The sequence below is a fragment of the Candidatus Nomurabacteria bacterium genome, from assembly GCA_020631905.1.
GTDB lineage: Bacteria > Patescibacteriota > Saccharimonadia > Saccharimonadales > VXPC01 > JACKGQ01.
The window spans coordinates 171,658-229,328 of record JACKGQ010000001.1; the positions used below are offsets into that span (position 1 = coordinate 171,658).

At 46.4% G+C, this 57,671-nt stretch carries 42 protein-coding genes, 3 tRNA genes and 1 pseudogene (1 of these 46 running past the window's edge); 20 read left to right on the forward strand and 26 right to left on the reverse strand.

Annotated features, from left to right (window positions below; genetic code table 11):
• Positions 1-1,598: 1,598 nt before the first annotated feature.
• Positions 1,599-1,787, reverse strand: a complete 189-nt coding sequence (locus H6798_01010) for a hypothetical protein (protein MCB9821104.1) — start codon at positions 1,785-1,787, stop codon at positions 1,599-1,601.
• A gap of 7,146 nt (positions 1,788-8,933) precedes the next feature.
• On the opposite strand from H6798_01010, the gene H6798_01015 reads away from it, so the two are divergent.
• From H6798_01015 to H6798_01035, 5 genes are all read left to right on the forward strand, one after another.
• A complete protein-coding gene (locus H6798_01015; protein ID MCB9821105.1) occupies positions 8,934-9,200 on the forward strand; it encodes a hypothetical protein in 267 nt (88 codons plus the stop codon).
• Positions 9,201-9,228: 28 nt separating this feature from the next.
• Complete coding sequence (locus H6798_01020) at positions 9,229-9,387, forward strand: hypothetical protein (protein ID MCB9821106.1); 159 nt, start codon at positions 9,229-9,231, stop codon at positions 9,385-9,387.
• A 1,680-nt stretch (positions 9,388-11,067) separates the two neighbouring features.
• Positions 11,068-12,186 carry a glycosyltransferase family 4 protein gene (locus H6798_01025; protein MCB9821107.1) on the forward strand — a complete coding sequence of 373 codons (1,119 nt, stop codon included), beginning with the start codon at positions 11,068-11,070 and terminating at the stop codon, positions 12,184-12,186.
• Positions 12,186-13,310, forward strand: a complete 1,125-nt coding sequence (locus H6798_01030) for a glycosyltransferase family 4 protein (protein ID MCB9821108.1) — start codon at positions 12,186-12,188, stop codon at positions 13,308-13,310. The genes H6798_01025 and H6798_01030 overlap by 1 nt, the downstream gene beginning before the upstream one ends.
• Positions 13,297-14,196 (forward strand): UTP--glucose-1-phosphate uridylyltransferase, encoded by a 900-nt coding sequence (locus H6798_01035; protein ID MCB9821109.1) that lies wholly within the window; start codon positions 13,297-13,299, stop codon positions 14,194-14,196. Before H6798_01030 ends, H6798_01035 begins: the two co-directional genes overlap by 14 nt.
• A gap of 176 nt (positions 14,197-14,372) precedes the next feature.
• On the opposite strand, the gene H6798_01040 is transcribed toward H6798_01035, so the two are convergent.
• The 4 genes from H6798_01040 to rpmH form a co-directional block, all read right to left on the reverse strand.
• Positions 14,373-14,843 (reverse strand): single-stranded DNA-binding protein, encoded by a 471-nt coding sequence (locus tag H6798_01040; GenBank protein ID MCB9821110.1) that lies wholly within the window; start codon positions 14,841-14,843, stop codon positions 14,373-14,375.
• Between the two features lies 1 nt (position 14,844).
• Positions 14,845-15,786 (reverse strand): YidC/Oxa1 family membrane protein insertase, encoded by a 942-nt coding sequence (locus H6798_01045; GenBank protein MCB9821111.1) that lies wholly within the window; start codon positions 15,784-15,786, stop codon positions 14,845-14,847.
• 21 nt (positions 15,787-15,807) lie between these two features.
• The gene (gene rnpA / locus H6798_01050; protein ID MCB9821112.1) at positions 15,808-16,152 is read right to left on the reverse strand and encodes a ribonuclease P protein component; all 345 of its coding nucleotides are present in this window, start codon (positions 16,150-16,152) and stop codon (positions 15,808-15,810) included.
• A gap of 70 nt (positions 16,153-16,222) precedes the next feature.
• On the reverse strand, positions 16,223-16,372 hold the full coding sequence (rpmH, locus tag H6798_01055; GenBank protein MCB9821113.1) for a 50S ribosomal protein L34: 150 nt from the start codon (positions 16,370-16,372) through the stop codon (positions 16,223-16,225).
• Between the two features lie 328 nt (positions 16,373-16,700).
• On the opposite strand from rpmH, the gene dnaA reads away from it, so the two are divergent.
• The 3 genes from dnaA to recF all read left to right on the forward strand — a co-directional run bounded on the left by dnaA (position 16,701) and on the right by recF (position 20,488).
• Positions 16,701-18,077 (forward strand): chromosomal replication initiator protein DnaA, encoded by a 1,377-nt coding sequence (dnaA, locus tag H6798_01060; protein MCB9821114.1) that lies wholly within the window; start codon positions 16,701-16,703, stop codon positions 18,075-18,077.
• A gap of 237 nt (positions 18,078-18,314) precedes the next feature.
• Complete coding sequence (gene dnaN / locus H6798_01065; GenBank protein ID MCB9821115.1) at positions 18,315-19,412, forward strand: DNA polymerase III subunit beta; 1,098 nt, start codon at positions 18,315-18,317, stop codon at positions 19,410-19,412.
• A 32-nt stretch (positions 19,413-19,444) separates the two neighbouring features.
• Positions 19,445-20,488 (forward strand): DNA replication and repair protein RecF, encoded by a 1,044-nt coding sequence (gene recF / locus H6798_01070; GenBank protein MCB9821116.1) that lies wholly within the window; start codon positions 19,445-19,447, stop codon positions 20,486-20,488.
• Here recF and H6798_01075 read toward each other — a convergent pair.
• The 6 genes from H6798_01075 to H6798_01100 are packed head-to-tail and all read right to left on the reverse strand — an operon-like array spanning position 20,485 to position 31,192.
• On the reverse strand, positions 20,485-21,255 hold the full coding sequence (locus H6798_01075; protein ID MCB9821117.1) for a hypothetical protein: 771 nt from the start codon (positions 21,253-21,255) through the stop codon (positions 20,485-20,487). The two genes, recF and H6798_01075, sit on opposite strands and share 4 nt — an antisense overlap.
• Positions 21,255-24,356, reverse strand: a complete 3,102-nt coding sequence (locus tag H6798_01080; protein ID MCB9821118.1) for a D-alanyl-D-alanine carboxypeptidase family protein — start codon at positions 24,354-24,356, stop codon at positions 21,255-21,257. The genes H6798_01075 and H6798_01080 overlap by 1 nt, the downstream gene beginning before the upstream one ends.
• A complete protein-coding gene (locus H6798_01085) occupies positions 24,353-27,313 on the reverse strand; it encodes a hypothetical protein (protein ID MCB9821119.1) in 2,961 nt (986 codons plus the stop codon). Before H6798_01085 ends, H6798_01080 begins: the two co-directional genes overlap by 4 nt.
• 54 nt (positions 27,314-27,367) lie before the next feature.
• Positions 27,368-29,266: a DUF87 domain-containing protein gene (locus tag H6798_01090; protein MCB9821120.1), complete on the reverse strand. Its 1,899-nt coding sequence runs from the start codon at positions 29,264-29,266 to the stop codon at positions 27,368-27,370.
• Entirely contained in the window at positions 29,266-30,153 is an 888-nt protein-coding gene (locus tag H6798_01095; GenBank protein ID MCB9821121.1) for a hypothetical protein, read from the reverse strand. Before H6798_01095 ends, H6798_01090 begins: the two co-directional genes overlap by 1 nt.
• Before the next feature lie 13 nt (positions 30,154-30,166).
• Positions 30,167-31,192, reverse strand: a complete 1,026-nt coding sequence (locus tag H6798_01100; GenBank protein ID MCB9821122.1) for a PrgI family protein — start codon at positions 31,190-31,192, stop codon at positions 30,167-30,169.
• A 113-nt stretch (positions 31,193-31,305) separates the two neighbouring features.
• Between H6798_01100 and H6798_01105 the strand changes: the two genes are divergently transcribed.
• Complete coding sequence (locus H6798_01105) at positions 31,306-32,064, forward strand: hypothetical protein (GenBank protein MCB9821123.1); 759 nt, start codon at positions 31,306-31,308, stop codon at positions 32,062-32,064.
• A gap of 27 nt (positions 32,065-32,091) precedes the next feature.
• Here the strand turns inward: H6798_01105 and H6798_01110 are convergent, their stop codons facing one another.
• Positions 32,092-35,925: a hypothetical protein gene (locus tag H6798_01110; protein MCB9821124.1), complete on the reverse strand. Its 3,834-nt coding sequence runs from the start codon at positions 35,923-35,925 to the stop codon at positions 32,092-32,094.
• Positions 35,915-36,355 (reverse strand): hypothetical protein, encoded by a 441-nt coding sequence (locus H6798_01115; GenBank protein MCB9821125.1) that lies wholly within the window; start codon positions 36,353-36,355, stop codon positions 35,915-35,917. The genes H6798_01110 and H6798_01115 overlap by 11 nt, the downstream gene beginning before the upstream one ends.
• Before the next feature lie 121 nt (positions 36,356-36,476).
• On the opposite strand from H6798_01115, the gene H6798_01120 reads away from it, so the two are divergent.
• From H6798_01120 to H6798_01140, 5 genes are all read left to right on the forward strand, one after another.
• A complete protein-coding gene (locus tag H6798_01120) occupies positions 36,477-37,370 on the forward strand; it encodes a hypothetical protein (GenBank protein ID MCB9821126.1) in 894 nt (297 codons plus the stop codon).
• A gap of 1 nt (position 37,371) precedes the next feature.
• A complete protein-coding gene (locus H6798_01125; protein MCB9821127.1) occupies positions 37,372-38,223 on the forward strand; it encodes a hypothetical protein in 852 nt (283 codons plus the stop codon).
• On the forward strand, positions 38,224-38,760 hold the full coding sequence (locus H6798_01130; protein MCB9821128.1) for a hypothetical protein: 537 nt from the start codon (positions 38,224-38,226) through the stop codon (positions 38,758-38,760). It begins immediately after the preceding gene.
• Positions 38,761-38,772: 12 nt separating this feature from the next.
• Positions 38,773-39,156 (forward strand): hypothetical protein, encoded by a 384-nt coding sequence (locus tag H6798_01135; protein MCB9821129.1) that lies wholly within the window; start codon positions 38,773-38,775, stop codon positions 39,154-39,156.
• A 63-nt stretch (positions 39,157-39,219) separates the two neighbouring features.
• The gene (locus H6798_01140; protein ID MCB9821130.1) at positions 39,220-39,651 is read left to right on the forward strand and encodes a hypothetical protein; all 432 of its coding nucleotides are present in this window, start codon (positions 39,220-39,222) and stop codon (positions 39,649-39,651) included.
• 61 nt (positions 39,652-39,712) lie between these two features.
• Here H6798_01140 and H6798_01145 read toward each other — a convergent pair whose 3' ends face one another.
• The gene (locus tag H6798_01145) at positions 39,713-40,165 is read right to left on the reverse strand and encodes an Hsp20/alpha crystallin family protein (protein ID MCB9821131.1); all 453 of its coding nucleotides are present in this window, start codon (positions 40,163-40,165) and stop codon (positions 39,713-39,715) included.
• A 206-nt stretch (positions 40,166-40,371) separates the two neighbouring features.
• Here H6798_01145 and H6798_01150 point away from each other — a divergent pair, with 206 nt between their 5' ends.
• Positions 40,372-41,013 carry a ComF family protein gene (locus H6798_01150; GenBank protein MCB9821132.1) on the forward strand — a complete coding sequence of 214 codons (642 nt, stop codon included), beginning with the start codon at positions 40,372-40,374 and terminating at the stop codon, positions 41,011-41,013.
• A 337-nt stretch (positions 41,014-41,350) separates the two neighbouring features.
• Here the strand turns inward: H6798_01150 and H6798_01155 are convergent.
• The 3 genes from H6798_01155 to H6798_01165 form a co-directional block, all read right to left on the reverse strand.
• Positions 41,351-41,443 (reverse strand) — tRNA-Ser (locus H6798_01155).
• A 299-nt stretch (positions 41,444-41,742) separates the two neighbouring features.
• A tRNA-Arg gene (locus H6798_01160) sits at positions 41,743-41,819 on the reverse strand.
• 138 nt (positions 41,820-41,957) lie between these two features.
• Positions 41,958-42,428, reverse strand: coding sequence for a hypothetical protein (locus H6798_01165; GenBank protein ID MCB9821133.1), 471 nt, complete (start codon positions 42,426-42,428; stop codon positions 41,958-41,960).
• Positions 42,429-42,531: 103 nt separating this feature from the next.
• Here H6798_01165 and H6798_01170 point away from each other — a divergent pair.
• A tRNA-Ser gene (locus tag H6798_01170) sits at positions 42,532-42,621 on the forward strand.
• Between the two features lie 104 nt (positions 42,622-42,725).
• Complete coding sequence (locus H6798_01175; GenBank protein ID MCB9821134.1) at positions 42,726-44,495, forward strand: ABC transporter ATP-binding protein; 1,770 nt, start codon at positions 42,726-42,728, stop codon at positions 44,493-44,495.
• Positions 44,496-44,538: 43 nt separating this feature from the next.
• Here the strand turns inward: H6798_01175 and H6798_01180 are convergent, their stop codons facing one another.
• Together H6798_01180 and H6798_01185 are read right to left on the reverse strand one after the other, a co-directional pair.
• Positions 44,539-44,730, reverse strand: a complete 192-nt coding sequence (locus tag H6798_01180) for a hypothetical protein (GenBank protein MCB9821135.1) — start codon at positions 44,728-44,730, stop codon at positions 44,539-44,541.
• Between the two features lie 43 nt (positions 44,731-44,773).
• The gene (locus H6798_01185; protein MCB9821136.1) at positions 44,774-45,910 is read right to left on the reverse strand and encodes a hypothetical protein; all 1,137 of its coding nucleotides are present in this window, start codon (positions 45,908-45,910) and stop codon (positions 44,774-44,776) included.
• 47 nt (positions 45,911-45,957) lie between these two features.
• Between H6798_01185 and H6798_01190 the strand changes: the two are divergent.
• Both H6798_01190 and H6798_01195 read left to right on the forward strand, forming a co-directional pair.
• A pseudogene (locus H6798_01190) lies at positions 45,958-46,164 on the forward strand (helix-turn-helix transcriptional regulator).
• Between the two features lie 93 nt (positions 46,165-46,257).
• Positions 46,258-46,815 (forward strand): HAD-IA family hydrolase, encoded by a 558-nt coding sequence (locus tag H6798_01195; GenBank protein ID MCB9821137.1) that lies wholly within the window; start codon positions 46,258-46,260, stop codon positions 46,813-46,815.
• 356 nt (positions 46,816-47,171) lie between these two features.
• Here the strand turns inward: H6798_01195 and H6798_01200 are convergent, their stop codons facing one another.
• Positions 47,172-47,468 (reverse strand): hypothetical protein, encoded by a 297-nt coding sequence (locus H6798_01200; GenBank protein MCB9821138.1) that lies wholly within the window; start codon positions 47,466-47,468, stop codon positions 47,172-47,174.
• 115 nt (positions 47,469-47,583) lie between these two features.
• On the opposite strand from H6798_01200, the gene H6798_01205 reads away from it, so the two are divergent.
• On the forward strand, positions 47,584-48,693 hold the full coding sequence (locus H6798_01205; GenBank protein MCB9821139.1) for an ATP-binding protein: 1,110 nt from the start codon (positions 47,584-47,586) through the stop codon (positions 48,691-48,693).
• A 286-nt stretch (positions 48,694-48,979) separates the two neighbouring features.
• On the opposite strand, the gene H6798_01210 is transcribed toward H6798_01205, so the two are convergent.
• The 6 genes from H6798_01210 to H6798_01235 form a co-directional block, all read right to left on the reverse strand.
• Positions 48,980-49,318: a hypothetical protein gene (locus tag H6798_01210; protein ID MCB9821140.1), complete on the reverse strand. Its 339-nt coding sequence runs from the start codon at positions 49,316-49,318 to the stop codon at positions 48,980-48,982.
• A gap of 336 nt (positions 49,319-49,654) precedes the next feature.
• A complete protein-coding gene (locus H6798_01215) occupies positions 49,655-50,128 on the reverse strand; it encodes a hypothetical protein (protein ID MCB9821141.1) in 474 nt (157 codons plus the stop codon).
• 290 nt (positions 50,129-50,418) lie between these two features.
• Positions 50,419-50,667 carry a hypothetical protein gene (locus H6798_01220; protein MCB9821142.1) on the reverse strand — a complete coding sequence of 83 codons (249 nt, stop codon included), beginning with the start codon at positions 50,665-50,667 and terminating at the stop codon, positions 50,419-50,421.
• 364 nt (positions 50,668-51,031) lie between these two features.
• Complete coding sequence (locus tag H6798_01225) at positions 51,032-53,359, reverse strand: hypothetical protein (GenBank protein MCB9821143.1); 2,328 nt, start codon at positions 53,357-53,359, stop codon at positions 51,032-51,034.
• Between the two features lie 297 nt (positions 53,360-53,656).
• Positions 53,657-56,197: a valine--tRNA ligase gene (locus tag H6798_01230; GenBank protein MCB9821144.1), complete on the reverse strand. Its 2,541-nt coding sequence runs from the start codon at positions 56,195-56,197 to the stop codon at positions 53,657-53,659.
• A 773-nt stretch (positions 56,198-56,970) separates the two neighbouring features.
• A protein-coding gene (locus H6798_01235) for a tRNA (adenosine(37)-N6)-threonylcarbamoyltransferase complex transferase subunit TsaD (GenBank protein ID MCB9821145.1) crosses the window boundary here: on the reverse strand, positions 56,971-57,671 show its 3' portion. 475 nt of this gene lie beyond the right edge of the window; only the last 701 of its 1,176 coding nucleotides appear in the window; the start codon falls outside the window, past its right edge; the stop codon is at positions 56,971-56,973.

Below are 57,671 nucleotides of genomic sequence, written 5' to 3' on the forward strand. Positions count from 1 at the left end.
AGTGCAAGTGACGCCTCTGCCGACTACTACAGGTATCGGCACCAATCACGTGATTCCTGGAACAACGGCGTAGAAGTGGAGCTATATAGTATGGGGAATGAGCAATACAAAAATGGTATGATCAGACCGCAACCGAAGGACAAATCTCAGAAAGACAATGTTATATACTAAGCCTATCGGGAACATCGACATTTTACGGAATGCGTGGTCTAACACTGTGCCCTCTCCAGACTTCAGTGCAGTTTATGAAGCAGACAGGAGTAACACTTGCCCAGCAACCAACATGTCGCCAATCCAGGAGCAAATTGTAAAGTACGTCGTGACTCTAAGTGTGCCGATGAATACTCCTCGGTCAAATATCCTTGTACTTTCAGCCTTCACTGTTATTCAAAAGCCTGGCGTCATGAACGACGCTAACTCTTTATAGACAGATGTACAGAAACCAGTCTACGCCATGCTGTACGCTAAGAGTGTTGTCATCCTGCTCAGAATGTACATTCCGTCAACTAAAAACAGTGGCAATATATGGCTTGGTATGATCAAATTATCTATGGATGCGCCTTCGGGCACTAAGAAAGGTCTATCTCTGTATAAGCCCCTCGGAAACAGCTCACTATTTGGATCCAGCTGGGGAGTTAACAAGAATGTGCCTGGCTATAATTTCAGTAAAGTATATAAAGCGACAGGTAACGCGCAAATAACCAACGCATGTGTAGTACTGCCGGACCAAATCAAATCGATACGATGTAGAATTTAACGGCCCTCGATATGTTGGCCGGGGAATATCGAACTAGGTTTAAGCCTTCATTGTTGTTCCGCGATGTCCGATCCTTTAACGACCCAACGCATCGTTTTATCGACATTACGATGACTATTAAAGTACTTCTTCAGCAATAATTCTTGTGTATGGGTCTGCCGCTGTTGCCTTGCTGTCATGTGCTGCGGGTATAAAGTTGTCACGATTAATCACCCAGTCGATCATCATCTGAATAATCATAAAAAGCAACACCACTTTCTTCCGCTATGCTTTTAAACTTCATCAGGATTTGATCGTAATTGAGGCTCCTGTAAATTTGATATTCTGGCGCATGGATAATAAGATAAACCTTAATATTAGCTATTAGTTCCTTTAAGCTGTATGATGTCCTAGGAATGCGCATTGCAAAATCGTTCTCGATTGGGTAGATTTAAACCCCCTCAGGGTTGGCTTCGACAGATCATCAAACTTCATCCCAATCTTTGTCTAGCCAGGCCCTGCCTTTCGTCTCGATCTCGGGTCAGTTCTGATGCAGGTGCAATGGGTAATCAGTGATTGTTCGAGGCGGCTATCTTTATATAGCCCAAACTTATCATAATTACATATCTTAACTTTGTAAATACTGGATCTAGTTCTGATAGTTGGTTGTACAAGATATCGTCAGATGAAGTATTATGGTACGCTACTGCTGAGGTCTGAATATTTTTATTATTGTCTGCTTATTGGGTACCAGTGATGCTGCAGCATCAAGACTAATAATGTTGTGCTCGGTGCTGTTATGCCTGAGATATGCAGGACAAATTAGTGGTTAAAACATGTGTCACTACCATTCAAACCAGAATTAATGGTCTCTGTATGTTGTCAGTGATTCGATTAAGCTGCAGTCGTAATGCACCAATGCCATGTGATGATCAACGACAGCTATATCGGCGTCGATCTTTCCATCGATTGTCCATATGGCATAATCATTCTGAGTTAGCATTTTTGGGGAATCGCTGATCTCGGCAGCTTGTCGACTAAAAACAATCAAGTATTAAATACCCCGAAGATATCGGAATAAGACTCTGAATAATTTGGGAACTGAAATAGATAGATTCATTGTGAATCTCCATAGTTATTACTAACAATATCGACAACGTGTAGATGTTTCACCTCAGCCACGTAATGGGCAGCCTAGGAATTTTTCTGGGATATCGCCGTTCCTCTGGCCCAGGTGAACAAGTTCCGCAACTGCGATCACAATCAACAGGATTATGATCTCCTCTTTCTTACTGAACCTCGCAGAATCGGGCCAACTTGTCTAAAGACACTAAGTTACCTAGGTCTTTTAACAAATCCATCGATGACGTCTGCTCAGACTTGATTATATAAATGCATCGAATCGAGGCTGCTCGAAAAATATCCAACCCACACATACGAGTATATGCTCAAATTATGAATTACCCTCCATAACATCTGAAGCGACCCGACTTTCCTCCTAGCCATTCTTTTTTGCCTTAGTCTATGTGCACTCCGGTAATGATTCCAGCGAATGCTAGGTAAGACCCGTGCAGTAATCCCCAAAAGATAAATGTTAACGCAGCACCATGCATAGCCCACTAAAGGTTATCATCAAGTTGTAATACCATCTCATAACAACGCGGTTACCGCCAAGCGGTATATATAAATAATCAATCTCTAAACTTCAGGTTGATATGAAATGTGCCATCGACCAAAATTCAGATATCGACGAAATATAGCCGATCAATTCTTCATTAAATCGTGGCCAAGTAGTCTATGAGCCTATCGCAATGTCAGAATACCCAGAAAAGTCTCCAAGATCTGAAAGGCGATACTCAATAACGAGCGTTAGCCATCGTACGAATGTTAAAGGTTATTATTGAATATCTCGTTGGCAATTACGCTCTGTCGCTTAATAGCCACTTTCTTAAATAGTCCCCAAACAATCAGTATCAAGCCACTCCTGATCCGCTCTAGGTCAGGCTTAATTTTCTTTTTTAGTTGTGGCAGTAATCTAGACGACCTCGATTGGGCCGGCTACAAGTTGTGGAAAATAATACATACAACGCAAAATACCAAGGTGCTTTTCTGGTTTTATTTTTTCTTATATACATCGATGGTGTAGCTCATCTCGTCTGGAAATGATATAGAAAGATATGCCTACAAGGCAGGGGGTGAGTTGAGGGCGATATCTGGATAGTTCCAGCCGATTAAGTTTATAATATCAGTGAGACGTTGAAAATTGAAATACTTAAACAAAATAACAAGCCAAGGTTAGACATCAGACTTACATATAGCCATTTACGTCTATGCTTGGCGTTTCTCTTCGACATCATTAAGGATGCTGTATGTAGTCAATGAGGTTGACGCGACGATTAAGAAATGAATTTGCATTCCAACTCATATAGAATGTGTAGCTAGCACCCAATAATAAACCATCGAACCTATATGGTGATGAGTAATACAACAAGAATACGGTCAGTAAAATATCGGAAGGTACGAGAACGGGTTAAATAACAAAATGTATGGCCTCAAATTAACGCATGGGATTCTATCAACTCTCCGATTGAATTAAAATTGTTATTTGTCATCTATTTTTCTTTAAAATTTTCATGAATTTATATAGCATTATCGAGGACTAGCTGATGTCATACCACAAAAAGCAAAGACATTTAAATGACAAAAAAAGAACTCAAGCTGGCTGAACAACTAGCCGTTGAAAAAATAAGAAATGTACAAGCAGTTTGTATGATCTAGAATTGGAGAGTTTTAGAACCATAAACTTTATAAAGATTCGTAAAAAATCCTGTCAAAGGATTTACTTCTAACGACCGAAATACCATCCCTACTAAAGCGGGCGGAAAAATCTACCTTCCTTCTGAAATGCCGACAGCCAAGATTTTCTAGACAACGCATAGACGGACGTGATAGGCTTATCAAAATACTCCCCCTTTAAATGGTACCCCCGTTAAAGTTGCCGTAATTGGCGAGGTCGACTGGCTGAACACCATTACACTATTATTACCTTTCAAGATAAATTCCGGCCCATGGGAATATTGCCGAGTTGGCATAGAAATGCTGGTAATTAACCCTGGTAGCAAGTCAGTAGCTTTCCAGGCAATACATCCAATTCAGCCATCTGCAAAAAATTTATCAACGCAGGCGTGCTGCCCGGTGATTTATTGGCTAAGTAAGCGCAACCTTGACGACCCACTCTATTTATTAAACCACCCATATCATAGGTACAAGCCTTAACAAACAATTCAGTATAAAAACAAGAAGTTATCAGCATCCATGTTTTGTTAATCCATTAAAACAAATCAAAAACTGGTCTCTGAAGTCGCCCAAAGATACGATTTGTCTTTAGAGGCTGATCCAATAACCCTAAAGTTGATCTCAAGCTAGCAGGCGCTTCAACTTCGGGAATCCATCACAACTCAAGAAAGCCAATCAAGCTGCACTTGATATAGTAAATTTTAAGTCCGAAGAACTGGAAATTGGTCGCTACTCCACACATCGCAGTTGGATGTCCTGCGGTCGCAAAGCCCAATATTCGAGCAGGTTATTCATATCCATACACATATACGTCTATAGATAAAAGCAAACCGCTCGACAGATTGAGCGAAGGCCGTTCTGTTTATTGATGGCGTCGGGGGTGATGATTTTTGCATCGTTTCTAGGCATTTAGGGCTCTTCCTCTTGGAGTCCTAGGTGTAGACCTAAGACCCTAGAAATATCGATTATTCTCTCGACCTCTAGACAGGAGCACATCAAGCATGCACTCCGAAAATATTAATCGCCAAATATGAAAACAAAAGGCTGGTAATGGTGTTGCGGTGATACCGGTTTTTAACATAATAGCCGACATCAAGAAGATTGCGTCAAGTTACCGTTCAACGCTAAAGGTTATTAGCCGGCCGAGCAGTATTGGTATTTTTAGCGAGAACCTTAATCTCGCCCTAGACGAAAAGTACTGGTGACCTGATCACTAAAATGGATGATGATGACTGGTATGGACCAGAACACCTATAGACGACCTGTACGCCCGCCCTGATCTGCTCAGACAGCGCCGGATTGTTGTAAAATGGGGTAACTTTGTTTACTTGTCTCAGACTGATGGGAGATGCTGGTTGCCACAAAACGAAGAGACCTACGTGATACCAGCTCCCAGGCGCAACGATTATGGCCTCCCGCGATATAATGAAAAAATGAGATTCGGAATTGTAAAACGAAACGACTCAGAACTTCACCGGCTAGCAATGCGGGCAGTAGGCTCTGCTATCAACGCACAGATATATGCTTTATTAGAGTTCATATGATAATCCATACCTACAAACAAGAAGATGAAGCATTTCTAGCAGATGCCGATGGCAGCCCATGGGACAACCTAGACCTTAAAAACACTTTTATTTAAATGCCTGCTTCAATATAATCGCATATACTCATGTAAGCTTAAAAGTGTAGATGAAAGTTACTGCTGTTGTGGGTTTATGGGGTATGTTGGGTTGCCCTTCTTTGCTACAACTAGCAAGAATGGTTATGATGATGTATGGGAGATTGTAGATTTAGATGAATCAAAGTCGGTTAATAAATAGCGGTAGTCACCATTTGTTGACGGTATGTCCGAATCTATGTCTCCAACAAGATCAAAGTATTCGACATATCAAATATAAGTGACTCGGATATTATTGTGTCATGTCTGTGTTCAACTCCGGTAAAAAACAGTATCAGGCCAGATCTTGAACCACGCCAAGGCGCCATTTTGAAACATTGGCTCCACCTAAAGGGGTGCCCTACTGGTATTGAATTGAAATCAACGATTAACCCGGGTGTCTGCGAAGCAATAGTAATCCTTGATGGAAGAATGCGGTAAGTCACTTCTAGCTACATGATCCGCTCATTGTCCGGAAGAATAAACCCTGGTGATCCTAAGTGGAACGTTGGCAACATAAACCGAGTGGTTGGCGCCGACAGTAAGGAAAGCTCTAGGTGTGCTTATTTGATCAGGTTTATAAGCATCGTGAACAGCACCATAAAACCAATGGGGTCGAATAAAACCGAGGCAGATTAAGGTCGTCGAGAATTCATTTAGAGATATAAATATTGCTTTCGTTAATGAGTTAGCTATGTCTTTCTCAAAGAATGGATATCAATATCGAGAACGTAATAGACGGAGCAGCCACAAAACCTTTGCATTTATACCCACACCGTCAGTGTTAGTGTTAGTAGACACTGCATCCCAGTTGACCCATACCTATCTAATCGAATATACCCCGCGGTTATGGTTTCGAGCGCATGATTTTCTGCGTTTGTAAGAAGAATAAACAGTTTATGTATACTGTCGAGTTGTTAATCGATTCACTCAACAAAGGCTGAACTGCCAGTTAAAACACTAAGATTGCGCTTTCTGCTGGACTTTCTACAAAACCAAACGTCGATGATGATAGTAAAGGCCCATCCTACGAAGTTAAAAGCTGTTGCCGCACTGAACCTGGAGCAAGATTTGAATGTCTATGATCCATTGCTAAAACTCCAGCTACCTCAATCTAAGCACTCAAGTGTCGGCCGTACTAATCGCTACTCATCACGACCTATTCAAAAGAAAATCAAAACAAAAGTCAGTTCAAGAACATCGTAGTAATTGATGGACCTGCCGCATATAAGATCGTCGCCAAGAATTTGAAAAGGCAAATATTATTTACAGAGGTTGGAATTAGTAGTTCCGCATTAAAACTGCCAGACAACATTCTGCCTTATCCACATTGTGCTCGAAATCAGGAAATTGCTTTAGCCCACTTATTATTAACTATATTGGTCTCAGCACCTGTTAGAGTCGTCGGGTCGCAAGAGCCTTTCAGCATTCTTCCTACAAGTCTTGGGAGTGCTGGATATCTCACTTCATCCTGTACTGACTCAGGGGCCCATCGGCCTTACTAGGTCGACTGTCGTTGAAGTGAGTCTTCGTCCATAACCGAAATTACCAGCTGTGCGTGTGCGCTTACCGAACTGTTTGGTAGAGTGGTCGCTATAGGACTCGTTATATCTGCTCCCATGAGAGTCTTTCTGGTTTCGAAGCAAAAGTTCTTCGTTATCAGATGAGGTTACTTTGCACCGCATAGCTGGCGGCACTTGTCAAAACCATGGTAGAGACCCGCTACCAAACTCAACTATATTCTTGGGCTTAGCTTGCTGAACGTATCTAACCAGAGCCAATAGAGGCATCAGGCGACGCCCTGGTGGTTCTGCTTTAGCTAAAAATATCTTTACCGACTATGTCTCTCTGAGTTTATAAAGCCTCGATCTGCTTATAGATTGGTATTGTATCGTGTTTGAGATTCTAGCCTCTAGATGTCTTTGACTCTTTGGTATAGATCCTTGTGGTGGGAGTAGCTTTTATGCGTCAAGTTCTTTCTCAGCGACCTATCTATATGCTGCCTGAGGTCGTCGCGACTACGATAGCTAACATTTTTATATAGTCTAATGACCGCATAATAAGCAGCCTAAAAACATACCAAGAACGATGGCGATAATTGTATCCTCAATATTCATAACAAAGCGTATTTACTGCAGCATCCTAGTGTTTTTGATTCGTTGTGCGTAATCTTAGGATTCAGCAAATGCGGTAGGCAGGATTTTCTTTATGCCCTAATAACACCTCTTCTGAAACCGTCCTCGGTGGTTTCTAGATCTATAATAGCCAATGTCTGCGATTTATCACCATGACAGTTACGTTGTCGTTGATAACGCACATATTGACGACAGGCGACCAGTCTCTGTGTTTCATCAGTTTCTCGTTTGGAACCATGTGAATGCTGCTTCAAGAACATGCGTATCGCACTATGGCGCCACTCCACCGTTTATTAAAACTTTTTCGCTGTTGCCTCTGCGTCCCGCTTTAGATGCATACAGCGCCAGATCTCGACTGTCAGGACAAGCATCCAACTAAGACGATTATCAGCTTCTATTATGATTTTAGGATAATCTAGCCTGGTCTCGTCACGCAAATTCACGCGAAGCGAGTTTCCGGTATCCATACAGTAAATTCTTCTAATTTTCACAGGCCTTTATTTGGGTCATGTGGTTTCTATCTGCCTGTTACCCTAAAATAAATACATTCATCCTAGACGATGATAATACCATTTTGAGTCTGATTATTTGTGGTATAATATCACTTTAATGGCAAATACAATACAGTGATTACCTCCAAACCGTACGGTCGCGCCGGTTTGGGAGCGCAGAATTGTTGTACTTCTTCGTGGAACTTTAGGTCCGCTACAAGCAAACCGCAATCAGCGGCGCGCTCTGGGCTTTATGTTTAGACCACTGATCTTAATGGTAGTAATGATATTGCTTACAGCCTTCAATAAGGTCGCCAACGTCAACACCAGCTCATCTGAGATTCCCTATCAATCTTTGCATACGCTGGGCTGATGTGTACTGGTCCTACTTCTCACAAACCGTCACACAGGTCGGTGGAAGTTTAGTTTTCGTATCAGGGCATAATAAGATATATTTTCCACGCCTCATGATCCCCGTATCTACAATAACAGGGATGATTGATTTCTTTGCAGCCATAATATACACTTAGCTATGTGTTTTATTTCGGGTTTACCCGAGGTATCTTAGGGATGATTATGCCTGCTACCAATGCTGCTACTTCTGGCATTGTAGCAACACTAGGGTGGTTTTATACATGGCCTCGTTAAATGTCAAATACCGGACGTCGTTAGTGCCATTCTTCGATACCAAGCCATGCTCTTCTTGACGCCAGTTGTCTGTCAGGTCGGGCAAAATTGCAATGGTTATAAGTGGGTACTATACTAAACTGTAATATTTAGAGTCGTAGACACAATCACGGGCGTCTTTACTAAATATACCTACGGCCAGTCAACTATAGATTCCTGTCGATATCAATAATCCATGATCTTGTGATATTATTCTTGGCCTTGGTATGTTCAAGCCAAAGAGATTGCCGACATCATATGAAAAGAATCAGCCGATCATGAAGGCATAACCAAAGAATACTTATTGATTAATACAAGGCGCTCTCAAATTCACCCACCCTTAAGGATCCTTAACTTGGTCGATATGCTGAAAACCACTTGAGCTAATCGGAGCTAAGGGTAGGTTCTCATGAAAAAATTTTATACTCCTCGATAACATAAATCTGCAAATAATGCGGGGATGTGGTCGGTTTAATGGGCAAGACAGGTCTATTGAAATCGGCTTTGTTGAAGATCGCTCTAAAATTACCCAGCCATCAGATGGCAGCATACATATGGGCAGCACCATGGCAAGTCTGCTGGAGGTAAGACTGGCTTTCATCAGGCTAATTAGTCGTGAAAACGTTTACTTTAATGGCTCGACCACTTGTGAGCAAGAAGGGAGATCGATAAAAGTTCCAGGTATCGTGGATTTTTCTGAGGTAGAGAGAAGTTTCTAGACACACCGTGAAATTCTACTCATCTGGTATGAAAATTCGGCTTGCGTTTTCTGTTGCAGCCCACTTTAAGGCCGACATCCTGATGATTGACGGGGTTTTATCGGTTGGAGACGTGAAGTTTAAACAGAAGAGCCTTGCCGGAATGAAAGACATAGCAAAAAGTGGAACAACAATTATTTTTTGTTAGCCGTGTAGTCTCCCAATTTCGGAAGATTTGCACTGGGGTTGGCCTGGAGAGCGGCGAGATATGTTTGACGACGCTTAGCAATCTCAAGGACGCCATATCTCAATACATCTCGCTAAACGGTAAGCTCTAAAGATGAGCTTAGTTCAAAGATAGTCGATAAATGAAACATCCAACTTAAGCTGAAGACTCGATTATTGAGGATAGCGTCGAGATATCAGTTAAGCCGAAGTTGAGTCAAATCTGGCTGGTGATCTCCCAACTAGATCTCGACTAAAGATTGTAAACAACCAGACAGACAGGCGAATTTCTAGTCCGTTCGTATACCTAATCATTTCTGATGCGAAACCACAACCTTGCATCGATAGGCAGATTCATCGTAGCCCTGGGCACTAAGAGGCTAAATCATAAAGATAATTAATATCAACACCAGAGTTAGGGACGTTAGTAATTTAACACCATAGGTACAACGCGTGCTTTATTTTTATTGTGAAATGGAAAAACAGAAGATACTGTTTACCGTGAATATATGGTTGCAGAATTTTGATATCCAGATTATCAGGCCTTACGAGATCTTATGTGGAATAGAGTTATGTTGCCCATTGATATTAAATTATAAAGTTAGCCGATTTTCTTGCCCTAAATCGCCAGGTGGAGCAGAAATGTCAATAAAACAGCACACCATCTATCTCGAAAACTCGGACATGAAGTATTAGTATTCTTAACAAACTATGACCTTAACTGGTTCCGCACCAAGAGACTCAATCCCAGGTAACCACCATCTCCAGCTAATCATCGGTTTGCGGCTGCCGCTTTACCATCTTTCATAAACCAGATGTATAACCCACATTCAAGATTGGCCAGATTGTTTTTCGGTAATGGCAAAACCGCTTCACAGTAAGCCTGTTGTTTGAAGATGCTGGAGACTTAGTTCACCAGATATCAACAAAAACCAAAATATTTTTGGAAGGATAGTTAAGTCTCTGTACGCAAAATCAACGACAAAAGCAGATCATATATATACCTAAACAGCGACGAAATTCAATTATTAAAACTGTCCTCGAGCTTACGAAATTGGAATATATCGAATATTAAAATCTCAGTTATACCGAGCGATATAGATTTCGCGACTACAATCTCATAGCGCCAAAGTCCGTCAATAAAGATGCCGTTTATGGTTGGATATGTGGAAGGATTGATATACAAAACTAAGGGGTATCTATATGAACTCTTGAAGCAATGGAAATCTAAAGCACGAAAGATTAATTTACTGGCTGTAGGTGCCGGAGACTTCGATAATGCTGAAAAATATTTGGGACAAAGCTCAGGTACGGTTTGTTGTAGCCATCAAAATTTCTAGTTATATGCATGTAGTTTTTGATCACTGGTAGTTCCATGTCACATTTTGAGGGATGGGGTCGAACTGTATAAGGCGATGTATTTTGGGTTGCCAGTTATCGCCACCGGATTGGAGAACTAAAGATCAAATTGACGACATAAGACCCAGGACTTTTCACTACAGGCGAACCTCAAGACATTGCTAGAAAAATCACTCTATCTAAGACAACATCCAGATTTCAGCAGGTGGTATGCTGTGGCGAAAAACAGAAGATCCAAAGCTGGAACATGAGTCCTCATTAAAGACCGTGTTGAACCCTACTAATAGCTTTTACAAAAGACTGTATGAGATACGTCTTTGAGTCTTCTCGGTTAACCCAGACAATGACTGGAGTTGGCTATTACGCCGCCTACCTGTCTGAGGAACTCCAACGGATATCTGGTTCGGAGCAGGTCCGATGTGGTTTTAGAGACGCTAAATCAGACAGAAACACGTTAGTCACAAGAAGAGTGGCTTATAAGTTATTAGCGTTTAACATTAGACTACCCTTCCAGCTGCTCTGGGGAACAGGCTACAAGGCTGCTATTTTTCCAGACTTCAATGGTTTTGGTAACTGGTCGAAAAAAACCAAAACAGCCGTTGTTGTACACGATACAGAGTTTATCACTAACCCAAGCTCTCTTGATAACAAGCGGCAAGGACTAATGTCTTATTTATTGCCCACGGGCTCCGACTACCTTTGCCGTACGGTACCTGGGTCGATGAGAAGAGCGGACATCGTTATAACTACTTCTGCAACGGTCAAAGAAGAGTTTGTTAGACTGCTAAACATCGATTCGTCAAAGATTGTCGTCACCGGTATCCCGCCGCACCCAATCTATGCACCTAGCGCCAACAGACCAGTGCTGCCCTTAAATTTAAAATCCAGGAAATTCATATATTACCAAGCAACTATAGAGCCTAGAAAGAATCACATGAATCTACTCAAAGCCTACGAGCTGTTGCCAAATAAGATTTCCTCAAGATATCCCTTGGTGCTCGGCGGAGGATATGGCTGGGGTAATAGACAATTCTTTAGCTACATAAATAAACTGAAGGAAAAAGGCTACATGATCTACCACCTGGGTTATGTTGATGAGGCCACCAAGCTGGTTATGTATCAGAACGCCGCCATCTATGTGCAGCCATCTTTAAACGAGGGCTTCGGAATGCCTATACTCGAGGCCATGGCTTGTGACACCCCTACAGTCGTGAGTGACATACCAGTATTTAGAGAGGTCTGTCGAAAAGCATCGATTTACTTCGACCCCAAGAGCTCGGAAGCCATTAAAGAGGCGATCCAGACAACCCTGCTAGATAAAAATTTATTAAAAGAGCTGGTAAAAAAAGGAAGATCTAGGGTAGATTCTTATCGCAAAGATGATTCGGGCTTTAAGGAAATCGTCGAAAGGCTTGGTATTTAATGTCCAAAATCCTAATTGATGCTCGAGACATGCGTTCGAGCACTGGCAGGTATATTCGTTCGCTGCTCATGGAACTCGAACGACTCGATAGAACAAATCAATATGTGATATTGGGTCGAAGAGCCGATGTCGATGCGCGCGACCAGCATAGTTGGAGGCCAAAGGCGCCAAACTTCAACCTGGTAGTAGTTGACATACCCCTGAACACCTTTAGGGAGCAGTTGTTGCTGGCTGCAGAAATAAGAAAACACAGTCCCGACTTAGTACATTTCTGGCTTCCCCAGCAGCCACTTTTCTTGAAGCACAGCAGGATCACCACCATCCATGACCTTAATTATATCCACCTACATATCCATACAAATGGCATTTTACGATATGAGTTGAAGCGCTTAATATTTAGGGGATTTCTTAAGCACGTTGTTCGTTCGAACAAATTTATTCTTAGCCCGACAAACTACACCAAACAAGATATTGTTGACTACACCAAATTAAGAAATCCCGAAAAGATTGTTGTTACGCCTGAAGGAACCGCCGGTGAATTGGCTAACGTTAAGCCAAAACATATCAATCAGCTCAATGGTAAGGAATTCCTCCTATATGTTGGCCAAAGTTCAGAGTATAAGGGTCAGCTAAGATTAATTGAGGCTCTACAGTTACTCCGAAAGAAGCTCCCGAGACTAGAGCTCGCTTTAATCGGTAAAGAGAACGACTACACTCAGAAGCTCAAAAAGATTGTTGCCAAACAGAACTATCATGGTGTTAGGTTCTTAGGGTTTGTCGATGACCGAGAGCTACGCTGGGCCTATGAAAATTGTGCATGTTATGTGCAGCCATCAATTGCCGAAGGCTTTGGATTGATGAACCTCGAAGCAATGTTCTTAGGTGCACCAGTAGCTAGTAGTAATGCTACTTGTTTGCCCGAAGTTTCAGGAAGTGCAGCCAACTACTTTAATCCATATGATATAGGGGATATGGCTCAGGCGATTGAGCAGATCTTGAGTGATCCAAAATTGCGCAAGAAGCTTATCTTAGAGGGCAAGAAACAATATAAAAAATTCTCCTGGGAGCGCATGGCCGAGCAAACATTAGCGGTGTACAATAAGGTCTTGGATGAAAAAAACTAAACCTATTCGTAAAGCAGTAATCGCTGCTGCTGGTTTTGGTAGTCGTTTTTTGCCACAGGTAAAAGCTATGCCAAAAGAGATGTTGCCACTAGTAGATAAGCCGGTTATCCAGTACGTGGTCGAGGAGCTGGTGGAGGCTGGGATCGAAGATATCATTATCGTGACCGGTGCCAATAAACGCAGTATCGAAGATCATTTTGATCTGCCCAGCCAGGATCTGGTCGAGAACCTCAAGCGAGGCAACAAAATCGACCAGCTCAAAGAAATTGAGGCAATTGCAGGACTTGCCAATTTTGTATACATTCGCCAAAAAGGTCCTTACGGTAACGCCACACCGCTGTTATGCGCCGAACACCTAGTCGACAATGAGCCATTCATCTACACCTTTGCCGACGACTTTATCGCCGCTTCACCGAATCGCTTTACCCAACTAATCGAGACCTACAAGCAGCAGCAGTGTTCGGTTCTCGCAGCCATCAAAGCAACCAAGGACGATGACTACACACGCTATGGTATGTCTGGCGGAACCATGCTGTCCGAGACCGTCATGGACACAAAGGTTATTGTTGAAAAGCCCGGTAAGGCTAAAGCCCCGTCGAATGTATGTGTTGTGAGTGGCTACTTGTTTACGCCGGAAATTTTTAACTACCTCCATGTAGCCCGAGGCAATAAGCCAGATGATGTTGAAGTTGGCTACACCGATGGTCTAGAGTTGATGCTTAAAGACAATCACCGGGTAGTGTCTAAAATTATCGAGAATGGTCGATACTTTGACTCTGGCAATAAACTAGAATATTTAAAAACAGTCGTTGAGTTCGCGGCTATGAATCCAAATATTGGTGAGGAGTTTAGGCAGTTCTTAAAAACATTTGTTAAAGAAATCTAGCCTGAATATATACTTACATCGCCAGTTCATAAACAAGCTAATCGACAGCGGCCGAGTAGGAGACTTAATCAAACATCTTGGTCAAAAAAATTTAATTTAAATTAAATTTCATACTAAATAACAGTTACTTTTCTAGATAGACCACCGCCCCAACGACTAGTCAACCGAAAGTGACATTAGCCTTCGCCGACTCCACTGGCCTTCAAGACAATATGTCGGTCGCGACCTTCGCCAACCGATTCGGTTTCGAGACCGTATTCTGAGGCTAACTGGTGAATTATTCGTCTATCGGCAGCGTTCATCGGGTGCAAACTTCTACTCCCACCATTGTCTTTGAGTTCTTTTATCCACTCTTTGGCTTGCTCTACTAGCCTTTCTTGCCGCTGCTGCTTATAGTGGGCGATGTCTAGATTAACGCGTGCAAACTCATAGCCGGCAGCCTTTAAATAGGTAATTACCATGTTTTGAAAGGCATGAAGCGTTTCGGCGCGCGAACCAATTAAAAACCCGTTAAGGTGAGTAGAAGGAATCGACAAACTGATAACCTCCTCATCATGGGTTGCCTCGACGACTGTATTTAGGCCGAAAAAACTTAGCATGTCCTCAGTGTATTTCTGAGCTTTGCTGGTTGCTTCGTTAATGTCCATATCACCTCCTATTATTGGTTTTGCTTGGGGTGATTTTTCCTGCCTTCATGGCTTCGCGTTTTTGTTTAGCGTTTGGTTTCTTATTCTCGGTTTGAGCGACCTCTGCAACAGCTGGCTTACCATCTACTGTAGCTAGTAGTTCGGTTTGATCCTGGTTTAAGATACGCCGTTGTTGCATGTAGCCTATTAGTCCATTGATGAACCAGTAGAATGGTAGTGCGGCCACCAGCCCTAACGACACCAAGAAAATCATGCCTGGAATTATGTATAGAGTAAACCTGCCAGCAGCTTCATTGATTTCGCTCTGGTCGACGTCCTTGCCCTCTGACTGGTCTTTGAGGAGTTTGCGAAGAGACTTCTTCTCATTACCGCTAACCATAAGCTGTTTACTTGAATAATACTGAACTAAGGCACTAAGAATCACGAATGTCATTGCCCCCCAGTAAATACCGTTATCTTCGGTCGCTCTTCTGGTGAGGTCGACGGTGCCAACAAAAGTTGAGTCAAACTTAGTGATGTCTTGCTTGAGCTCCTGCATATGATCGAGCCTAAGAACCACCGAGTAAGAGTTGTCGATAATCGCCTGGGGATTGTTGGCAACTCGATTTACTCCTCGATAAAGGGCAATGAGTAGCGGAAGCTGAATTAGTATATAGCCGGCGCCAGCAAGAGGTCTGATCTCCCTTTCTTTGTATAGCGCCATTGTTGCGATTGCTGCTTTTTGCCGATCGCTGCCGGCTTCTTTTTTGATCCGCTTGATCTCGGGCTGGAGTTCTCGCATTGCTTTGGCGTGGTGTAGTTGTTTCTTAACCAGGGGCCACATTAGTATTCGCATCAGAACAGTAAAGATGATGATCGCAATACCTAGATTATGCCCAGGTATAAGTGCATAGATAGCAACCAGCAGATTAAAAACAGGCTTAATTAAAATTGTCTCAAACATATGTGGGTATATTTTAACAAATTATTGCTTATTTACAGCTAGTATTATCTGAGTCACCAACTTGTTGAGCTGGTCTTGGCTAATGCCCTTAACTTGTGAGTCAAAGACTGTAACAACCATATCGACATGAGCAAGCTCGTCTGTCGCCAACTTGCGAAAGGTTTCATAGATTCTACGCCTTATCCGATTGCGCCCGACAGCGGAGTCTTCAACCTTACGACTAACTACAACTGCGAGTCGCCAACTTTGACGTTTAGGGTTGTTTACATATTTGCAAGCAAGCATACCCATTCGGATATTCTGTCCATGCCTATAGACAAAATTAAGACTTTTATGGCCGCTAAAACGGTTTTTTCGGGAAATCATTCTATTATTAAAGCAAAAATATTCTATAAAAATAACCACTTTTGTCGTGGTTATTTATTAACTCAGTCTATTATTTGCTTGTCCGGGCGGCTACTCGTGCTCGTCCCTTGGCAGTTCGTCGCTTAATTACGAGTCGTCCCGCCCTGGTTTTCATTCTCTTCATAAAGCCGTGTTGTTTAGCGGCCTGGCGTTTCTTTGGTTGATAGGTTCTTTTTGGCATATCTACTCTCTATTTAGTGTGTTCAAAAGACGCGTTATTATAACAGGGCTGTGCTCCAAAATCAAACAACGTTTCGTGCCATTTTTGCACAATGTCAATAATATTGCTCAAAAGGTTGTATTTTTAGCATATTTTTTACCCTTGAGTCTGGCTCTTTTACACAATAGCAGCAATAGTTTCCACATTATTTAAGAAGTTAGGTTCTTGTTGTGGAAAAATAATCAGTAGTCGTAGGTTTTTTAGATGTGCTCGTTGTTAAAATTGCCTCTTCTGTGGAAAAGTATCATTGTCTTGTGTATATTAACTAGCAGAAGTTTTGGAGGGATTTATGCTAGAGGGTGAAGCCTTGTGGCAAGCAGTCTTGGGGGAAATAGAAGTTAGTGTTTCACGAGCTAGCTTTATAACTTGGTTTAAGAACACCCAGTTGATTCGTCAATCAGACGATGAGCTAGTTATCGGCGTACCTAATATATTTGCAAAACAGCAGCTGGAGCAAAAGTTTAATGAACTTATCGAGGAGACCCTAAAGAAACAAGGTATTGAATCAGAGGAAATCGTTTACAAGATTCACACACCTCGGGACAAGTCTGCCGAAAAAGAAGAAGATGACAGTGTTCAGGTCAGTCTTGTCCGAGAAAGTTCTAGTGTTCCAAACACAACTTCTACTGTTAGTTCAAGCCACAACTACAGGCAAGGCCTAAACTCTAAGTACACCTTCGACTCTTTCGTTACAGGTAGTTCCAATGAGTTAGCCTACGCTGCCTGCCAAGCAATCGCCGCCAACCCTGGCACTAAGTATAATCCACTGTTTGTCTATGGAGGGGTTGGGATTGGCAAAACCCATCTAATCCAAGCTGTTGGTAACGAGGTACTTCGAGCCAACCCCTCAGCTAAGGTTGTTTATGTCACCTCCGAACAATTTGTTCAAGAATTTACAGACTCGATCAGATTTAAGAAGGTTGGGGCTTTCACCCAACACTATAGGAGTGTTGATGTTCTTATTGTTGACGATATTCAATTTATTGCCACCAAAGAAAAAACTCAAGAAGAGTTCTTTCACACTTTTAATGTGCTTCACCAAGCAAATAAGCAGGTCATTTTAAGTAGCGATCAACCACCTCACTTAATTCCTACCCTAGAAGACAGATTAAGGAGTCGTTTTCAAATGGGTATGGCAATCGACATGCAAACACCCGAGTTTGAAACCAGGTGCGCAATTATCCAAACCAAGGCAATCGGCAATAATTTTAATATCGGTCAGGAATGTGTCGAGTATTTAGCTAACAGCTTTACAACCAATATCCGTGAACTCGAAGGCGCTCTAAACCAGCTAATGGCCTTTTGTGACCTACGAAATGTTGAACCTACGTTAGAGGTTGCTAAGGTTGTGTTCGCAAAACTCGCTAGTCGACCAAAGCATATAAGCCCTAAGCAAATTGTTGAACGTGTCGCCAAATACTACCGCATCCAGGTCGAGGACATAAAGGGTCCAAAACGTGACAAAGATATTGTCATGCCTCGTCAAGTGGCCATGTACTTGCTGCGGAGTGAGTTAAAGATGAGTTTTCCTAGGATAGCTGGCGAACTTGGTCGTAAAGACCACACTACAGCCATCCACTCCGTCGATAAAATCAATCGAGAAGCAAGTGTCGACCTGATTCTTAAACAACAGCTCCAAGAAATAAGGGAGGGTCTGAATGCGTAAAATATGTGTACAAAATCCGCTTAAGTTGTGTTTATCTCCAGAAAACGCTTGGGATAATTTACGTCAAACCGGCACTTTACTTCAGAATATTTTAACTTTTCCCCGAGTATTCCGAGCCGTCCCTGCCATGTTTACCCAAGCATATGAACACAAGAAAGAGCTTAATCTACCCCTGTCCGCCTCGGCTTATGCACACTTTCCACAGAGTCTACTATTAACTATTACAAAGGAAAAATAATGAATATACAGGTTACTCAGGAAAACTTATCTCAGGCTTTAGGAAATCTGGCACGTGTCGCTAGCTCGAGTCGAGGAAGTTTGCCTATTTTGAACAACATTCTCCTGAGGACCGTAAAGGGTCGATTAAGTATGTCGGCCACCAATCTAGAGATTGCAATCACTCAGTCTGTCGGTGCTAAAGTAAATCAAGAAGGAGTCGTTACAGTCCCGGCTAGGCTTTTTCAAGAGTACATAAACAGTCTTCCGAGCGGTACTGTCGACATAGAAGTAACCGACCACAAGATCTATGTTAAGTCGGCTGACTACCGCTCAACTATTAACGGCATGTTGGCGGACGACTACCCTGTAATTCCTGAGGTAAAAGATGAACCTATTTGGAAAGTTAATACAAAAATATTTAAAGAGGCTTTGAATCAAGTTGTATTTGCTGCCAGCACAGACGATGCCAGACCAGTTCTAACAGGCGTCTTACTTCACTCTGTTGACGGGGAAATATATCTGGCGGCAACAGATTCGTATCGACTTAGTGAAAAGTTGGTTGGCAAGAGTAAGGCCGAGTTTAGTCTATTGATACCTGCTAGTGCCCTTGCCGACCTACAACGAATCATTGGCGACAAAGACGAAGATATATTCGTGCACGCCGACACACAGCAAGTTGCCTTCAGGTTCGCCGGCATAGAGCTGGTTTCTCGCCTTATAGAAGGTACCTATCCGGAGTACCGCAAACTCTTGCCTGCTAGTTTTGCAAACTCGGCAGATTTAGAGAAAGCCGAATTTGTTAGCGCCTCTAAGTTGGCGAGCTTGTTTGCTCGCGAAAGCGCTGGCTCGATTATGATCGAGCTTTCACCCGATACAAAAAGCCTTTCAGTTAAGTCGGCTGCTAGTCAGATTGGCGAAAACAACACAAGCATCCCAGCTAATATCAGCGGAGATGGCGCGTCAATATCGTTAAACTCACGTTTTCTAATCGATGGACTTGCCTCAATTCAGGGCCCGAGTATTATTTTTAACATGAATGGCAAACTCGATCCATGCGTACTTAAAAGTCCCGACCATACCGACTACCTGCATATCATTATGCCATTAAAAAGCTGAGCCTTAAGTTGCTATCAGCTAAAATATACTAGATGTTAATTCGCTCTATCCGGCTCCAGAACATTCGTGCTCACTTAGACAGCTCTTATGAGTTTGAAGACGGCGTAAATATTCTAGTTGGGCCAAATGCATGCGGCAAGACCACTATTCTAGAGGCAATCGCTTATTTGAGTGGTTTGTCAGTTGTAAGGTCTAGAAACCTATATCGCCACCAAACTGAATGGCAAAGAATCGACATTAGTTACGAAAACCAAGACAGAACCTTAAGAGTAAAAGATGAACAAAAGAGTTTTGATGTAGCTGGCAATAAAAAGAAAAGACTTGGACGCGAAGATATTCAACCAGTAGTTTGGTTTGATCCGGAGGAACTGCGTCTACTCAGGGGCTCACCCCAAAGACGTCGTGACTATTTCGATAGTCTTCTGTGTAGACTTGAGCCAAAATACCAGCTCGCGCTCGGTAGATATAAGAGATCCTTGGTACAGCGCAACAACCTACTCAAGAAACAAAACATTAGCCACCAAGATGTCTTTGTCTGGGATCTAAGACTGGCCGAAAATGCAGAAATTATCAATAGTTCCAGGCAAGCATTTGTGGACGAGATTAACCTGCAAATTAACCCTATTTATCAAACACTCGCAAACTCAAGTCGTGAGCTGAAGCTAAATTATCAGTCTGCTCCTAAAACAACTAACTATAGTCAGGCGCTACTCAAAAGTCTCCAGCAATTCACTAAAAGAGATCAGCTATTAGGCTATACTACCGTCGGACCACATCGTGACGACTTTGTGTTTGAGAGTGCGGGTAGCGGCTTCAGTGCCGAGGCATCTCGTGGTGAAATTCGCACACTAATGCTGGCATTAAAAACAATCGAGATCGAGAAACTCACCAGTCATTATCAGACCAAACCAATTATTCTATTTGACGATGTTTTTAGCGAACTAGACGGCTCCAGACGCAAAGCATTTACAAAAACACTAAGCGGACATCAAACAATAATCACAACCACAGATGCCGACATCGTAACAAAAAATATCGCCAACGGCACAAATATCATAGCTGTCTCAATAAACTAATAGATGATAGTTTGATCTGTTTGGAATTTCTTATGCAAGTTAGGTATATCTGACAGCTGGTAGACTTTTGCTAGCGGGAAACTCCCAATAGCATTAATACTAAATATAATGTCATTCTCGTCGTAGCTATCCTGAAGCACATCTTTAATAATCTTGATGGCTTTATCGACCTCTCGACGATTAAAACCTTCATAAAATATAACCAAAATTTTGTCAGAATTATTAACATACCTAATTGCGTAATACTTAGTTTTGATTGGTATATTTTGCAATAGTTCCGACCTCTTTCCACCCAAGTGCAACTCACTGTCGATATTTACATTATTTGCCAGATCTGTAATCGACAGACTTATCTTTCCAGACCCCAAGTCTGTTACCTTGATAGAAATCGTATCGTCACAGCCGTAGAATTTTCCAGACTGATTAAACACACCATCCTGGATGATCGGCGAACCGGTGAAGGTAAATCCAAGAAGGGTCGAACTGTCTGCAAGTGCCGGGATGGTCTTTCTGGCAAAAAGAGCCATGTCTTCTTGGATGAGTCTAAGATTTACCTCACTATTATCTAAAAATTCGTAAAGCTGACCATGTTCATAGAGTACCGAGTACTCAATTCCAGCAAGTGGATTCTCGTCGTTAATCTGTCTGCTTGGGTTCTTAATATCATTGCCTCCAGTTACTACGAATACCACAACCAACACCGCCAATAACGCCAAACCTAGGAATATGTATCGGTATCGTTTAATCATGTCTTTCAACCCTCTCATTATTTTCCATCTATCGACCAGTGCCAACCCTCGTAGTGGTCAAGGTCGTCCCTACTCTCTTGCTTACCTTTGCCAAATTCAAAGTAGCCGTATCTTGAGGCATTTGCTTGTAGCCACTGAAAACACGGATTATCAACTGCAGAAGTATATAGCTGCTCAATAAGTCTGCCATTACATTCAATATCTAAGGCGAAGCCCATCTGGTGGTTCGAATAGCCTGGAGGTGCTGCACCAGGACAATCAACATATTCAGAGCTACTAGCTAGCGGATATGGTCCGGGTGTCGGCTCAATTCCAGCATCCGCACAATGTCTCTCATAGACAGATACTTGTCCGTCCATTGACCTAAATCCTCCACCAGCACCAGTTGCACTAATATCGAGACCTTGTGCTAGCATATCATTAAATAGTGCGTAGGCACCCTCAGAGATCTGTGAGTTAACCACCAGGTTACCACCAATATCACAAGTTCTAATCTGGAACTCTTTGCCCTTTCTATAGCCAGTGTCTACACCCAGGTCCTTGGTTCCACTGGCGCAAGGCACTCCAGTGGAGTCTTCCATGTCTGGGTCGATACTTCCCGCATAGCTACCACCACAGCCCCGTTGACTACCCGAAGAAGCATACGAACCAGGGGCCATGCCAGAATATGTGTTATATATGTCCTGCGAAAAGCCAAGTCTTCTTGCGGTTTCTTCTGTCTGACCATCGACACTATAGGCATCCGACCCCTCAACAAACACCCCAGGCACCATAAACTCAGTCAACATCGTATACGACGAATCATCGATTGTTACACCAGGCGTCTGCAGGACTGCTAGTACACCAGCATACGATACTGTTAGTTCTTGCCATAAAAACTCCAACTGAAGACGTAAATCTCCAGTGGTTCGACCTTGGGTATCGTTGTTGGCAAAGGCTATTAAGTTTGACTGTCGTCCTTCAGAGGTCCACTGAGCTATACCATAACCAAACTTATTGCGGATATCTGGGTGGGCTTGGCTTGGATCGCTAGGGTCGGTCGGCATATACGGGCTGTCGGGTAGTGGTGCATTGTTCTGCATGTTGTGGGGGTCAATCCCTGACTCTGCCTTCAGGTTGCCCATTACGCCGGCGGCTGCTTCTGGGGATAGGCCTTTATCGGTTACTAGAAAATCCCATGCAATTTTATAACGCTCATCCTCAGCTAGTGTCTCGGTGGAGCCACCCCCAACCGAACAAACACAATTGCCAGTGCTTCTTGCGGTGGTGCTGGTATCCGAGTTGCCGTTTGATGTGATGTGGTTGACGATAAATTTACTCAACATTTTTGTGCCATTGCCGTTTGGATGGATACCATCTCCACCACCTTCACCCAAAGAACTTAATGCATCCGGACTTTGATCCCAAGGTATAACATTTACTCCGTTTGCAGCTGCAACTTCTCTTAAGTAACCGTCGATAACCTTATAGAACTGATCTAGGTCCCAAGGGCTACCGTATAGACTATCACCATGGGAGTATACCGCCGTCCAATAGATGTTTATATCCGGGTTCGCCTCTTTAACCGCATCAATTAAATTTTGAACAGAGTTTTTTATTGTGGTCTCTGCGTTAGATAAAATTCTGCCCGGAGGTGCACCAGGCGCGAGAACTTGGTGCAAATTGTTTGTGCCCAGGCCAACTATTATTGCATCACTTTGGGCGATCGTAGATGCATTTATGTTTACCTGATCAGTTCCCCAATTGATTGCTTGTCCGCCAACTGCACTAAAACCACTTACGGTCATGCCAGCACCCTCTAAGTCGCCTTTCAAGGGTTGGCCAAAACTACTAGTAACTTCTTTACCATCACTGATTACGGTGGGAGAAATAAGCTGGACAGTAATTGAATCACCGAGTACATACACTTTACTTCCGCTTGGCAGTCCACCCCCGTTTACGGCATTTAGGTTACCCCCTTTGTATTTGATCATGTCATTTAAAACCAGATTGTAGTCGACTCCAGAGTTCTTGACAGCTTCGATAGCGTCAATTATTCCCTGTTCGCCTCCATTTGCGCTATAGCCAAATAACGGAGCCACACCTGCAGCAAGCGCCTTTGGTGCAGATTCAGTAAGACCGCCAACCACATTTTTTACACCAGGCCCCTCTAAAGCATCGCTAACAATCAAGCCCTGATGTTTATAAGTAGTTCTCAAAAGATCTACGACTGCAGGAGATACATCAGCAACTAAGCCGTTTTCTGTTAGCCCGGTTATGGTAGAGCTGTTTAGCATCACAATATCTTTATTGGACTTACCAAGGAGAGTTTCGTAGGGCTTCAGGTCGTCGGTCATTTCCGAGAATGCAATGGTGGAAGATTCGTTATCGGTGTTCTTGCCTTTACTTAAACCTGGGAAATGTTTGAAGGTTGGCGAGACTCCGGCTTCTCTCAAGCCCGATGCAAAGGCTGCCGCTTTTCTGGCAACAACCACTGGATCTATAGAAAATGTTCGACTAACCGATGAATTTCCGAACTCCCCGCTTACATCTGAGCTCAAATCTACAACCGGAGCAAGAGCGACATTAACGCCTCGTCCAGCCAGACCCTCACCAATCTGTTTGCCTACGGCCTGGACTTCTGTATCGGTCATTGCTCCCATCTCGTGTGCACTCGGAAAGCTACCTATCTCGGTTTTAAACCTCTGCACACTGCCACCTTCTTCGTCGCTGGCAACCAACAAGGGCACCCCCGAGCGGCTATTCAGATCACTGAATAGAGTAGAATTAAATACACTGTTACCGTTGTTGCCGAGTATTAGCACTCCACCGATCTTGTATTTTTCTACGATTACTCTCATTTCTTCAACCTGGTCTTTGGTAAAGCCAACTATGAATGTTTGAGCAATCCTCTGATCTTCTGTAAAAGAGTTTGGTACCCCAATTGCTTCTGTGGTGCCAGGCACCGAGCACTGAGCATCTTCTGGTATGTAAAATGGATAAAGATATGGCGTACCCGAGTTATAGCCAGCTGCGGCCATCACCACGCCGCTATTTACGATCGAAAAGCAGACCACAAAAACAACGCTTAGCAGGTGCTTCATGCGGCGCAGGCAGTTTTTTATGTATCTTTTGATCATGGCTGGCTTGGCTTACAGGCATTTTGATCGATGAATCTGCCTTGGTTATTTTCTTTCGGAACGGCTCCGTCTGTAAAGTACGCGGTTTTCTCGACAGCCCCATCCCAACTTAACTGAAAGTGGATATGGGTAATGTGTTCCTGAGCACTTTTAGCGCTGGCTACACACTGCCAACCCTTGCTCCGATACCATTCAACTTTCCAGAACTTAGCGTAATCTATGCCAAAGATGTCGGCATTTGTGACCAGCCAGCCAAGCGCACTGTTGCCTTTGGCGAGTTCGGCCGGCACATAGGCCTTAAAGTACGAATCAACCGCTCGCCCAGTGCTATGCATATCGGGGCCAGCGTCTCTGCATCTACCAATTACGCCCGTGCCCCCCTGGCCATACTTGTCGTTAACTAGCTTTTGAATCGCTTTAGCACCAGGCTGTTGAGCATAGCCTCCGTTGTGTGAATCGGCTTCGGGTGGTTGGGTGCCATCCCAAATACACCCCGGGAAATACATATTATATCTCGGATAGTGCACTAATCCCTCAGTGGTAGTAGCTCCTGACTGAGAATTGGTAGAATTGCCGCTCAAGCTGTTTGTGACGGGGGTCTTGCCGTCTAGGTCGAGACAGTCATTAGTGTTGTAGCCGTCGTTGTTACTACCCACCCGTGTAACGGCGTCGATTGTTTCGCAGAACAAGTAGTATCTTTTAAGCTGGAGAGCTCCCTCGTCGTTGCAGCTGTCGTCAACATCGCCTAAGGCCACATCTTTTACGGTGTAGGTTAGGCACTCTCCATAGTCGTCTATAAGACTACCCAGCTTTTCGCCGTCGTTTTTTTCGAGGCTGTTAGTAAGGTCTTGAAAATCGTAGAAACTACCCTCACTAAACCCGTATAGATAATCTTGCATGTCGTAGAATTCTGTTTCCGGGCTGTAGGTTGCAGCTGCGCCAACCCCAGCGAAAGCGAAGTTAAATGAGCTGCTCGGTTTGGTTAGCCACGAGAAGAATCGTCCAATACCTATAGACAGCGTGCTAAAACTAGCCGGAGTGTTTATGAGAATGCTCGAGGTAATCGAGAATGGGCTGCGCGGGCTAAAGTAGGCATATAGCCAGCCTTTAGATCTTTCTGCCTGTTGGTATGCAAGTACACTTTCGCGCTGTTGCATGGATGCCTCTTGAGGTGAGATTTTATTGGTGTATTTCATGGGGATACCAATTGAGCCCGTCAACACATCGCCAGCACCTGCGGCATTATAAGCCTTGGCCCCCTCGCCCGGCCCAAACACGGCGTATGATGTTGTTGCCAACTCGACCGACCATCGTAAAGCAAAGTCTGCAAATGTTCCAAGAGCAAAATCTCGCACCATCCTCTTGGCCGCAAATTTTATTGATTCTGTAGTAAGCTTGGTCGCGCCCTTCGAGCCACCGGCAGACATCACCAATGCCAGCAGCTCGAGCGCTATGGTCGAAAACTGGAAGACTGGATTCATAATCCAGCCACACACATAATCAAGCAGGCTACCTACACCTGGAATAGACTTGCCCGATGCAAGTTCGCCAACAGTCGCCACAACGTCCAGTGTTTCTAGGTCTAACCCCAATAATTTCATTGGCGAATCAGCATTTGTGGCTCGATTATCTAAAGGCACTGTACTAATCGGCCTCCCAGTGGCCATGGCATACTCTTGTGACAGCTCAGCTCCCTCCCACTTTTGGGTTTCGTAGTGCAAGGCATCTTGGGTGGCATTCTCGCCACCGGCATGGAACTGATCATTAGCTGTAAACAGGCTCGAGGCATGGTTCATAAAGCCGTCAATCCGCCCATCAATGGCTGTACGTATATTCTTAAACACATCCCTCCCCATGCAATATAGCGTTAGATAAAATAAGTAGTCGGAGATCTGACCAACCCGATTGAGTCGTTCGATTGCATTTGACCCCAAAACTCGCTTGAACCTGCTGACTCGACCCTCTTTTATGCCTTCCTCGAACTCGTTCGCGGCTGCCCGTGCTTCGCTAATAGATGGTTCTGGTGGTGCCCTACCTGCGCGTACATGCGACACGTCTTCGGTTAAGCCTGCTGCCCTCATTTCGGTCAAACTCAGTCTTCTGCCAGCTTTCTGGGCGGCTAGAAATTCTTTAAATCTTGCTAGCACTATTCCACTAGATTCACGCACATAGCGCATGGTTCGTCGCCGAAACAACCAGCCCTTATTCATGTTAACTAGACCTTTATCTATTTGGCTGGTAAGTTCATCAAGCAAAACACCTTCAGTAATAGCACCAGGACCACGGGTTGTTCTTTTTATCTCTACCCCGGCCTCGTCTATGTAGCTAAACCCGGTTAATTTTCTTGATCCTGGTATTGATCCACGGCCATAAGTTAGTTTAATATCAGCCGCACCCATAGTTAGTAGAGCTTTCTCTGGCGTCCAGCCAGCCAGCCGACTAATTAGTCCAGTCCTACCCCCAGGCAAATTCCTTGGAATTAATGAATCATCCGTCAAAGAAAACTGAGCAATAGTAATTTGTCTGGTGACTTTGCCAATAGCCCTCTGGGTTTGGGCAAAACGGTAGGTGTGTTGGAGCTGCGCCAAGTGCTCGATCGAAAAGCCTAAAAATAAATACAGAACCAAAAAAACTGCAATAACCGGTAAGCCGATTACCCCGATTATTGCCAGCGCAGCCTTCTTGCGATCCTTTTTATCGCCCGAATCAGAGTCGTCACCTACCTGAGCGCTCTTGGCACCACCAGCTTTAGCCAGTTTTTGCTTCTCGGTTGCAGCCTCTTTAGAACCAGCATCTGCGCCTAAGCTACCAGTGTATGCTTGGCCCTCATCTAGTTTACTGCCAGCCGATTCGCCGGCAGGTCGTTCTGCAAGCTTAGTGCCAGCTTGCCGGTTGTACCAACCACCTTCTTGGTCGAGAGCACTCCGCTCATCACTCCATTTGTCGTCTACGCCCATATTTGAAGTTTATTTTACCAATTTTATCTTTAAATTAACAGTTTGGGGTTGCTGCTAAACCGTCGTTCCCTGGTCTAGGAATTCCTGATTGCGCGCATCTTGCTGGGCCTGTTGCTGTTGAAGGGCTTTTATCTGGTCTGGATTTGTAGTAATTAGGCTCTGTTCTGTTTGGCTGGGTAAAATCTGAATATGGACATGGCTTTGGCCGGCAAAGAATAAGCCCTGCCCAACCGGAAAGTTACTTAGCCGCTTACGCTCCTCACTGGTGAGCTTAAACACATCCGCCAAGACATCAACCGCCGACGGCGATTGCTTTAAGAGAATCTGCATGCTGGCGTTAGCCACAATTGCTCGGCCCATACGCGAACTCATAAAGTCCTCAACATCTTGAGTGATCGTGGTTAAGCCTAGATAATATTTTCGGCAGCGTTTAGCAATACTAAACAAGAAACTAGCCGAGTCTTCGTACTTCATCAGCTGCCAGGCCTCGTCGACGATCAGTAACCGTTTGCGCTGGTCGGCCTTGGTCTTATTCCAGATATAGTTAAGCACAATAAACATCGCTACAGGTCGCAGCTCATCCTCGAGGTCGCGCACGTTAAAAACAACCATCGGGTTATTAATGTTTATATTGCTTTGTTGGCTAAAAATGCCCGCAAACGTACCGCTGGTGTATTTACGTAGTCTCTGGGCAAGCTGAGGCCCATTGCCACCCATGTGTAGGAGTGTGTCGTAGAGGTCGCTAATTGTCGGTGGCGGGCTACCGTGTGTGAGCGGATCGCTAGTTATGCCGGCTTTTTCATAAGTTTCGATCAAAGCGGCATCTAGGTCGGCTTCTTCGCTAGGTGCGAGTACCGGTGTAGTGGCCCCACCATTGGCCGCCATAGCTGCCTGGGCCCCACCCATCATTAGGCGCATTAACCCGTGCAGGGTGATTAGGTTGCTACGCAAGGCGTTGTCGGCATCTTCACTGTCAAACACCTGTGGAATATCGAATGGGTTGATTCGAGTCGGGCTGTTAAGACTAAGTTTTACGTAAGCGCCACCTACAGCCTCGCACATTCGCTGGTATTCGTTTTCTGGGTCGATAATCACAATCTCGGTGCCGACCATCAATTGGCGCAAAGCCTCGAGCTTAACGGTAAAGCTTTTACCAGCACCGGCTTTAGCGAAGACCACGCTGTTGCTGTTTTCTAGGCTAAATCGATCAAAAATTACCAGGCCAGAGTTGTGCATGTTAATGCCGTACAGAATACCGTTTTCTTGGGTTAGATCAGCGCTAGTAAACGGAAAACTTGTGCTAATTGCGCCGGTGTTCATGTTGCGCCTAATCTGCAGTTTATCGACAAATTGAGGAATGGTCGTACTTAAGCCTTGCTCCTGCTGGGCGCTGGCTGGCTTGCTGTGAACAAGCTGCTGGCCAAGCATGCTCTCTACTTTGTGGCTAACAAACTCGAGCTCGTCTAGACTGCTGGCGTAAATTGTAAAGTACAAGCCAAAGCGGAAGAAACGCTCTTCGCCAACCTGCAGCTTATCGCGCATTTCTTCGGCGTCGAGAATCTGGGCTTGTTTGGCGGGGTCGCGCACCCGGCCCTTCTCGGCATCAATCTGGATTCCGGCTTCGAGCTGACCGACTTTTTTGCGCAGGTTGTCTAAGACCACCTGGCTCTCAACTGGATAAACATACATCGATATATCGATAATTTCGTCGAGGTTAATCATGCCCGACAGCCAGCCGGTATACACTTGCCTTGGGTAGCCGTAGACGTAATAGGTCCGAGCATAGCGAGTGCCTAGCTGAAAGTAAGAGCTTTGGAGCTCGAGCGAGCTTGGCGCAATGAAGTCTCGCAAAGCAGTTACACCTTTTTGGAAGGCTTGCTGGACTTCCATTTCCTCACGCATTCGCTGCTGCTGGGCCAAAGTTACTGGGTCAATCTGTTTTTTACCAAACATTAGCCTATACTCCTGTCTAGATTGTGGTCGATTGCTTGGCCATCGCCCTTGGTAACCACTGGAGCCGTCATCTGGCTAAAATCTTTCAGCTGCTGGCGAGTGGCGGTATCGGGGTTGTAAGAATCATAGTAAAGCTCGATTAACTCTTGGGTGTCGAGTGGCAAACTCTGCACCCCGGATTGAGACAAGCCCTGCATCACAGCCTGGACGCGATTACGGAGTTCATCTTTAGCCCGTTCGAGCGTTGGCTCGTCGATAGTAACGTGATCGGCAGTTTTATTAAAGTTAAAGATGTTGCTAAACATGTTCTTGGTTTCTTTGATGGCGTTTTGGGCATCAAAGCCCTCGCGAAAATATGGAATCACCACATAAAACATTTTATCCATCACATTGGTTTGCTGCGATAAATCTTCCATAAAATATATATAATCTTGCATCAGCACAGACAGCAGCATGTTGTCATGTTCGGAGCGAATTTTTTCGAGCTTTTGGATGTATGGTGCTAGATCGACCTTGCGCGATCGAATAAACACCTGAATCGGAAAGTAAAGCGAGTTTAGGAAGCCCTGATAAGCGTACTCAACCCCCTCCCTTTCCTGGGGGCTCATCAGGTCGAAGTTGATCGATTTACACATCACAACTGCCCTAAACGAACCATCGTTCATTACTACAATTCCGTCGCGAATTTCGGCAATGTCTAGAGTGTTTTGGGTGCTATTGGGGTTAATCGGCGGTTTGGCCATCGGCATCGGCTGGGGGCTGGTGGGCGTTGTGGGCTGGGCTGGAGGCACTTGGGTGAGCGGGGCTGGAATATTTGGGTCTACCATCGGATAAGTCGCGGCCGTTGGCTGGACTGGTGATTGGACTGGTTGTATGTTTGGATCCATCTTCTTGCCCTCCCTATTTTAAGCTTACCTCAAAGCCGTCGTCGATGTAGTCGTGGTCGCGGTTGGCTTGTTGCTGAATGGTGGCGACCGTAAAATCATCATTTTCTGCAAGCTGTTTGATTATACCCGATTGCTGCATAGATGGCACAGATTCTGTTGGAGAGTTTACCGGGTCAGCCTGCGCGTTGGCTGGTGGCAAGCTGCTGGGTATTGGCGGTGGTGGGGCTGTCTGTGGCTGGTTAGAGTTAATGATTGCCGTGGCCGCTTGAGGGCTCACGCTTACTTCATTTACTTGGTCGGGCAAAACGCCCAAACGAGCTTGTTTCTTGTGCAGGTTTTCTAGAAATGCTTGTTCGGTTGGCTGAATCTCGGGCTGTTGAGGAGCAGGAGCCGATGCGTTGGAGCTCATTTTGGCAGCCAAGGCTGCTTTGGCAGCTTGTTGTTTGTCGTCTAACATCTGTTGAAAATGCTGGGCAACGCTATTGGCGTTGTTGTCTAAAATATCGTCGCTAGCGCGCACATCAACATCTTGGACCATCTGAGGTATGTCGCTTGGCGCAACTAAGCGGTCGGGGCTCTCGATTCGCTCGGGGCTCGACAAGTTAAGGATTACATTTTTGACAGCCCACCCGCGTGAGTCGACTGTATTAGCTAGAGCCCGCAATCGGCTAGTCACTTGGTCGCGATTCAAACCGTCAGTATAGTGCTTGATTTCTTTTTTGGGCACAGTAATAGTTACTAACTCTTGAATACCGGTTTGGTCCCAGATGCGCTTTTTAGGTTTAAACATAAATCTTAGTCTAGCGGCTAGCCAGACATCGTTCGGTTGGTCGCGTCCCAGCGGTGCTGCCAAAAAGCCGAATGGGATCATCCCAAACAAAAATGGTATAAAGGCTGCCGGGTGGGTGTTGCTCGATATAAAGTAGCCAACAGCGCCGATTGTGGCGGTGATTCCGGCGAACACAAACTGCTTTAGGGTCAGTGGACCCAATATCTTATCTTCTGCCTCTATATCCTGCAGTACCTTATACGTTGCCATAGGTTATGGTTATTTTAACACCGCTACGCCAGTTAATCTACATCTGATAAGTATAAACAAACTACTAAAAGTACTTTACAAAAACACAAGCTTATGCTAATATATGGCACATTATGGCACTACAAGAATCATTACCAACACGAATCGCAGACGGTTTAGACGAAGCTCACCGAACCTATATGGCTGAGCCAGCAACCGAATTTATCAACAACAGCTTTGCCCCGGAACAACAGCGCAAGATTAGACGCGTTGCACGCGTGGTGGGCGCTGTAGCAACTGCAGGCTTGGTTAGCTTTGTGGCTTGGCGCGGCGGCATGAATGTCAAAGAGGCCTGGGATACAGCTTGGGATTCATCTCTTGCGGTTGCCGACCGACCTTTGGAGGTAGCCAAAGATCTGCTACCTTCTTGGGGAGAAGCATTTGCCGGGTTAGGTATCGCAGCAGCAGCTGCATCGTCTAAAGCTATCGGTACCGAAAGACACTCTGGCGATCCAGTTTGGAGTGAGCGTGACGGTGTAACCCAGAGAGCTATTGCCGCTAAGCGGCGTGGCGTAAAATGGGTTGCTCGCAAAAAGCAGAACGTAGGCATTAAGCTAGGCTCTAGGGTTGCTGGCAAGCAAGCGAAACAACGCACGAAGTTTGGCAGTAGATCAACAGCGTCTGACACTCATTTTAGCAACGCCCGCAGAGGGTTCGGCGTACCGGGCCGTGGCAGCTATAGGCGAGTTAATAGATCTATCGAACGTGGTGAGGGCGCTGGTCGTCGCGCTGCGAGGTCAGCCGGCAGAGCTGCTAAAGCCAACTACAATATGAGTAGACGTACAAGAATCGATGACGCCAACCAGGCTCGGGTCGATCGCCTGCCTGATTAATTAGTATCAATTATACGAGTCGTTACACTAAAGATCTTTGACGTCCTGCTTCATTAACTTCGACAGCTGGCCATTGAGCTTCATGTTATCAAGTATGGTTCGCGAATCTACACCAGCTGGAGCGTCGCTAAGGTACTCACCCCATGCCGCTTTACCTTCGGCAGCCTTAGCCTCATCACTAAGCCCATGAAATTTTTCTGCTCTCTTTGCTTTCAGGGTTGCGTCTGTGTCTCCGTCGCTAACATCAATCGTTAAGGCAGAGGATACATCCTTTACGGAGCCAAAGTTTATATTCTTAGCATCGTTCCATGACTCGTGTCTTCCGCCACTGGCGAGTTGGCTTTGCAGACTAGCTAACCCTGCGTAGTCTCTTCTGTCTCCAAGAGCTTGCATTGCCGCGTCTAGAACACCATCACTATTGTCCGCATTTGCCGCCATAGCTCTCGCTACAATATCATCAGTTGAGAGGTGCTCCATGGCCGATCGGTGATTCTCTGCATTTGCTTTGCGTGCAGTACGTAGCTGATTGGCTCTAACGGCATCAGGATTATATGTCTCTGCAGCAGCGTCAGCACCCTGTCTTTGGGCTACCGCCTTAGCCTCGGCCAAGCTCATGCGTTGATATATAGGGTTACCGTAAGCATCTGTACCGACCTGGACGTTCTTTTGGTCCATCAAATCCATACGCTGGGTGAAGTCCTGGTGCCCTTGCACTCGGTCTCTAGTCGCCTGGAGTCTAGCAGCTTGGCGCTTGCCTCGCCCGGCCCCAAGTGTTCCAGTGCGAGCCCTATCGAAGATACCGCCAGCACCAACCGCCAGCTTCTCACGAGATCTGGCAAGCTTGTTTTCTTGGCCCCATTTCTTTTGTTGGTCACGCTTGCTGGTGAGGTTGTTCTTGCCGCGGTCGATTAGACCCTTGGACTTGTCGTTTACCATGCCGGTAATGTTGCGGAATATGCCCATCATCGACTTCATGAGGAGTGGAATTGCAAAATAGCCTCCCACATAGGCCACGATGCCAATAAACCAGGCTACCAAGCTACCGTTTGCTGCCGAAATAGCTGCAAATATCTTACCGATTGCCACGATACCAACAATTGCTGGGTACATAAACAATAGGCCGGTAAAAGTTGAGCGCCATTTCTTCCACATGCCGTCATCGCCCGGCAATACCCAAGCTGCAATTGCTAGCGGGCTAGCGATTAACAAGAGAATAATTGCCATCTTCCTAAATACCAGAGCTATAAACGCCCCCAACATGGCCGTGGCAGCTGTATAGGCGATTGCCAGCACGCCAAAGAGCCCAATGCTCACTAGGGCAACTGCTCCGAGACCAGCGCCGGCGGCAAACAGCAGTCCTTCGCCAGTGCCAGAGCCTGTAAGCGAGCCCATAAAGATATGCGCCATCTTGAGGTCTTTTACGTGTACGGTGTCACCAGCAATGCTTACCTCTGAGAAAGGATAGTAAATTATCGCTTCGACACCTGAGCCAATCGCATTAACTAGTTTTATGAGCCCCACGCATAGCACCCAAGACAGCTGCATGGCAATCACACCAATCAGGAGCCTCGGCAGGTATTTTTTGATTGTATAGCTACTAAAGAATCCAAGGTCGAGCGCCGTCGAGATAACCATAAATAAAGCCGTAAAGACTATGCCAACCGTGGCGATGTTTTTGATTAGCGACCACGAAACCTTATAGGCGTTGGCCACCCCGTCTCTTGTGCTTGCTGCCGAGGTAAGATCTCGAGATTCCGAAACAGTCAGCAAATTGGTGATCACGCCGTCTATCCAGGTTATTAGACTATCGGCGGCTTGGAGCAAAGAGCAGCCCAGCCATGTGAGTGGGTTCGAGCCAAAACTGGCCGACTCACAGGTATTGGTAAAGTAGGCGTCTTCTGTGACTACTGCTATTTCGTTGTCTCCGCCTAAATCACTAAGGCTCTCAGCCAATGCTGAACGTGCCGGATAAGCTATGTATACATACCCTACCGTGCCATCCCGGTCCTTTATATCGGGCTGAACGTCTGCAACTCCTGCAGCGGTAGCCCTAACCTTACTTACCCATCTTTCGTGATAACCTGTTACATTCTCTTCAATAGAGCTGCCCATAAAGCAGCTTGCCTGATCATCGACCCAGTGAATACGTCGATTCCTGTCATATACCAGAGCGGTAGCTGCGCGTAAAGAGTTCCTGTCCGTCGCACTGCCACTGGTAGTAAAGGCGTCTGATATATCAGTTCCAACATCTCTTGGCCTATTGATTAATAGGAAAGATTTTGGATACCCGCCATCGCTTGGGATGCAGCTTTCGGCTGTCCATATTTCCAGGTCTGGACTGGTCATGTCGCCAAACGCCGAGGTTATATTTATATTAGATAAGAGGTCGGGCTTATTTGTATTCGGATCGGTTGGCTTCTCTAGTGTAGAAACGAACTCTTCAAGCGTTTGAGCATCTGGGTTGGGAATCCAGCGCTTCAGCTGTACATCAGCTGCACCGTCTTTACCATAAGAATAGATATAGGCTGTACCATCAACTATCTTCCAGTATAGACTTGCAAACCACTGCCTAAACATGGTGCTGCTATCATAAAAGGCACGATCGCTATGTGAGTGGTATGCAGGGCAGTTATCGTTCCCTGCCTCGCCACATCCACGGCTCAGGTTGTGCACGGTATCAATCTTATCTTCAGATAGGAAACCAATTACTGCAGTGACCGATAAGCGTTCTTGGTTGCCGTCGTCGTTTTCTCTCAAGATGTTACAGTCAACCCCACTGGCCTCATTACCTCTGTCAGTGTATTCAACAGGTACTGCAGCGATTCGTCCGTATCTACCTCTATTTCCATCTTCTTCGGAGGTCCGGACTGCAAACCCGCCCCTACATTGCTTCGAAGCCGAGTGCACCCAGGCGTAATCCGTATCGTCGTAGTGATCCTTGGCGCCTGCAACCCCGGGCCTTAATGGCCAATATGTCGCTAATCCGTCATCGACTAACCGTTGCTGGTCACCGTCTCCCCAAAAGTTTTCACTTGCCATTGCGTAAATGACAGGATCATTAGTCCCGGGATAATTAATCGATCGATCGATAATCTCGAATGGCGAAATGGCAACGAACCTAAGAGGGTCTGCAAACTCGCCCTCATCAAATGCAACCCCATTATAATCTACCCAAACACGACCGTTGGTGCTTGAGCTTGGTGACGGCGCCCCTACTGATGCCGACGCATCGTAATTTAGGCCGTCTGCAATAATAATTCGCGAACTGGCTGCGCTAAGTCCTGGACAGTAATTTGTTCCATCTACCCCAAGGGTCAATAAATAACTACCGCCTTTTATTATTTCTGGATTAAATAGCTGTGGGTCCTCATTGCTTGGTGTATAAAAGGTTGGGTAACTTGGGGATGTGTTGCTGTGCCGAGGCATAACGGGCTGTAGTACAACCTCGCTCAAGGGAGTGCCCGTCTCACCGCAGATTGTGTTTACAGTTCCGTTATTTACTCTTTCGGTCCTATAAACCTGATCGCCAGCGTCATATCTAAGATCGATGCTGAATATCTGTGATGCCAAAGTTAGGACTGCGTAGTCCTGACTATATTCGGCCCTAATGATTTCGGCATCTGGATAGTCAATATCGTCCATAAGGTCGTTATAGTAATACCATTGAAATATACCCGCTTGAGGAAAATCTACCCTAGGTTTTCCCGGGTCACTAAAATCTTGGGCAGCATAAGCAGACTGTGGCCCTACTCCGACTCTAGAAGCCAGCAATACTAAAACCAATGCAGCAAAACCAAAGACCTTGGTAATCACCACGAGCAGCGCATCTCTTTCTGTTGTAATTATCCGCTTAATTCTCATCAGCACCCTTGTTGTTATTGTTTATCGGCTTTGACTGTATATATACTACGACCCAACTGCCGTCTTCTTGTTTCTCGGTGTCTAATCGAAAATCATACCTCGGATCTTGCTCGGCAACTGTTAAGAAGTATATCCTTTTGTATGAATCGCTCTCTTTCACCGATTTATCAAATCTTGGCTCTAGGGCTAGTTGGTAATCTATGCTCTTTCGAAAGTCACTCCATGCGTCTTGTGTCACGGAATCTTTGAGTGTCTTGGAGGTGCGGGCGTAACTTTCGCTGTCTTTCTTGTCTACTAGTAGCTGCATAACTTTCTTGGCTTCTTTTACGGCCGGATCTGCAGTTAAAGATCTAAAAAGCAAGTAGCCGCCCACTAGCAGACCGGCAACAATTGCCGAAACAACGATTACGCGCAATGTTTTTCGATTCATATCTATTTGTTGTAACACCCTTTTTGTTAAACCTACTATACTACGGGCTTAAGTATAAGCAAAGTATTGTTGGCGTAAGCTGTTGATTATTCGGCCACAAAGAAGTAACATAAGCAAATAAATGAAGCATCTAAACAAAAAGTTTATTAGCGTCGGTCTTCTGCCCGTATTGTTATTTCAAGTACTAGTGGTTGTTTTTGGATTTGCACCAAAGTTGTCTGCTGCACCAACTCGGGCCCAGTGTAGTAGTACAGGCGGAACATGGATAACTCTAGATGGTGGCCAGTGTTCTTGCCCGTATGGTTACAATGCGACCGAGACAGGCTGCCTAACTAGTAGCGCCACAGATAGCGAGCTTAATGATCTGGCAGTATATGTTTGCTCGGAAATTACAAATTCTGGCGAACGTAACGATTGCGTTAACAACATCCTCCAGAACGGCCCAACCGAAAGCAACATTAGCAACTACTGTAGTTATTATGCACTCGTGAATGGTGTTTACTCGGATTCACGCAATACAACATGCTTAGAAAAGTTCACCGCCGGCGTGGGAGAGACTGGCAATGGTAGTTCGGGTGGCGGTAGTTCGGGTGGAGGTAGTTCGGGTGGAGGTAGCTCGGGTGGACAGATCGGTTCTGGAGGCGGGACTGACACCAACAATCCTGAGCCCACCCCCACCCAGAGCGCCTGTGCGCCTGATGAGTTTGATGTCTACGGTGTCTGCGACAATAGCAACCAAGATACTTTTACCTGCGACGGCACAGCCGGCGACTGCCTGGGAGGCTTGCCAATTATGAAAACACTCTCCAAGGGTCTAGACATTATGTCGGTAATTGTGGTGCCGCTGATGATAATTCTGCTGATTGTGGCCGGTATACAGTATACGGTGGCTCGCGAAGATCCTGGCAAAGTGCAGTCTGCGAAAAACCGCATATATAACGTCGTGTGGGCATTAGTGGCCTATGTATTTTTGTGGGCGTTCCTGCAGTGGTTAATACCCGGGGGAGTATTCTAAAATGCTAAGTAACCCATCTAAAAAAATACAAGCAATATTGCCAAGCCTGGTGATTCTTGTGTCGGTATTTTCTGGTTATGTTGGTTTTGGGATGGCAAAAGTGTCTGCCGAGATAAAAAATCCTTCGGTATGCCGTAATTCGGGAGGAGAGTGGCTAACAGTTGATGGTGGAACTTGTGCTTGCCCCTACGGTGAGAACACCGCTGGTACTGCCTGTAACTCGCAGCCCCGAAACGATGCCGACTGCAAAAGAATCGATTCAGAGGCGTCCATAAGCCTTACGGATGTTGGTGCCTTGTGCGTTTGCCCGAGTGGATTTTTCTTCGACTCTGTAGACGGCTGCGTCACCCAAGCACAGATCGACTGTGAGAGCTCTGGCGGAGCAATGAGTGGCTCCGAGTGTGTATGCACCGGTAGTCGCGAATACAATAGTTCTACCGGTAAATGTGAGATTCCTAGCGTCGACAACTCTGCATATGTGGCTGGCCCTTGCGAAGTAGCCGGATCTTTTTTGGGTATCCCTACCTGGTATCGTGGCCTAAGTGTCGATACGGCGAATAACTGCGAGATAGTCTTAGATACCGACAAGCTTTCGAACACCGATATCAGTCGAACATCTGTTAACCCGCTGATTATTGTGGCTTTTAATGTGATCGATGCCCTGTCGCGAGTAGTTGGTATTCTGGCCGTAGCGTTTGTGATTGTTGGTGGGTTTAAATATGTAATCAGCGACGGCGCTCCTGACCGCGCCAATAACGCCCGCAAGACTATTACTAACTCACTGATTGGTGCGGTTATCGCGGGGGTATCCTCAATATTAATAACTGTTGCCGTAAAGGTGTTAGGAGCATAGATGGACCTACTCGCAAAAATTATTGACAAGCCGGTTGGGCTGCCAGCGGTTCTACCTGACGATTCGACTCTAAAGGGTGTGTTGACCCTGACATTTGGTGTGCTCGGAGGCTTAAGCTTACTGATGATTACCCTGCAGGGTCTGCGCTATACCCTGTCCGATGGCGACCCCCAAAAAACCAAACAGGCCAAGAATGGTATCGTCTACGCACTGGCCGGGATTGTGATTGCTCTGCTTGGTACTTCGATAGTGCAGTTTACGCTTGGCAATATCTTTACTGGTCTTCAGGCCGACGAAACTACACTTGTTGGTACGTCAAGTTTATTTGTGCGAGTAGCTTCGCTAATTTCTTTTGCAACCGGCATCGCCTCGGTAATTATGATTGTGGTTGCTGGTATAAAATATAATTTGTCGAACGGCGACCCCCAGAAAACCGCTAGCGCTAAGAATACAATTATCTATGCGCTTACAGGCGTGGTTATATCGGGGATCGCTGCCCCAATAATAATATTCGTAGTTAATAAAGTCGCTGGTTAAGGAGGAACAAAAATGATCACAATAATAAAACGTAGCTTGCTAATCTTCGGGCTACTCGGTATGGCCCTGACTCTAGTTGCGGCGGCTGGACCTGACCGAACTTTTGCCGATGAGCAAACAGATGCGGTAATCGGTGGCGCTAGTCAGGTGCCCGGCCAAGGCGGAGGCACAAAACTTACGAGTGTTGTTAAGAATCTGCTCACGGTACTCTCGTGGGTGGCTGGAGTGATTTCGGTAATCATGATGGTAGTCTCGGGTATTCAGATTAGCGTTGCTAATGGTGATGCCAGTAAGGTTGGCCGCGCCCGCAACAGCATAATCTACGCCGTTGTTGGATTGGTTGTAGTTATTTTGGCGCAGACGATCGTCCGATTTGCCCTCAACAACATTACCTAAAGCTTGCGATTTAGACTTCTATGGTATATAAATTAAGCATAAGATGAAAAAAGGATAAAATATATGATTCAAAAAATTAAACTATCATTAATCGCATTTGTGGCCATGGCTTTGCCAATGGTACCTGCTGTGGTCAGTGCTGCTACAACCAACACGACTGGTGACAGTTCGAATGCCGCCTGTGCAGGCGCAAATCTAGACGCCAGTGCACTCGATGGTACTGGTGGTGCGACTTGTGATGCATCAACAACCGAAGATACATCCATCAATAACTTGGTCCGAAGCGTGATCACAATCTTTTCTTGGGTTGTAGGTGTAGTGTCGGTTATCATGATTATTATCGCCGGCTTCAAGTATGTAGTATCTGGTGGTGATAGTGGCGGTGTATCTGGCGCTAAAAACACGATCATCTACGCGATTGTTGGACTCGTGGTTGTGCTACTAGCTCAGATTATTGTTCGATTCGTTGTCAACAATGTAAATACTGCCGGTTAAGCTTTAGACTCCAATTTAAAAAGCCTCCCACATGGGAGGCTTTTTTGGCTGTCTAAATCTACTATTCAATGGCAATCTTTTTGACTGTGTCTTGTTGGACCTTGGTGAAGTTAACTGTCAAGACTCCGTCTTTAAGTACGGCCTGAATCTCATCTTCTTTGACTGGTGCTGGTAGTGTGATGCTGCGGGCAAACTCACCCCAATAGCATTCTTGCACAAAATAGTTTTCGACGTCTTCCTCTACCCCAGCGCTCAACGAGCCTCGGATGGTTAGGGTATTGTCGGCAATACTAACATCCAAATCTTCTTTGTTTACGCCAGCGACTCGGCATTTTACGACTAGCTTTTCGCGAGTCTCGTAGACATCTAAGGCTAGTTGCCCTGGCAGCTCAGCGGCTTCTTCGGTGTCGTCTGCCCAATCGTCGGCAGGTGCTTGAGCGGCCATTTGGTCCTCGACTGCACCAAAATCGTCATCTCCCAAAAATGCTGCGGTTAGTTCATCTTCTACAAACATATCATCGTCTTTTTTTGCCACTTTATCCCTCCAGAAATTATTAATCAACGACAAAGCTTCCTGTTTTGAAAGCGTGAGAGTTTTTGTGTTTAAGGTATTATATCTGGAGTGAACACCAATAAGCAACTCCCGGCAACATTCTTACAACACTTTGATTACAACAACCCTGCTGTGAGGTTACGATGTTAGACCTATACGACAGGCTAATGTCGTTATTTGCACCACACTCTTGCCTTGCTTGCGGTCTGGAGCCGGATCTACTCTGTGCTACTTGTCGCCAAGATATGTCGACAGTCCCGCCGGCCTGCATAGTTTGTGGCTCGCTCGAATCTGGTAGTCTGACCTGTAGCTCCTGTAAACGAGTGCAAAAATGCGATGCAGTGTATGTTAGCTACCCTTACAACAAGCTCGCTCAACAGATTGTGCACACGGCTAAGTTTAATCGAGCCGTAGCTGCCCATAGGCTGCTGGCCGAGCTTCTAGACGAAACCCTGCCCGCCCATATGCCTGACTTTGTAGTTACAAATGTTCCAACGGTTTATCGACACGTACGACAAAGGGGTTTCGACCACACCGAACGCATCGCTAAACACCTAGCCGAGATGCGTAAACTGCCCTTCCAGCGACTGCTAGAGCGCAAATCTAACCTTGTTCAAGTTGGTAGCGCTCGACAAGATAGACTCGAGCAGATGAAAGGTGCTTTTCGGTTTGCAGTAAAAACAACTCCCAGTAAAGTGCTCATAATTGACGATGTTAAAACTACTGGTGCGAGCCTTTCGGAGTGCGCTCGTGAGCTCAAGCGAGCAGGTGTAGAGCATGTCTACGCAGCTGTTTTTGCAAAAGCTTAAGTGGGAGATGGATTATATCTTCAGGCGTAAACTCTATATTTTTAGACGGCGTTCTCGGCTTTAAAATATATTCTCGCTAACCGCTCGAATATCCGCACCACTCGCGAGGGGGTTCTTATCCACAGCTTTCTTTTGCCATAAATAAAACCCACCAAATGGTTGGCATTATTTATGGCGGAGAGAGAGGGATAAGCGCTAGTATGGTAAAAGATACTTTTACCATACGCTATATTCTGTCAAATCAATAGATTGTGACATAATTCTGAACTCTACAGGCTCGCATCCTTTTTCTTCACGAGAAGAAAAACAACCAGGATAAACCTGGTTGCTCTTCTCCTGGCGGAGAGAGAGGGATTCGAACCCTCGCGCCAACTTTCGCCGACCTACAGCTTTAGCAAAGCCGCCCCTTCAGCCACTTGGGTACCTCTCCTCGTCGGCGTGTGAAGGCAATCTTGCCGAACCACCGACGAGAATGAATCTCTTCGGCACTTCTAGCAAGCTTACCTAGTCGCCTCCTCTCAAATCCTTAAACAGAAAACAAGTTTTCTTGGTTTAATGATTTGGGCTGTATTTGAACTGGTGTACCCGGCAGGATTTGAACCCGAGGAGACCCAGAGGGTCTGTGAGTTCATCATAGACGCGCGGTGCTTCTAGCAGCGGAGTCCATCCGTCTGGAATACTAACCTTATTGTAAAACGCTGAGGTTCAATCTCTCAACTTATTTTATACTGGTGTACCCGGCAGGATTTGAACCTGCGGCCTCTGGTACCGCAAACCAACGCTCTATCCAGCTGAGCTACGGGTACTTACTCGCGGTGTGATGGTCGGTAAACCAACCATGCCTGCTCATTTACCCACAAAAGCTGCTTTTGCGGGGACCCCATTAATAGTTTTAATGGTAAAGAACAGGGGTGATTTTAGCACCTTATAGGTTAATATTCAATCTAGAACTTAAGTCGAGACATAAGCTTGTCGACACCAGACAGCTCACTTTTTTCATAAGGAACGAAGTTTCCGATAAAATCGACGATTTTATCACCCTGATCAGGTGGAAAATATAAGCTAACCGGGACGGCAAAACGTTTATTGGGCTTAAGGTAAAGGGCCTCGATATTGCCTTCAACTACTACCGAAAAAGATCGAAATGCGGTATAGGCGTAGCTATTCTTGCCTATCTGGATGCCGTTTGCATCTATAGAATATTCTTCTTCTTTTGGCTTAACTCCAGCATAGATTGCGAGTATTACGGCAACCATACCAATCGAAACAGGTGTAATAAGGTCTCCAGTAAGTAAGTAGGCCCCGCAAGCAATCGCTGCCCCAAAGAGCACACAGCCCACGTACCACATAAATGTCTTTTGGTGTTCTACAAACTCCGACGCCGTCCAGCGTATCCCCTGTTGATTATCGCTCACGCTTACATTGTACACTAGTTTGAAATAGTTGCCGCAAGCTGTTAAAATCACCCCTGTTCTTTTATTAATCGCGAGTTGAGCAATCAAGCATACACACCTACACGGAGAGGTGTCCGAGTGGTTTAAGGAACTGGTCTTGAAAACCAGCGTGCCGGCAACGGTACCGTGGGTTCAAATCCCACCCTCTCCGCCAAGAAAAACGACCAAACCAATGGTCGTTTTTTTGATGTGTGGAAACTCTGCCAAACCGGATTTTATCGGTCTTTAGGCATAACCGAGGCGTATAATAAAACCACAGTGAAACATAAATATCTAAGTTCGTTAATATGGATCTTAAAACTACAGTGGCGAACGTCGCGCCTTTTAATAATCTGGAATACAATTTACAGCCTACTGATCGGTGTCCGACCGCTATTTACTGCTTATGTTTTAGCTAAATTGTTAGCAGGTGTCAGTCAGGCGGCACTTCAGGGTGCAAGCCCAAACCAAGTTTATTTTTGGCTGGCCATAACCTTGGCAGATGAATTAGTTTTTATGACGATCGCTAATCTTAATCGTTTAGCAAGCACACGCTACGAACAGAAGATCGATTTAGTCTTAAACGAACAGTTTTTCCTAAAAATGTACGAACTGAGCCAGGAACAGTTTGACAATCAGGAGTTCAACACCAAACTAGACCGAGCCAGGGATAGCCTAAATCAGGTTTGGAGAATACTCAACGAAGTATCCTGGACTACGTCGGCAATGATTGGTTTTGTGGGGTCAATGCTAGCTATCTTGTTGGTATCACCGGTTGTTGGGGTAATAATTCTCCTCACGGTTATACCTATTGCCATTTTACAGATCCGCCAGAATAAACAACGCGAAGAAGTGTATAAAAAAATTGAGCCAATTGACCGAGTGGCTTTTCGTAGCCGTTGGATGCTAATCGACCCAAACTATATGCCAGAAATTAGGCTGATGAACGCCTTCAAAAATATGATTAGTTCCTGGAAAGTCAATACCAAGAAATACCAAAGTGCGCTCTACGAAAACGATAAGAAAATTGCGAAATTCGATGCTGCAGTCGACTCTGTGCAGCCCATAATTAGCTTCGGGGCGAATATCTACTTCTTTAAATTATTGCTTGCCAACACCATTGGGCTAGATCGGTTCATGTTTTTACGCGGAATGTTGAGCCAGGCTAGCAGCGGGGCCATTCAAACTGCGAACTCGATTCAGCGGCTGCACCAGTTAACGATAAATCTTCATAACTTTAGTGAGGTTTATGAGACTCTGCCGGCTATACCCGACGGGAACACTACTGTTAAGTCGCCTTTAACAGTTGAGTTTCGGCATGTCAGCTTTGCTTATCCGGGTAGTACAACCAAGGTTTTAGACGACGTATCTTTTTTAATAGTCCCCGGCAGCAAGCTAGCTGTAGTTGGAGAAAATGGAGCCGGTAAAAGCACTTTAATTAAACTGTTATTACGGCAATATCTGCCGACGTCTGGCAGTATACATGTCAACGGCGTTGATATTCGCGAAGTCAAACTTAAGAGCTACTACGCGGCGATTAGTAATCTAAGCCAAGAGTTTCTGATGGTTCAGCACATGTCGGTCAGAGAGAACTTGGTTATGGGCTTAGATCGAGAACCCACAACTCAAGCAATTTATAAAACTACAGATCTAGTAAACGCCACCGATTTCATCCAAAAACTGCCACACGGCTTAGATTCGCGGCTCGATCCCTCTTTCGACGACGGCACGAACCTGTCGGGCGGACAAAAACAGCGCCTAGGTGTGGCCCGTGCTTTGCTCCGCAACGGTGACATTATGATTCTAGACGAACCAACTAGCGCAATAGATGCCAAGGCAGAGTACGCCATCTTTAACAACATTTATAAATCTCATGCCGACAAAACAACCCTTATTGTTAGCCACCGCTTTAGCACAGTTCGTAAAGCGGATAGTATTATTGTGATGGAAAATGGCAGAATTACCGAATACGGCTCGCACGACGAGCTACTCAAGCACGACGGTCTCTACAAAGAGATGTTCGAAGTTCAGGCCGAGGGCTACAAATAGGCGCCACCTCGACCAACAAGTAGTGAGTCTAGCTGCTAGCTAATCAGCGCTTCTGTCCACCGCTACCAAGTAACTGCAATATTGCCGACAAAGCAGCGATAATGCCAGAAACTGCGGCAACTTTTACGACTGCGTCTTTGGTAGATTCGTTACTAATAATTCCTAGCACCCACATAGCCAATAGTACGGCTGTAGCAATTGCAAAGAAGGCTGTGATAATCTTTAAATTTTTCATACTTATAGTATACACCGCTTTGGTACGCGCAGTGACAAGTCGGCTACTTTTTAGCGGGTTGAGGCGATCCGCTAAGTCTTTGAGGAGCTTTAGCAGCTGTTTTGTCTTTGGTCAAAATAATAATCGTCACACCTACGGCGAGCAACACGGTGGCTATAATGGCACTTAAGACAATAATGTCTTTAAGCATTTCGTTAACAAACGGTAAGGCGATGTCTTGGACTTCGATGGCATCTTTACTGCTCACGGCACCAGTAAAAATCTTTGCCCCGAACAGCAAGATAATACCGCCCAGAATACTAATAATTGAGCTAGTAACAAGTCGCCAGCCCAGCTTGCGCGTGCCTTTTTTGCGGCTATCTGCCAAGAATATTGCCAGGACGGCCCCAACAAACGATATTATTAACCCCAACCAAAACACTTTCTTAGCCTGCTGGTAGTAGCTTGGTATCTTAGAGAAAGTCGGGTGTTTATAAAACACGACCTCACGGGCTTTTTTGGCGGCAGCCTCGGTTGGGTTAGTTTTTTCATCGCTAGAGTTAAACGAGAAGAAACTGGCTTGTTTATCAATCTTTAGGTCGTCTTGAGTGAAAGTTGTTTTCTCGAAAACGCCACCCTCACCCAATAGGTCGTCGTTGAGATTCTGCTTAATTTCATCAGTCGGTAGAGCATCGGCCTTGCAGATTGCTTCGATTGGATTTTGCTGGCTCTGTTGACGGGCCGAAGCGGTGTTGCATTCTGGCAAAGCATTGTAGCTGACTTCGACCTGGTCAACCATTGAGTCGATGAACGCAGAAACCTCGTTTGAATAATCGATGGTGAAGCTCGGTTGCTCGGCACTACCCTCTAGCCAAGCATAAATTCCATCGAGCACCGACTCGACCCACGTTTGGGCACTTTTAGCGGTAAAAGCTTTGAGTACGGCTGTTTTAAGCTGCTCATTGTTGACTAAACTTTTGTGTTGTTCCTGATTGTCTTTGGGTTGCTCATCATCGAGTTTTATTTGCTTGCTGGCTACATCGAGAAAATTCTGATATGTATTTGAGTCTGCTAGCCAACTCTTAAGTACATCGACCCTGCCAAACGTCTGGTTGACGATAAAACTAAAGGTGAAAATGCTTAACCCCAGGCTGAATAACAGTAGTGACAACCACAGACCAAGTTTTTTCAGAAAATGCATAAGTTAATAATAGCAAACAACTAGCCTTATCGTGCTAGAATAATTGAATGGAAGAAGGTGGGAGCAAGGCACTCGGTAGGGCTATTGGTGATGCCAGGAGGGCGCGTGGCATGACCCAGCAAGATTTGTGTGCAGCTGCCGATTTGTCTTATTCGACTCTCGCCAAGATCGAACGGGGTGCGATTAGAACGCCAAGTGTGTTTACAGTCGCGGCTATAGCTGAGGCCACCGGCACATCGGTCGAGGCGCTGCTAGGTGGCAAACAACTGGCTCAACTTTCAGATGAACGTAGCTATAAGGTATCGAAGTCTGGCATACAGTTTGTCTATTTCGATATTAATGGCGTAATGGTTAACTTCTATCATCAAGCATTTTCGAAAATCGCTATTCAAACTGGAGCCAGCCCAGAACAAGTCGAGTCAATCTCGTGGCGCTTTAACGATCAAGTTTGCCGTGGCGAAATGTCCGTCGAGCAGTTTAATCAAGAATTAGCTAAAGCTCTGGGCGTAAGCCAGATCGACTGGCAACATTTTTATATGAGCACCGTTCAACCTATCGAAGAAGCCCAAGCATGTTTTGAATGGGCTAAGGAGCATTACCAAGTGGGTTTGCTGAGCAATATTTTCCCAGGTTTTATAGAAGACATGCAAACCCGTGGAATACTGCCTAAACTCGACAATGTGACTGTGGTCGACTCGTCGCGCGTAGGAGTTATAAAGCCCGAAATTAAAATTTACGATATCGCCACCAACCGAGCTGGCGTGCCACCCGAGTCGATATTATTTATCGATGATTCACGCACCAATCTTATTGCCGCCGAACGCTTTGGTTGGCGAGGTTTGTGGTTCGATGACTTTCGGCCAGCCGAATCGGCCAATCGAATCCGAACTGCTCTAGAGTTTTAGAAATCTTTACTAATATTTTCAAGAAAGCAAAGCTTTCCATCTCACTCTTCTATTTTTGAAGAGACCAAAAACAGAAGCAAAAAAAGTCTTCCCAGCCACCCAAACATCCAGACTATCAAGCTTACAGCTCTTAAATCTGGTAACTTGCGGAACTTGCTGGCAAAGCCAGCTGCATACAGTCCTCGTTACCATACTTAAGAACTACAAGCTTGCTAATCTCGAGTTTGGGTGATGCTGGATATACAAGACCGACAGACATCTAATATCCGAGTTCTAAGATCTATCTCCTATCAATAAACGAGAAAACCCCGAGCCCTGCGAGAGGAACTCGGGGTTCCTCGATCGAGGGGACGGGGCTAGTTGACAGCGTTGACGCCGTCGTCTGTCTGCGTGAAGCGATCTTCGGGACTGGCATCAGGAGCTTCCGCACGCGCCCGGGCTGCCGCAATCGCCATCTCGCCCGCACGGTTAAGTACAAGGTCGCAGAAAGCCATCACGATCTGGGCCAGGAACACGTCTTCGAGCTCGGTACCACCACTGACTGCCACTACCAGGTATGTGACCGGATCGTAGATCCCGCCGCGCCACGGATAGTAGCCATCGGCTACATTGAACATCATCGGGTAGCTCGCAAGCGCAGTGGAGCTATCCATTCGAGCTTCCGCTTATATAACATCTGCATATATAGCACAATAGGATGGCTACATTATGCCGATTTTTGAGCCTAGATGTATAAAAATAAGCATTTTTGTGTTACTATCTGGCTAGATGATAAATCGTCAAATCACCGACTCTATTCGGCAACGTTTAAATAAAGGTAAGGTAATTATCTTGGTCGGGGCGCGTCAGGTTGGCAAGACCACCCTGACCAACCAACTAATCGCCGACTACCCCGCCGAACAGGTCTTCAGCATAACTGGCGATGACTTCGAAACTCAGCGTTTAACCAAAATGCCTGCCAGCGAGATTGAGGCTCTGATCGAGCCCTACACCTGTATCTTGCTTGACGAAGCTCATAAGGTTAACCGAATTGGCGATATTGTCAAAGCCCTAGTCGACAAATATGGCGACCAAAAACAGATAATTCTAACTGGCAGTTCGACAATTGGTTTGGTCGACAAAACCAGTGAGCCACTGACTGGCCGCAAACGAGTTTTTGAGTTATATCCGCTCAGTACCAACGAACTCGAGTTGTATGGTGAGGCTCTGCGTAGTCGTTTACCCGAGTTACTGACTTATGGTCTCTACCCAGAGGTGGTTAATGCATGCGATGAGATTGATAAACGTGATGCAATCCTCGAACTGGCACGCAGCAGCCTCTACCGCGATGTGCTCGATGTAACCGGTGCTCGGGCTAGCGGCGACTTGGTTGCGCTGCTTCGCTTTCTTGCTCAGAGTATCGGCGAAACATTGTCGATCAACGAAATCAGTCTCAAGTTGAGTATTGATAGGCGGACGATCGATCGTTATATCGACCTGCTCGCCAAAAGTTTTATAGTTTTCCCACTTATGCCCTATTCGCGCAGCGACAGCAGCCTACGGCGGTCTTACAAGGTCTATTTTTGGGATGTGGGTGTACGTAACGCCATTTTGGAAGATTTTACTCCGCTCGAAGAGCGCAGCGACACCCAGGCTCTGTTCCAAAACTTTGTGATTGCCGAGCGCATGAAAAATGCTCATTACCGGGGCGATCTAACTCATTATCACTTCTGGCGCAGTTACGACGGTGCCGAGGTCGATTTGGTCGAGATTCGCAACCAAGCAGTGCATGGCTTAAAGCTTAGCTACGACGGCCGCTATATGCGTGAGAGTAAGTTGTTTGATAAGCTCGAGCCAACCAGTTATAACGAAGTTACTCCAGACAATTTACAATTTTAATAGTTTCTAAAGCAAAGCTTTAGTTTTCATTCTTACTTTTGGCGGGCAAAAGTAAGACAAAACCTCTCGGGTAATACCAAAAACATAACTAGCAAAAGCACTAGCAGTTAACCTGTTGTCTTGCGGAACTTGCTGGTATGCTGCCAGCTGCAAACAGTCCTCGACAACATGCTAGCTACTACCACTTTTGCTAATCAGTTTTTGTCAGACCCGATCATTATTTAGAAACGAGAAAACCCCGAGCCCTGCGAGAGGAACTCGGGGTTCCTCGATCGAGGGGACGGGGTTAGTTGGGGTGTCGGCGGACATACACCCCCAGTGCAAGCACAAGTAGGAACACCAGCCAGCAGATACCGACGATGCCGAAGGCGATCTCGCGGGCGTCTTGGCTCGGCCAGTATTCGGTCGGCCAGGCAAGCCTTGAGACCCAGAGTGAGCCAGCGGTTCCCCACAGCGATAGCCACACCCCCAGCCAGAGCTTCTCTTGCGGGCTAATCACCACGATCAGCCCCAGCAGGGCCATGCCGGCAGGCATGACGCTCGCCAAAATGATCATCCATTCGGGAGTACCTGCAATGTGCTTGGCGATGACAATACCCCCGACCAAGTTGGCTGCGACAATCATCAGACCGCACAGACCAACCAGGAACCACCAATTACGCCTGGTGCTGGCGGTAGTCGACGGACGTGGACTGCTGAATGCGTGCATCACACACCTTCTCTCACCGTTGTGCCGAACCGCCTGTTGCGATTCTCTGTTAACACAGCTCTTGCGAGATACCAGCTGTATGCCCATCTACCTCTAGTAGCTCACAAGAGTACATTATCATAACATAATTACAAAATATGTCTACCCCCTCAGTCTATTATCTATGTCCGCGGTAGGACCAAGGGTGTATATAACGAGAAAACCCCGAGCCCTGCGAGAGGAACTCGGGGTTCCTCGATCGAGGGGACGGGGTTAATCACTTTTGGGTGGGGTGAAGGCTCGACTCAGCGCATAGCCACCAATGGCAATTTCCGTACGCGAAACCTCACGGATTCCCCAGCGAGTCACCTTGCCAAGCGGGTCGATTTCGCTACCCCGCCAGTTGACCAGCCGAACTTCCACCGAAATGCGCAGTGGTTTGGATGGCGGTTCAACCTTGTTCATGATACGTGCCAGCGCTTCGAGTTTTCGGGCGATCTGATCTGCGTAGTTGGCGTAGATGTCGTGACCCAACTCGAGCACCACCCAGACATCGGGCATACCCGAAGCGCGGACCACTTCTGCCATCACAACGCCGACTTCATACTGCCTCAACGCTGGAATACCCTCGATGCCAGCCGTTGCATCGGCGACCAAGGCTGCGCCCCGATCAAACAGGTTGTTGGCTAGTCCTGCGACATTACCAATTGCCCAACGCTCATAGCTGATTGTCAAACAAACGGGCATAACCCTGCCCTTTCGGGTCGCTGGGCATTGCCCAGATCCCCCACCTTGAGGGATGGTTTTTATTATATAATAAACACTCAAATTATCAAGACTGGTTTTAGGGGGAGCGGCTAGAGACCGCTCGACCCCATCTGAAAAGTATTTACGGGAGTGGCAAAAGGCCTGCTCGAGTTAATTTCTCTAGCAGGGTGATGAAAGTCTACTAGGCTAGCCATGTTACGGCGCCCGTTCATCACTATCTTGAAAGCGGTGGATCGCACGTATCAAGATACCTTGCCCGGCTTATGCCCTCAGGCAGCTGCTGGTTGAGCAGTTTGACTGCGGACGATGTGCAGCGAGTAGCCCTTGCGGCCAGCGCTCACTACAACACCCAGCGACTCGAGTGCGGCGTAAGCAGCTCCGTGCCCCCAGCCCATGGCTCTCGCCAATGCTTCGATAGCGCTGTCGAAAGATGTGAACTGCTTGGTGCTTCGGATGAACTTGAGGGCTTCACGGCGCTTGGAGGCGCTGATTTGCCCAATTTTTTCTGTTCTGGCCACCGGTAGCCTCCCCTGGTTGCTCTTCTTCTGTGTTCCTGGATGAAACACAGAACTAAGCAACCGACTAAACTTAGAGTGTCAAGATTGATATATCCAGGTTGTAAAAATACGAAAAAACCGGCTTTCGGTGTTTAAGCGAATGTGCCGGTTTATTTACAGATCTTTTTCTAAACTAACAACACACTTCGCTTAAGCGAGAATCACGAGGCTGAGGCCGAGTGTTCGTGTTGTCATTGCTAATTAAGATACCTCTAAGTTTTTTTCGTGTCAACTCGGCTATGCAAAGTCAATAAATGTTGAAGCCCCGGGGACGAATCCCCGGGGCTTGTAACGGCATATCTAGGTGACCGTCGCACCTTGCTTCTTACCAGCCAGAGCGTCCTCCCCCGGTATGGTGACTTCCGCCCCCGAAGGAGCTGAAGCTCGAACGCCCGCCTCCAGTCGAGAAACCGCTGGAACCGAACGATGTACGTGAGCCACCGGTGGAAAAGCCACCTGTGCCGAAGCTCGAACGACTCGAATAGCTCGGTCGACGCGCTTCGACAGCGGCGCTCACGTCACCCTTACACTTCTTGTGCAGCCCCTCGAGCGCCTGCTCGTACAACTGCCACAAGACGATCCGCTCAGCCACGCTCAGTTCTGAGCCGATGTGATGATCGGAGCTCAGTTGCTCGAGGTCCCTCAGACGCTTGCTCTTGATGTCGCCCTTGTGGTCCTGGATGTACTTACCCAGATCCTTCTCGGCTTCACGAGCTTCACGTTCGGCGTCTGCCAGCCGCGCACGCTCCGCTTCCGCGGATTCGTACTCTTCACTGGCTTCATCCTGCTCTTGGGAAATCGAGTCGATGAGCTTCTCGAGCTGATCGACAATGCTCAGGTATTCCGGGTGCTTCTGGGTCCCCAGGTGCAAACGGATGTCCGCAATCTGCGCACCAATCTGTCTCAGGGCCTCGAGTTCGTCGGTGCCAACGTCTTTACGATGGTCGTTGCAGAATCGAATTGCCCGCTCACACCTGCGTCGTGCATCCTCGACCAGCGTGCCGGTCTTGCTTCGCATGCGCTTGAGCTGTCCGTTCAGACCAGAAACCTCATGGTAGAGAGCTTCCGCCTGAGTGAGCATCGTGTCAACCTCATCGATGGATTTCTGCGCACCGATGTAGTCCTGGACTGCCCTGCTCGCGAGTACTCTGATCGCCGGGATGTCGACCTCACACTCATCCAACAAGGCGTCGGCCTCGGAACCGAAGTTCTCAATGCTGACCAAGCTGGCAAGTCCGAACTCGTCCAGCATCTGGCCGTAGAGGGCCTCTGCCTGGGCCTGTACTGCACGCAAACCCTTGAGACGCTCGTCGAGCGTCGCCGTGGTCGCGAGCAACGTGCTACCCAGGGTGGGCAACGCCTCAACTTCGGCCTCGAGCGCCTCCGCCTCAGCGGCGAACTGATCGAGTAGTTCTTGGCCAGCCTTGAAACGAGCATCGACAAGGCAACCCTCCGAAGAGAGAAGCAACTTTTCGAGCTTGGCAACATCAGCGTCGAAGTGCCCCGTCTTCCAACCTTGCTCACGCAGATTGGCAAGCGCCAGTGCAATAGCAGCGTGGCATTGGCGCGCCTTGGCGCCCCGTTCACTACTGGTCGTGATCAGCTCCGAATACTTCGCTACCGCTTTGACAAATTCGTCGTATACGGCGTTGAACGAGTCTACGTCTGCCTCGAACTTCTTGGCGTCGGACTCGAGCTTCTCCCAGCCCAACGTGGTTGTGGGGTTGGGAGTCCTCGTGAGTGTCAGATGTTGCTGTGAGATTGCCGCCAGTCGCTGTCCGAGCATCTGCTTCGTGTTGAGAAATGAGCGCGTTTCGCTCTCATTACCCAAGGCGACCGAAGCAGTCACACGATTCAGCATCGTTTCGTAGTTGCCCTCGAGGATGATTTGCCCGCTTACGGCGGTTGCTCGTGCAACCACTGCTTCGGCCGAGCTCTTCGCCATCTCATACTTCTGGCGCCGGCGACGACGCTCTTCGAGGTAACCACTGAGTCCCGTGATTCCAAAGAACAGCAGTACGAAGAACACGATACCAGCCAGCACCCAGAGGAACACTCCCCAGGGTACGTCTACCGGCTTGTTCTGCGTGCTGGTCGTCTGGTTGCTTGCTACGCCGCCACCCGTATTCGTATTGGGTTGTGTCAGCGGTGCCGTCAACAATTCGGTGTAGGCCTTCATGCCCTCCTTGAGCGCAAACGTCACGCCATTGCCAGCCGCGAGGTTATCGCGAATGACATTGTTGCGAACATCCGCCTCCTTCTGTTGCGTGATCCGCACCGTCAAACCGGTTCCGACGTAGGTGTCGACGATCCGGTCATCCATTGCGATCACGATGATCAGCTGACGTGGTGCCAAACCGGTGTCGGTCGAGGCGTCATACCACGACGGGCACTCTGCGAGAGCCGACTTGAGCCACTGCTCGTGGCTCTGCCCCGAGACGCTGTTGATGACCACGGCATGAACCGCGACATCTTGCGCTTCGAGATCTGAGACTGCCCGAGTCAGGCCTTCATCGGTCGTCGAGACCGAATCATTACCGGCATATATCGGCACATCGCAGTAACCGGCAGCATTTGCCGGACTGCCTGGGGGTGCAAGCATCCCCAGGGTCGCGACCATTGCGGTCGCCACGATCACCAGAGCACGACGCATCCGGATCACCTAACCTTTCGTTGTGTTGTGTTGGTTTTGACTACGTACTGCTTGAGCAAGCTGAGTGTTTCGTAGACAAAACAGGAGTCCACCCTCCTGTGGGACTACTCTTCTGCCTACAATTACTCAGCCACTAGTAAAAAGCCATATTATTAAAAATTACATCTCACATCAATAAGTAGTAAGATAACTATACTATAACAGAAATGTATACATTTGCATATAATTAGCTTTAGATTTGATTGTGTTTAGACCTCTGAATCGCGAACCCACAACCTCATTCTCTTAACTTCTCGCCTAAATACTATAGCGGTCGATTTCGGATTGCATTTTAGTGGCGTTCGATTCAAGTTCGGCCAGCTGATCTTTTGTCTGCTGAACAACTGTCTTGGGGGCGTTCTTTAAGTAAGCCTTATTTGCTAACCTGCCCCTGAGCTTTTCGAGTGTATCCTGGACTTGCTTGAGCTGTTCTTCGAGTTTTCTGGCGTAGTTGCGGGCTGTTTGACTATCGATATCTAGCCAAGCCTCAATATTGGTCTGGGTCAGATTAAGTCCTTTGCCTTCCTCGACCATTACGACTCCGTTAAGTTTGGCAAGTTTGCCAATATTTTGTGCGTTATCGTTCAAAATCTGGGAGTTCTTATAATACAGGGTCACGTTATTAGCCTTTAAGGTCGAGATTATCTGACGGCATTCACCAATGATGGCTTTAACTTCGGCAAATTCACTTGCGAGCTTTGGTTCAATTTTATGCGGTTCTGGCCAGGTTTTTAGCATTAATAACTGATTATCTGCCTGGTGCAAGGTTTGCCAGATGGCCTCGGTAACAAATGGTGCAAACGGGTGAGCTAACTTTAAGCAAGCTTCTAAGATGTAGCCGAGCAAGGCTGGATTACTGCTAGTCTTGCTCGCTTCGATATACCAATCGGCAAAATCGTTCCAGACAAAACTATAGATTGCGTCGTAGGCCTCGCCTACCCGGTAAGCCTGCATGTGTTTATGGGCGGTCGCAATAGTTTGGTTCAGTTGACCCACAATCCAGTGGTCGGCTGGTGTTTTGGGTGCGCAGCTAGGCTTAACATTTGCCACGATAGTTTGGCTAAAACGGGCAATATTCCAGAGCTTATTACAGAAGTTACGGCCACCAACAATCTTGGCTACCGAATACGGCTGATTATTACCTGCTGTTGTGCCGTTGATTAGCCCAAGGCGTAGGGCATCGGAGCCATATTCTTCGAGGGTGTCCATCGGGTTAACCACGTTGCCTTTACTCTTGCTCATCTTGGCGCCGTTTTCGTCGACAATCATCCCGTGAAAGTAGATCTGCTTAAATGGTGGCTGTTTGGTAACGTAATAACCAAGCACAATCATTCGACTCACCCATTGCCTTAACAGATCACTTCCTGTTTCCATTAGACTGGTTGGATAAAATTGGCTCGAATCGGCACTGGGGTATTCTAGGGTTGCATATGGCCACTGGCCGCTACTCCACCAAGTGTCAAAAACATCTGGATCGCGCCGGTATGTTCGACCTTTTACCTCTATGGTTGATTGTTCGACGCGGGTATCGAAAATCCAGTCGTCGGGATCTTCGGTATTCTGAAAAACTGGTATCGGGATACCCCAAGCAATTTGGCGGCTAATATTCCAATCTTTGATATCCGATAGATAAGCGATGATTTCGGCTAACTTTTTCTTTGGGTATAGGCTAATCTCGCCCTTTTTGAGGTGTTTAATAGCCTCTTCGGCAAGTGGTTTCATGCTTACGAACCATTGTTCTAGGAGCAGCGGCTCAATAACTGTGCCACACTTATAACAGGTACCAACCCGGTTTTGATATTTCTCGTCGACTTTTACCAGCAGCCCCTTCTCTTCTAGGGCTTTGACTACTGCTTTGCGGGCTTCGAGTACGCTCATGCCGGCAAACTTACCGGCTAGTTCGTTCATCGTACCATCGAGGTTTATAACAGTTTTGGCTGGCAGATTATGGCGCTGGGCAACTTCCCAGTCGTTAAAGTCATGAGCGGGGGTAATCTTGACTGCCCCGGTACCAAATTCGCGGTCGACCATTTCGTCGGCCACCACAGTTAGCTTAAAGGGCCCGTTTAGCCCCTCGACCTCGATCTCTTTGCCGACTAAGTCTTTGTAGCGCTCGTCTTCGGGGTGTACGGCTACAGCGGTGTCGCCAAACTTAGTCTCTGGGCGGGTGGTGGCTAATGTAAATGGACCGTACTTCATGTAGTACAGTGGCGTGGTGCGATCTTCGTAAGCGACCTCGATGTCCGAGAACGATGTGCCGTGTTTAGTGCAGTAATTAACAAGCCTTTCGCCTCTGTAAATGAGCCTATCTTGCCACATTTTTTTGAAGGTCTCGTAGGCGCGGTTGATGATTTTATCGTCGAGCGTAAAAGTACTGCGACTCCAGTCGCAGCTAATCCCAAAGGCTCGGATCTGGTTTTCCATGTTGCCGCGGTTTTGTTCGACGAAGTCCCAGACCTGTCGGTAGAGTTCTTCGCGACTAAAATCGAAACGACTTTTACCCTGCTCTTCGAGTTTTTTTTCGTAGACGTACCAGGTTTCGAAACCGGCGTGATCGGCTCCTGGCAGCATTAACACCTGTTTGCCTTGCATTCTTTGGTAGCGACCGATGGTATCTTTAAGCTGGAAGTCGAGTGCATGGCCCATGTGCAAGTTGGCATTGGCGTTCGGTGGTGGCAAAGTCATCGAGAAGCTATCTTTTGCTGGTGCTTTTTTCGGGGTAAAGGCGTGCTCGCCTTCCCAGAGTGCGTAAATATCGGCTTCGAACTCGGCGGGGATGTATGCTTTTGGTAAATCCATAACAGGGCAATTATAACAGAAGTAATTAGATGTATCCTCTTTTGAAAGTAAAACATTAAATCTCATTCTTCTATTTTTGAATAGACCAAAAACAGAAGCAAAAAAGTCTTCTAGCCACTCCAGAACAAGAGGACTATCAACCCGAGCTTAGTAAAATCTGGTAGCCGCGGAACTCAGGCTAGTAAACTAGCCCTCAAACAGTCCTCGCCACCATACTTTACTAACCACAGTTTGCTAATCTGTTCTGGAGAGATGCTGGATTATTGTGACTGAGAGGTATTAGATTACGTGATAACAGGGGTAGAAAATGTTTCACGTGAAACATTTTAACACACTCAAAATCGCTCTAATGCGTGAGTGTGCAGACATTTTCTATAACCACGTTTTTGTTTACGTATGAATTATAACATAAGCTTTTAGAAATAACGAGAAAACCCCGAGCCCCTGAGAGGGCTCTAGGGCTCTCGATCAGAGGGTTACGGGGCTAATTAAGTTTGAGTGGTCGGGGGAGTTTTGATGCGCTTGTCGCCGCGATCCAGCCAGCACATCCGCTCGCCGCACGTGAGCGCCATGACGCTGAAACTGGGTAGGTACATGTACCTCACGCCGAGGACGGCCACGTAAACGAGTACTTTTACCCACCAGGGGCCGTCGAAACTAGACGACAGTATGCTTGCCAACAAAATTGCCATAAAGGTCATTGCAACTCCTTGTCTAAAGAACTAGCTCACTCGAACTCGCATTATTATATCATTATCTTAAGAATATGTCGATTACATCTTGAGAGAAGGGTCGATGGCTAGGGTATAGGGGTCGGCTGGGGTTTGGCCGGCCAAGGCCTGATAACAACCCAGGCAGCCGATCATCGCGCCGTTGTCGGTGCACAGTTCGGGTGGGGCATAGCTAACCTCGATAGGTAAGCGGTCGCTCAGCTGGCGACGTAACTCTTGACTGGCGGCTACACCACCGGCAATAACCACAGACTTGGGCAAGAATTCGTTGTAAGCTTGAACAGTTTTGTCGACGACAATCTTAACTGCTTTAAACTGAAAGCTAGCGGCGATATTAGCAATTTGAGCTTCAGACAGGCCTTTAGCCACCTCGAAGCTAGGCATCCGGTAGTCGCCACCGGCTAGCCCCTGAGCAAGCCGTAAAACGGCTGTTTTGAGCCCAGAAAAGCTAAAGTTGTAGCCCTCGACTTGTGGGGTAGGTAAAGGGTAGGCTTGGGGATTACCGTTTAAGGCAGTTTTGGCGATGCTTGGGCCACCAGGGTAGGCTAGACCGAGGATTTTGGCGATCTTGTCGAAGGCCTCGCCGATAGCATCGTCTTGGGCTTCGCCAAGTAAACGATAGTCGAACTCGCTCTCGAAGTAGGCCAGTTGGCTATGTTTGCCACTAACTATCAGAGCTAACATCGGAAACTCTGGCTTCTTCGCAGGATATACTGTGGCGCTGGGTGTCGATTTTTGACTGC

Excerpts from the sequence above, each read along its gene's own strand:
- H6798_01040 (MCB9821110.1), bottom strand. The coding sequence starts at position 14,843 with ATGGACATTAACGAAGCAACCAGCAAAGCTCAGAAATACACTGAGGAC.
- H6798_01205 (MCB9821139.1), top strand. The coding sequence starts at position 47,584 with ATGATAAATCGTCAAATCACCGACTCTATTCGGCAACGTTTAAATAAA.
- H6798_01125 (MCB9821127.1), top strand. The coding sequence starts at position 37,372 with ATGCTAAGTAACCCATCTAAAAAAATACAAGCAATATTGCCAAGCCTG.
- dnaN (MCB9821115.1), top strand. The coding sequence starts at position 18,315 with ATGAATATACAGGTTACTCAGGAAAACTTATCTCAGGCTTTAGGAAAT.
- H6798_01145 (MCB9821131.1), bottom strand. The coding sequence starts at position 40,165 with ATGTTTGTAGAAGATGAACTAACCGCAGCATTTTTGGGAGATGACGAT.
- H6798_01035 (MCB9821109.1), top strand. The coding sequence starts at position 13,297 with ATGAAAAAAACTAAACCTATTCGTAAAGCAGTAATCGCTGCTGCTGGT.
- recF (MCB9821116.1), top strand. The coding sequence starts at position 19,445 with ATGTTAATTCGCTCTATCCGGCTCCAGAACATTCGTGCTCACTTAGAC.
- H6798_01100 (MCB9821122.1), bottom strand. The coding sequence starts at position 31,192 with ATGGCAACGTATAAGGTACTGCAGGATATAGAGGCAGAAGATAAGATA.
- H6798_01130 (MCB9821128.1), top strand. The coding sequence starts at position 38,224 with ATGGACCTACTCGCAAAAATTATTGACAAGCCGGTTGGGCTGCCAGCG.
- H6798_01195 (MCB9821137.1), top strand. The coding sequence starts at position 46,258 with ATGGTTAACTTCTATCATCAAGCATTTTCGAAAATCGCTATTCAAACT.
- H6798_01110 (MCB9821124.1), bottom strand. The coding sequence starts at position 35,925 with ATGAGAATTAAGCGGATAATTACAACAGAAAGAGATGCGCTGCTCGTG.
- H6798_01020 (MCB9821106.1), top strand. The coding sequence starts at position 9,229 with ATGAAAATTCGGCTTGCGTTTTCTGTTGCAGCCCACTTTAAGGCCGAC.
- H6798_01015 (MCB9821105.1), top strand. The coding sequence starts at position 8,934 with ATGCGGGGATGTGGTCGGTTTAATGGGCAAGACAGGTCTATTGAAATC.
- H6798_01105 (MCB9821123.1), top strand. The coding sequence starts at position 31,306 with ATGGCACTACAAGAATCATTACCAACACGAATCGCAGACGGTTTAGAC.
- H6798_01215 (MCB9821141.1), bottom strand. The coding sequence starts at position 50,128 with ATGCCCGTTTGTTTGACAATCAGCTATGAGCGTTGGGCAATTGGTAAT.
- H6798_01180 (MCB9821135.1), bottom strand. The coding sequence starts at position 44,730 with ATGAAAAATTTAAAGATTATCACAGCCTTCTTTGCAATTGCTACAGCC.
- rpmH (MCB9821113.1), bottom strand. The coding sequence starts at position 16,372 with ATGCCAAAAAGAACCTATCAACCAAAGAAACGCCAGGCCGCTAAACAA.
- H6798_01090 (MCB9821120.1), bottom strand. The coding sequence starts at position 29,266 with ATGTTTGGTAAAAAACAGATTGACCCAGTAACTTTGGCCCAGCAGCAG.
- H6798_01045 (MCB9821111.1), bottom strand. The coding sequence starts at position 15,786 with ATGTTTGAGACAATTTTAATTAAGCCTGTTTTTAATCTGCTGGTTGCT.
- H6798_01185 (MCB9821136.1), bottom strand. The coding sequence starts at position 45,910 with ATGCATTTTCTGAAAAAACTTGGTCTGTGGTTGTCACTACTGTTATTC.
- H6798_01085 (MCB9821119.1), bottom strand. The coding sequence starts at position 27,313 with ATGGGCGTAGACGACAAATGGAGTGATGAGCGGAGTGCTCTCGACCAA.
- H6798_01150 (MCB9821132.1), top strand. The coding sequence starts at position 40,372 with ATGTCGTTATTTGCACCACACTCTTGCCTTGCTTGCGGTCTGGAGCCG.
- H6798_01210 (MCB9821140.1), bottom strand. The coding sequence starts at position 49,318 with ATGATTGTCGCAGCCAACTTGGTCGGGGGTATTGTCATCGCCAAGCAC.
- H6798_01025 (MCB9821107.1), top strand. The coding sequence starts at position 11,068 with ATGAGATACGTCTTTGAGTCTTCTCGGTTAACCCAGACAATGACTGGA.
- H6798_01075 (MCB9821117.1), bottom strand. The coding sequence starts at position 21,255 with ATGAGAGGGTTGAAAGACATGATTAAACGATACCGATACATATTCCTA.
- H6798_01120 (MCB9821126.1), top strand. The coding sequence starts at position 36,477 with ATGAAGCATCTAAACAAAAAGTTTATTAGCGTCGGTCTTCTGCCCGTA.
- H6798_01225 (MCB9821143.1), bottom strand. The coding sequence starts at position 53,359 with ATGCGTCGTGCTCTGGTGATCGTGGCGACCGCAATGGTCGCGACCCTG.
- H6798_01230 (MCB9821144.1), bottom strand. The coding sequence starts at position 56,197 with ATGGATTTACCAAAAGCATACATCCCCGCCGAGTTCGAAGCCGATATT.
- H6798_01135 (MCB9821129.1), top strand. The coding sequence starts at position 38,773 with ATGATCACAATAATAAAACGTAGCTTGCTAATCTTCGGGCTACTCGGT.
- rnpA (MCB9821112.1), bottom strand. The coding sequence starts at position 16,152 with ATGATTTCCCGAAAAAACCGTTTTAGCGGCCATAAAAGTCTTAATTTT.
- H6798_01080 (MCB9821118.1), bottom strand. The coding sequence starts at position 24,356 with ATGATCAAAAGATACATAAAAAACTGCCTGCGCCGCATGAAGCACCTG.
- H6798_01115 (MCB9821125.1), bottom strand. The coding sequence starts at position 36,355 with ATGAATCGAAAAACATTGCGCGTAATCGTTGTTTCGGCAATTGTTGCC.
- H6798_01030 (MCB9821108.1), top strand. The coding sequence starts at position 12,186 with ATGTCCAAAATCCTAATTGATGCTCGAGACATGCGTTCGAGCACTGGC.
- dnaA (MCB9821114.1), top strand. The coding sequence starts at position 16,701 with ATGCTAGAGGGTGAAGCCTTGTGGCAAGCAGTCTTGGGGGAAATAGAA.
- H6798_01200 (MCB9821138.1), bottom strand. The coding sequence starts at position 47,468 with ATGGATAGCTCCACTGCGCTTGCGAGCTACCCGATGATGTTCAATGTA.
- H6798_01140 (MCB9821130.1), top strand. The coding sequence starts at position 39,220 with ATGATTCAAAAAATTAAACTATCATTAATCGCATTTGTGGCCATGGCT.
- H6798_01095 (MCB9821121.1), bottom strand. The coding sequence starts at position 30,153 with ATGGATCCAAACATACAACCAGTCCAATCACCAGTCCAGCCAACGGCC.